46 protein-coding genes and 2 tRNA genes (1 of these 48 running past the window's edge) are annotated in these 57,671 nt (G+C 71.7%); 31 read left to right on the forward strand and 17 right to left on the reverse strand.

What is annotated here, in order from left to right:
- Positions 1–99 precede the first annotated feature (99 nt).
- From ACFU9P_RS08370 to moeZ, 4 genes are all read left to right on the forward strand, one after another.
- Positions 100–2,031, forward strand: coding sequence for a glycosyltransferase (locus ACFU9P_RS08370; RefSeq protein ID WP_384078384.1), 1,932 nt, complete (start codon positions 100–102; stop codon positions 2,029–2,031).
- On the forward strand, positions 2,024–3,142 hold the full coding sequence (locus ACFU9P_RS08375) for a hypothetical protein (RefSeq protein ID WP_384078290.1): 1,119 nt from the start codon (positions 2,024–2,026) through the stop codon (positions 3,140–3,142). Before ACFU9P_RS08370 ends, ACFU9P_RS08375 begins: the two co-directional genes overlap by 8 nt.
- A 157-nt stretch (positions 3,143–3,299) precedes the next feature.
- Positions 3,300–4,274 carry an NAD-dependent epimerase/dehydratase family protein gene (locus ACFU9P_RS08380; RefSeq protein ID WP_376375471.1) on the forward strand — a complete coding sequence of 325 codons (975 nt, stop codon included), beginning with the start codon at positions 3,300–3,302 and terminating at the stop codon, positions 4,272–4,274.
- A 165-nt stretch (positions 4,275–4,439) separates the two neighbouring features.
- Positions 4,440–5,618: an adenylyltransferase/sulfurtransferase MoeZ gene (moeZ, locus tag ACFU9P_RS08385; RefSeq protein WP_376375473.1), complete on the forward strand. Its 1,179-nt coding sequence runs from the start codon at positions 4,440–4,442 to the stop codon at positions 5,616–5,618.
- A gap of 105 nt (positions 5,619–5,723) precedes the next feature.
- On the opposite strand, the gene ACFU9P_RS08390 is transcribed toward moeZ, so the two are convergent.
- From ACFU9P_RS08390 to ACFU9P_RS08400, 3 genes are all read right to left on the reverse strand, one after another.
- Positions 5,724–7,328, reverse strand: a complete 1,605-nt coding sequence (locus ACFU9P_RS08390) for an alpha/beta hydrolase (protein WP_384078291.1) — start codon at positions 7,326–7,328, stop codon at positions 5,724–5,726.
- Positions 7,329–7,453: 125 nt separating this feature from the next.
- The gene (locus ACFU9P_RS08395) at positions 7,454–9,049 is read right to left on the reverse strand and encodes an alpha/beta hydrolase (RefSeq protein ID WP_384078292.1); all 1,596 of its coding nucleotides are present in this window, start codon (positions 9,047–9,049) and stop codon (positions 7,454–7,456) included.
- Between the two features lie 139 nt (positions 9,050–9,188).
- Positions 9,189–11,999, reverse strand: a complete 2,811-nt coding sequence (locus ACFU9P_RS08400) for a YbhN family protein (RefSeq protein ID WP_384078293.1) — start codon at positions 11,997–11,999, stop codon at positions 9,189–9,191.
- Positions 12,000–12,229: 230 nt separating this feature from the next.
- Here ACFU9P_RS08400 and ACFU9P_RS08405 point away from each other — a divergent pair, with 230 nt between their 5' ends.
- From ACFU9P_RS08405 to nudC, 5 genes are all read left to right on the forward strand, one after another.
- Positions 12,230–12,688, forward strand: coding sequence for an MGMT family protein (locus ACFU9P_RS08405; RefSeq protein WP_384078294.1), 459 nt, complete (start codon positions 12,230–12,232; stop codon positions 12,686–12,688).
- Positions 12,689–12,951: 263 nt separating this feature from the next.
- Complete coding sequence (locus ACFU9P_RS08410; protein ID WP_384078295.1) at positions 12,952–16,584, forward strand: ATP-dependent helicase; 3,633 nt, start codon at positions 12,952–12,954, stop codon at positions 16,582–16,584.
- Positions 16,585–16,806: 222 nt separating this feature from the next.
- Positions 16,807–20,553 (forward strand): UvrD-helicase domain-containing protein, encoded by a 3,747-nt coding sequence (locus ACFU9P_RS08415; RefSeq protein WP_384078296.1) that lies wholly within the window; start codon positions 16,807–16,809, stop codon positions 20,551–20,553.
- Between the two features lie 19 nt (positions 20,554–20,572).
- Positions 20,573–21,967 (forward strand): dipeptidase, encoded by a 1,395-nt coding sequence (locus tag ACFU9P_RS08420; protein ID WP_384078297.1) that lies wholly within the window; start codon positions 20,573–20,575, stop codon positions 21,965–21,967.
- 230 nt (positions 21,968–22,197) lie between these two features.
- Complete coding sequence (gene nudC / locus ACFU9P_RS08425; protein WP_384078298.1) at positions 22,198–23,142, forward strand: NAD(+) diphosphatase; 945 nt, start codon at positions 22,198–22,200, stop codon at positions 23,140–23,142.
- Positions 23,143–23,210: 68 nt separating this feature from the next.
- On the opposite strand, the gene ACFU9P_RS08430 is transcribed toward nudC, so the two are convergent.
- Entirely contained in the window at positions 23,211–23,717 is a 507-nt protein-coding gene (locus tag ACFU9P_RS08430) for a hypothetical protein (RefSeq protein WP_384078299.1), read from the reverse strand.
- A gap of 128 nt (positions 23,718–23,845) precedes the next feature.
- Between ACFU9P_RS08430 and ACFU9P_RS08435 the strand changes: the two genes are divergently transcribed.
- A complete protein-coding gene (locus ACFU9P_RS08435; protein WP_384078300.1) occupies positions 23,846–24,211 on the forward strand; it encodes a MerR family transcriptional regulator in 366 nt (121 codons plus the stop codon).
- Positions 24,212–24,292: 81 nt separating this feature from the next.
- On the opposite strand, the gene ACFU9P_RS08440 is transcribed toward ACFU9P_RS08435, so the two are convergent.
- Positions 24,293–24,550 carry a mycoredoxin gene (locus ACFU9P_RS08440; protein WP_376375503.1) on the reverse strand — a complete coding sequence of 86 codons (258 nt, stop codon included), beginning with the start codon at positions 24,548–24,550 and terminating at the stop codon, positions 24,293–24,295.
- 224 nt (positions 24,551–24,774) lie between these two features.
- On the opposite strand from ACFU9P_RS08440, the gene ACFU9P_RS08445 reads away from it, so the two are divergent.
- From ACFU9P_RS08445 to ACFU9P_RS08460, 4 genes are all read left to right on the forward strand, one after another.
- Entirely contained in the window at positions 24,775–26,994 is a 2,220-nt protein-coding gene (locus ACFU9P_RS08445) for an ATP-dependent DNA helicase UvrD2 (RefSeq protein WP_384078301.1), read from the forward strand.
- Positions 26,995–27,177: 183 nt separating this feature from the next.
- Complete coding sequence (locus tag ACFU9P_RS08450; RefSeq protein WP_384078302.1) at positions 27,178–27,504, forward strand: hypothetical protein; 327 nt, start codon at positions 27,178–27,180, stop codon at positions 27,502–27,504.
- Positions 27,505–27,679: 175 nt separating this feature from the next.
- Entirely contained in the window at positions 27,680–28,048 is a 369-nt protein-coding gene (locus ACFU9P_RS08455) for a WhiB family transcriptional regulator (protein ID WP_376375511.1), read from the forward strand.
- Positions 28,045–28,368 carry a hypothetical protein gene (locus tag ACFU9P_RS08460; RefSeq protein WP_384078303.1) on the forward strand — a complete coding sequence of 108 codons (324 nt, stop codon included), beginning with the start codon at positions 28,045–28,047 and terminating at the stop codon, positions 28,366–28,368. The genes ACFU9P_RS08455 and ACFU9P_RS08460 overlap by 4 nt, the downstream gene beginning before the upstream one ends.
- Positions 28,369–28,462: 94 nt before the next feature.
- On the opposite strand, the gene ACFU9P_RS08465 is transcribed toward ACFU9P_RS08460, so the two are convergent.
- Positions 28,463–29,878, reverse strand: coding sequence for an ABC1 kinase family protein (locus ACFU9P_RS08465; protein ID WP_376381713.1), 1,416 nt, complete (start codon positions 29,876–29,878; stop codon positions 28,463–28,465).
- A gap of 42 nt (positions 29,879–29,920) precedes the next feature.
- Positions 29,921–31,069, reverse strand: coding sequence for a ThiF family adenylyltransferase (locus ACFU9P_RS08470; protein WP_384078304.1), 1,149 nt, complete (start codon positions 31,067–31,069; stop codon positions 29,921–29,923).
- Positions 31,070–31,317: 248 nt separating this feature from the next.
- Here ACFU9P_RS08470 and ACFU9P_RS08475 point away from each other — a divergent pair, with 248 nt between their 5' ends.
- The 4 genes from ACFU9P_RS08475 to ACFU9P_RS08490 all read left to right on the forward strand — a co-directional run bounded on the left by ACFU9P_RS08475 (position 31,318) and on the right by ACFU9P_RS08490 (position 35,337).
- Entirely contained in the window at positions 31,318–31,956 is a 639-nt protein-coding gene (locus ACFU9P_RS08475; protein WP_376381717.1) for a M48 family metallopeptidase, read from the forward strand.
- A 136-nt stretch (positions 31,957–32,092) separates the two neighbouring features.
- Positions 32,093–33,868 carry a TerD family protein gene (locus tag ACFU9P_RS08480; protein WP_384078305.1) on the forward strand — a complete coding sequence of 592 codons (1,776 nt, stop codon included), beginning with the start codon at positions 32,093–32,095 and terminating at the stop codon, positions 33,866–33,868.
- Between the two features lie 13 nt (positions 33,869–33,881).
- The gene (locus ACFU9P_RS08485; protein ID WP_376381721.1) at positions 33,882–34,562 is read left to right on the forward strand and encodes an AIM24 family protein; all 681 of its coding nucleotides are present in this window, start codon (positions 33,882–33,884) and stop codon (positions 34,560–34,562) included.
- 16 nt (positions 34,563–34,578) lie between these two features.
- Entirely contained in the window at positions 34,579–35,337 is a 759-nt protein-coding gene (locus ACFU9P_RS08490) for an AIM24 family protein (protein WP_376381723.1), read from the forward strand.
- Between the two features lie 161 nt (positions 35,338–35,498).
- On the opposite strand, the gene ACFU9P_RS08495 is transcribed toward ACFU9P_RS08490, so the two are convergent.
- Both ACFU9P_RS08495 and ACFU9P_RS08500 read right to left on the reverse strand, forming a co-directional pair.
- A complete protein-coding gene (locus ACFU9P_RS08495; RefSeq protein ID WP_384078306.1) occupies positions 35,499–36,038 on the reverse strand; it encodes an NUDIX hydrolase in 540 nt (179 codons plus the stop codon).
- Complete coding sequence (locus tag ACFU9P_RS08500; protein WP_376381727.1) at positions 36,035–37,480, reverse strand: zinc-dependent metalloprotease; 1,446 nt, start codon at positions 37,478–37,480, stop codon at positions 36,035–36,037. The genes ACFU9P_RS08495 and ACFU9P_RS08500 overlap by 4 nt, the downstream gene beginning before the upstream one ends.
- 225 nt (positions 37,481–37,705) lie before the next feature.
- Between ACFU9P_RS08500 and ACFU9P_RS08505 the strand changes: the two genes are divergently transcribed.
- The 4 genes from ACFU9P_RS08505 (at position 37,706) to ACFU9P_RS08520 (ending at position 40,943) form a co-directional block, all read left to right on the forward strand.
- Complete coding sequence (locus ACFU9P_RS08505) at positions 37,706–38,818, forward strand: SDR family oxidoreductase (RefSeq protein ID WP_376381729.1); 1,113 nt, start codon at positions 37,706–37,708, stop codon at positions 38,816–38,818.
- Between the two features lie 118 nt (positions 38,819–38,936).
- Positions 38,937–39,395, forward strand: a complete 459-nt coding sequence (locus ACFU9P_RS08510; RefSeq protein WP_376381730.1) for a molybdenum cofactor biosynthesis protein MoaE — start codon at positions 38,937–38,939, stop codon at positions 39,393–39,395.
- 177 nt (positions 39,396–39,572) lie between these two features.
- Positions 39,573–39,743: a hypothetical protein gene (locus ACFU9P_RS08515; RefSeq protein ID WP_376381732.1), complete on the forward strand. Its 171-nt coding sequence runs from the start codon at positions 39,573–39,575 to the stop codon at positions 39,741–39,743.
- A gap of 111 nt (positions 39,744–39,854) precedes the next feature.
- Entirely contained in the window at positions 39,855–40,943 is a 1,089-nt protein-coding gene (locus ACFU9P_RS08520) for a PDZ domain-containing protein (RefSeq protein ID WP_376381734.1), read from the forward strand.
- Between the two features lie 79 nt (positions 40,944–41,022).
- Here the strand turns inward: ACFU9P_RS08520 and ACFU9P_RS08525 are convergent, their stop codons facing one another.
- Positions 41,023–41,580 carry a PPA1309 family protein gene (locus tag ACFU9P_RS08525; protein ID WP_376381736.1) on the reverse strand — a complete coding sequence of 186 codons (558 nt, stop codon included), beginning with the start codon at positions 41,578–41,580 and terminating at the stop codon, positions 41,023–41,025.
- Positions 41,581–41,747: 167 nt separating this feature from the next.
- On the opposite strand from ACFU9P_RS08525, the gene ACFU9P_RS08530 reads away from it, so the two are divergent.
- The 4 genes from ACFU9P_RS08530 (at position 41,748) to ACFU9P_RS08545 (ending at position 47,151) form a co-directional block, all read left to right on the forward strand.
- Positions 41,748–44,660, forward strand: coding sequence for a UPF0182 family protein (locus ACFU9P_RS08530; protein WP_384078385.1), 2,913 nt, complete (start codon positions 41,748–41,750; stop codon positions 44,658–44,660).
- 42 nt (positions 44,661–44,702) lie between these two features.
- Positions 44,703–44,776 (forward strand) — tRNA-Met (locus tag ACFU9P_RS08535).
- A 204-nt stretch (positions 44,777–44,980) separates the two neighbouring features.
- Complete coding sequence (locus ACFU9P_RS08540) at positions 44,981–47,023, forward strand: tetratricopeptide repeat protein (protein ID WP_384078307.1); 2,043 nt, start codon at positions 44,981–44,983, stop codon at positions 47,021–47,023.
- Positions 47,024–47,077: 54 nt separating this feature from the next.
- Positions 47,078–47,151: transfer RNA gene (locus tag ACFU9P_RS08545), tRNA-Met, on the forward strand.
- A 93-nt stretch (positions 47,152–47,244) separates the two neighbouring features.
- On the opposite strand, the gene ACFU9P_RS08550 is transcribed toward ACFU9P_RS08545, so the two are convergent.
- Positions 47,245–47,661, reverse strand: coding sequence for a Fur family transcriptional regulator (locus tag ACFU9P_RS08550; protein ID WP_376381740.1), 417 nt, complete (start codon positions 47,659–47,661; stop codon positions 47,245–47,247).
- A gap of 144 nt (positions 47,662–47,805) precedes the next feature.
- Between ACFU9P_RS08550 and ACFU9P_RS08555 the strand changes: the two genes are divergently transcribed.
- Complete coding sequence (locus ACFU9P_RS08555) at positions 47,806–49,257, forward strand: catalase (protein WP_384078308.1); 1,452 nt, start codon at positions 47,806–47,808, stop codon at positions 49,255–49,257.
- 35 nt (positions 49,258–49,292) lie between these two features.
- On the opposite strand, the gene ACFU9P_RS08560 is transcribed toward ACFU9P_RS08555, so the two are convergent.
- Complete coding sequence (locus ACFU9P_RS08560; RefSeq protein WP_376381743.1) at positions 49,293–49,694, reverse strand: cyclic nucleotide-binding/CBS domain-containing protein; 402 nt, start codon at positions 49,692–49,694, stop codon at positions 49,293–49,295.
- Positions 49,695–49,919: 225 nt separating this feature from the next.
- Positions 49,920–50,720 carry a histidinol-phosphatase gene (hisN, locus tag ACFU9P_RS08565; protein WP_384078309.1) on the reverse strand — a complete coding sequence of 267 codons (801 nt, stop codon included), beginning with the start codon at positions 50,718–50,720 and terminating at the stop codon, positions 49,920–49,922.
- 198 nt (positions 50,721–50,918) lie between these two features.
- Between hisN and ACFU9P_RS08570 the strand changes: the two genes are divergently transcribed.
- Complete coding sequence (locus ACFU9P_RS08570; protein WP_384078310.1) at positions 50,919–51,602, forward strand: TetR/AcrR family transcriptional regulator; 684 nt, start codon at positions 50,919–50,921, stop codon at positions 51,600–51,602.
- Here ACFU9P_RS08570 and ACFU9P_RS08575 read toward each other — a convergent pair.
- From ACFU9P_RS08575 to ACFU9P_RS08590, 4 genes are all read right to left on the reverse strand, one after another.
- The gene (locus tag ACFU9P_RS08575; protein ID WP_376381749.1) at positions 51,568–51,891 is read right to left on the reverse strand and encodes a DMT family transporter; all 324 of its coding nucleotides are present in this window, start codon (positions 51,889–51,891) and stop codon (positions 51,568–51,570) included. The two genes, ACFU9P_RS08570 and ACFU9P_RS08575, sit on opposite strands and share 35 nt — an antisense overlap.
- 108 nt (positions 51,892–51,999) lie before the next feature.
- Positions 52,000–53,010, reverse strand: a complete 1,011-nt coding sequence (gene rsgA / locus ACFU9P_RS08580) for a ribosome small subunit-dependent GTPase A (protein ID WP_376381750.1) — start codon at positions 53,008–53,010, stop codon at positions 52,000–52,002.
- A gap of 4 nt (positions 53,011–53,014) precedes the next feature.
- Positions 53,015–54,376, reverse strand: coding sequence for a 3-phosphoshikimate 1-carboxyvinyltransferase (gene aroA / locus ACFU9P_RS08585; protein ID WP_376381752.1), 1,362 nt, complete (start codon positions 54,374–54,376; stop codon positions 53,015–53,017).
- A gap of 96 nt (positions 54,377–54,472) precedes the next feature.
- Entirely contained in the window at positions 54,473–55,186 is a 714-nt protein-coding gene (locus ACFU9P_RS08590; RefSeq protein WP_376381881.1) for a M50 family metallopeptidase, read from the reverse strand.
- 58 nt (positions 55,187–55,244) lie between these two features.
- Here ACFU9P_RS08590 and ACFU9P_RS08595 point away from each other — a divergent pair, with 58 nt between their 5' ends.
- From ACFU9P_RS08595 to ACFU9P_RS08605, 3 genes are all read left to right on the forward strand, one after another.
- Positions 55,245–56,078, forward strand: a complete 834-nt coding sequence (locus tag ACFU9P_RS08595) for an SOS response-associated peptidase (protein WP_384078311.1) — start codon at positions 55,245–55,247, stop codon at positions 56,076–56,078.
- A 61-nt stretch (positions 56,079–56,139) separates the two neighbouring features.
- Positions 56,140–56,784 (forward strand): alpha/beta family hydrolase, encoded by a 645-nt coding sequence (locus tag ACFU9P_RS08600; RefSeq protein WP_384078312.1) that lies wholly within the window; start codon positions 56,140–56,142, stop codon positions 56,782–56,784.
- 315 nt (positions 56,785–57,099) lie between these two features.
- On the forward strand, positions 57,100–57,671 hold the 5' portion of the coding sequence (locus ACFU9P_RS08605) for a sigma-70 family RNA polymerase sigma factor (RefSeq protein WP_046500410.1). Its footprint extends 91 nt past the window's final position; the window shows 572 of its 663 coding nt (coding positions 1–572); it begins with the start codon at positions 57,100–57,102; its stop codon lies off the right edge, out of view.

Raw genomic sequence — 57,671 nt, forward strand, 5'->3', positions numbered from 1 at the left:
CAACCGTCCGTCGCGCCACCGGCATATCCGCTTACGGTCGTCCCGCTGCGAGTCGCCGGCCAACGGCGGCTGCCCACAAGGGAGATCGGGGGTGTACTCGTGCGGATCGGACTGCTTACGGACGGTGGGTATCCGTATGCGACGGGTGAATCCAGGCTCTGGTGCGACCGGCTCGTACGCGGGCTCGTACAGCACGAGTTCGACATCTACGCGCTGAGCCGCAGCGCGCGGCAGGAGGCGCGCGGCTGGATAGAGCTGCCGCGCCGGATCCAGCGGGTGCGCACGGCGCCGCTCTGGGCACCGGCGGACAACGGGCGGGGGTACGGGCGGCGCGACCGGCGGCGCTTCGCGGACCACTTCGGCCGGCTGGTCACGGCTGTCTGCTCGGAGCCGGGCGAACCGGGTGCCGAAACGGTTGGGGACGCGGGCGCGGGGGCCGGCGCGGCGGGCGGACCGGGTGCGTCGAGCGGACCGGGTGGACCGGGTGGACCGGGCGGGTCGGCGTCCGCGGCCGGTGCCGGGGGGTTCGCGGCGGGGCTGTACGGGCTCGCCGACCTGGCCAGGGAGCGGGGCGGGCTCCCCGGCGCACTGCGCTCGGAAGCCGCCGCCCGGCTGCTGGAGTCCGCCTGCCGCGCACCGGGCGCACGCCGGAGCGTGCAGTCCGCGACCGTGCCCGACTTCCTGGCCTTCACCGAGCGGCTGGAGCGCGCCCTGCGCCCCCTCTCGCTGGACTGGTACGACGACGAGGCGCTGGGCGCGGCCGATCTCTGCCATGCCACATCCGGCGGCTCCGCGGCCCTCCCCGGACTGTTGGCCAAACGCTTCTTCGGGGTGCCGCTGCTGGTCACGGAGTACGGCGTACAGCTCAGGGCGCACTATCTCGCGAGCGCGGGCCTGGGCAGCGCCCCGGCGGACACGGCCCTGCTGAGTGCGCCGGTGCGCGCGCTGCTCGCGGCCTTCCAGGGGCTGCTGGCCGCCGAGGTCTACCGGCAGGCGGGTGTCATCACCCCCGGCAACACCCATGCGAGGCGGTGGCAGGAGCGCTGCGGCGCCGACCGGGCCACGCTGCGCACGGTCTACCCCGGTATGGAGGCGGAGCGTTTCTCCGCGGTGGGCGACGGGGTGGGGGACGGCGTCGGGGGTGGCGACGCGGCCGGTGGCGGCTCGGCGGGCCGTGGCGGGACGGGTGCCGGATCGGTGAGCGGTGCCAGGGGTTCGGTGAGCGGCGTCGGCTCGGTGGCCGGTGGCGGGCCGGGCAGCGGGGGTACCGGCGGCGATCCCGGGACCCTGGTCTGGGTCGGCAGGATCGAGCCCGCCAAGGATCTGGTCTCGCTGCTCCACGCCTTCGCCGCGGTCCGCGCGGCCGAGCCGGGCGCGCGGCTGAGGATCGTGGGCGCCCCCGCGCAGGGGCCGGGCGCCGCCGCGTATCTGGCGCACTGCCGGGCCCTGGCCGCGCAGCTCTTCCCCGATGAGGCCGCCGACGCCCACTCGGTCGGCGACAACCCCGTCTCCTTCGAGGAGATCGGCGGACCCGAGGCGCCCGAACTGCCTGACGCCTACGCGGCGGGCGAGGTGGTCGTCCTCTCCAGCGTGGTCGAGGGCTTCCCGATCAGCCTGGTCGAGGCGATGTTCTGCGGGCGCGCGACGGTCTCCACCGATGTCGGCGCGGTTGTCGAAGTCATCGGCGGTACGGGGCTGGTGGTGCCCCCGCGCAATCCGCGGGCGCTCGCGGACGCCTGTGTCGCGCTGCTGCGCGACCCCGAGCGCCGGGCCAGGCTGGGCGCGGCGGCGCGCGCCCGCGCACTGGAACTCTTCACCGTCGAGCAGAACCTCGCGGCGTTCCACGAGATCTATCTGGAGCTGATCTCGCACGACCCCGTACGGCGCGCGGCGGACGGGGTGCCCTTCGCGCACCCGGCCGAGATGTACGCCCCGGTCCGCTGGACCGCCGGCCGCCCGGTCCTCCCGAGGCGCGCGCGGACCGGCGCGCGCGCCGGTGCGGGAGTGAAGGCGGGGCAGGGCGATGCGTGACGAGGCGAAGCCCGCCGTCCGGCGCGGGACAGGCGCCACCGCCGATCCCGTCAAGGGGCTGCTGCACCGGCACCGGACGCTGTGCGAGCGGGCCGTCGACCCGCTGGAGATCGCCGCCGGTCTTGAGGCCCACGGGATCACCGACCGTACGGCCGCCCGCTTCCGGCACCGCGATGTCTTCTCGCTCGCCGAGGAGCTGTACGCCCGCGTCCCGCACGGCGGGGAAGCGGCGGATGAAGCGGCAGCGGGCGAGGCGTGCGCTCGGACCTCCGTACGCCCGGCGCGAAAAACCCGAACGCGCCGCCTCACCGGCTGGATGATCCTCACCCTGCTGCCCGGGGCCGTGGCCTCCCTCACCCTCGCCGGACTTGAGCACAGCACCGGCCAGCGCCACCTCGCCCTGGGCCTCGCGGGATCCCTCGCCCTCACCGGCACCCTCGCCGCCTGCCTCCGCCGCGGGCCGCTGCGCGCCGAAGGCCGTACCGCCCCCGCCGCGGGCCTCTGGGTCCACTGGCTGCTCGCCTATCTCGTGTGCGGCGACGGACTGCTGGACGCCCTGGTCACCGGCGGCCCCGACGGACCCTGGCCCGCGACCACCACCCCGCTGACCGCACTGGCGTGGGCCGTCGCGCCCGCGGCCTGGTGCGCCCACCTCTTCTCCGTACGGTGCCGGCGCCGGCTCACCGAGAGCCACGGGCTCGCCGACTTCACGGCCGGGGCGCGGCCCCTGCTGCTCGCCCTCGTGGCGCTGTACGCCGCCGCCGTCACCGCGCTCGCGACGGCCGCCGATCTGGTCTTCGACGAGGACGGCGCGCCCGCCGCCACCGCCGCCCTCGGCACGCTCTTCCTGCTGGCCCGGCTGCTCACGGTCCATGGCTTCCCACGCGCCGCGGCCACCGGACTCGCCGCCGCCTCCGCCGTGGAGGCGCTCGCCTGCGCGTCCGTGCTCGCGGGCCGCCTCCCCGGCTGCGACCTCCTCGCCGTCCCTGTCACGCACGCGGTCCAGGCCTGGGGTCCGGCGTCCGTACCCGCCCTGGCCTGCGGAGCCGCCGCGCTCGGCCTGCTCGTACACGCCGCCGTCGCCCTCTCCCGGGCCTCGGCGCACACCTGACCTCAGCACCTGAAGACCCCCCGCACCTCAAAGCCCCCGCACCCCGAGACCCACCCGGCATCACCCCCGGCACCACCATGAAGGAGACACCACACATGACCCCCCAATCCCCAGTACTGGCCCCCGCCATGGCCCGTCTCCACGGAAGGGCGGCGCGATGAGGGTCCTGCTGCTCGGTGCCAACGGTTTCCTCGGCCGCTTCGTGGCCGACCGGCTGCTCGCCGACCCCGCCGTGCACCTCACCGCGCTCGGCCGCGGCGACGACGCCGACGTACGGTTCGATCTCGCGGGCGGCAGCCCGGGAGCCCTCACCCGTTTCCTGGACGCCGTCCACCCCGGGGTCGTGATCAACTGTGCCGGAGCCACCCGCGGCGGCGCCCGCGAACTGACCCGGCACAACACCGTCGCCGTCGCCACCGTCTGCGAGGCCCTGCGCCGCAGCGGCTGCGGCGCCAGACTCGTCCAGCTCGGCTGCGCCTCCGAGTACGGCCCCTCCCCGCACGGCTCGTCCACCGCCGAGGACGCCGTACCACGCCCCGGCGGCCCGTACGGCGTGAGCAAGCTCGCCGCGTCCGAGCTGGTCCTCGGCGCCGGGCTCGACGCCATCGTGCTCCGGGTCTTCTCGCCCGTCGGCCCCGGCACCCCAGCCGGCTCCCCGCTCGGCCGCCTCGCCGAGGCCATGCGCCGCGCCATGCAGGCCGGCGACGGCGAGCTGAAGCTCGGCGGGCTGGGCGTGCAGCGCGACTTCGTCGACGTACGGGACGTGGCGCGCGCCGTGCACGCCGCCTCGCTCTCCGCCGCCCAGGGCATCGTCAACATCGGCACCGGACGGGCGGTCAAGCTCCGGGATGCCGCCGCCGTCCTGGCGAGAGTCGCGGGCTACGCGGGAGCCCTGCACGAACTCGACCTGCCCCCGGGCCCGGTGCGCCCCGGCCACGCCACCATCGGCGCGCCCCGCGGCGAGTCGGCTACGGAACACATCGGCGCGGGCCCCTTCCCGTACCCCGACGGCTGCGGCGCCTGGCAGCAGGCGGACGTACGCACCGCCCGCGACCGGCTCGGCTGGCGCCCCCGGATCAATCTGGAGGAGTCCCTGGCCGACATCTGGATGGAGGCGGCATGCCGTATCTGACCGGCCGGTCGACGGCCGGCGGGCCGGCTGACCGGGCTGACCGGTTACTGGGACGAAACCGTCTCGCGGGCCGGACCGGGTGTCTCGGAATGAGAAGGGCCGTGGCAGTGTTGCAGGAAGAGCAACTCCATTCGATCCATCGGCCAACCCCCTGTTGAGGTCCCTGTGTCGCTGCCACCCCTGGTCGAGCCCGCCGCCGAGCTGACCGTCGACGAGGTCCGCAGGTACTCCCGCCATCTCATCATCCCGGACGTCGGGATGGACGGACAGAAGCGGCTGAAGAACGCGAAGGTGCTGTGTGTGGGTGCCGGAGGTCTCGGCTCCCCGGCTCTGATGTACCTGGCCGCGGCCGGTGTCGGCACGCTCGGCATCGTGGAGTTCGACGAGGTCGACGAGTCGAACCTGCAGCGCCAGATCATCCACAGCCAGGCCGACATCGGCCGGTCGAAGGCCGCGTCCGCGCGGGATTCCGTTCTCGGCATCAACCCCTATGTGAATGTGATCCTTCACGAGGAGCGGCTCGAAGCCGAGAACGTGATGGAGATCTTCTCGCAGTACGACCTGATCGTGGACGGCACGGACAACTTCGCCACCCGCTATCTGGTCAACGACGCCTGCGTGCTGCTGAACAAGCCGTACGTCTGGGGTTCGATCTACCGCTTCGACGGGCAGGCCAGCGTCTTCTGGTCCGAGCACGGCCCGTGCTACCGCTGCCTCTACCCGGAGCCCCCGCCGCCGGGCATGGTCCCCTCCTGCGCCGAGGGCGGCGTGCTGGGCGTGCTCTGCGCGTCCATCGGCTCGATCCAGGTGACCGAGGCGATCAAGGTGCTCACGGGCGTCGGCGAGCCGCTGGTCGGCCGGCTGATGATCTATGACGCCCTGGAGATGCAGTACCGCCAGGTCAAGGTCCGCAAGGACCCCGAGTGCGCGGTCTGCGGCGAGAACCCCACCGTCACCGAACTCATCGACTACGAAGCCTTCTGCGGTGTCGTGTCCGAGGAGGCGCAGGAGGCGGCGGCCGGTTCGACGATCACTCCCAAGCAGCTCAAGGAGTGGATCGACGACGGCGAGAACATCGAGATCATCGATGTCCGGGAGCCGAACGAGTACGAGATCGTCTCGATCCCCGGCGCCAAGCTGATCCCGAAGAACGAGTTCCTGATGGGCACCGCCCTGGAGACCCTGCCGCAGGACAAGAAGATCGTCCTGCACTGCAAGACGGGTGTGCGCAGCGCGGAGGTGCTCGCGGTGCTGAAGTCCGCGGGGTTCGCGGACGCGGTGCATGTCGGGGGCGGAGTGATCGGCTGGGTCAACCAGATCGAGCCGGAGAAGCCGATCTACTAGACCTCGCAGATCTTGCAGGTCCCGCAGGTCTTGCGAAGGGGCCGGTCCACACCGCGTGGACCGGCCCCTTCGTACATGTGAGGTACGTACGGTACGAACCGCCGCTCAGGAACAGCTCTTCCCGGACTCCGGCACCGTCCCCCGCAGGAAGTAGGCGTCCACGATCCGGGTCACACAGCGGTTCCCGGTGGTGTAGGCGCCATGGCCCTCGCCCTCGAAGGTGAGCAGGACGCCGACCCCTTCGCCCAGCTCCCCGACCATGCGCTCGGCGCCCTCGTACGGTGTCGCCGGGTCGCCCGTGCCGCCGATCACCAGGATCGGGGCCGCGCCCGGCGCCGCCACCTCCGGTGTCTCGTACTCGCCCGCGACCGGCCAGTCGGCGCACCAGCCCGCCAGGTCCCAGGCCAGATAGGGACCGAAGACCGGCGACACCTTCCGGAAGTCCGCCAGCAGCCGGGACCGTACCTCGTCGGCGCCGACCCGGCCCTTGGCGTCGGCACAGGATATGGCCCGCTGGGCGTGGTGCGCGGTGCTGTAACGCCCCTGTCCGTCACGGTCGTTGTACGAGTCGGCCAGCCGCAGCAGCGCGGTGCCGTCCCCGTTCTCGGCGGCCTCCAGGGCGTCCGTCAGCGCCCACCAGGTCTCCTCGCCGTACAGCGGGGCGATGATGCCCGTGAGCGCGAGGCCCTGGGTGAGGGTGCGGCCCGTGGAGGTCGGCAGCGGTTCGCTGTCCAGTTGGTCGAGCAGCTTCACCACCCGCGCGGTGCCGCTGCGTGCGCCGATGCCTCGGCTCTTGAAGTAGTTGTCGAGGGCGCGCTGGAAGCCGAGCGCCTGGTTGCGGGAGTGGGCCGTGTAGCCGGCCGTCGGATCGACCACCGCGTCCAGGACGAGCCGCCCCACCTTGGACGGGAACAAGTGGGCGTACACACCGCCCAGTTCGGTGCCGTACGAGAAGCCGAAGTAGTGCAGCTCGCGGTCGCCGAGGACCTGGCGCATCAGATCCAGGTCCCGCGCGGCGCTGGTGGTCCCGACATACGGCAGCACCCGGCCCGAGCGCTTGGCGCAGCCGTCGCCGAAGGCCCGGGAGTCGTCGAGGAAGATCTTCTCCTCGGCCGGGGTGTCCGGGGTGGAGTCGATACGGAGGGACTGTTCGATCTGCTTGTTGTCCCGGCACACCACACCGGCGCTCTCGGCGACCCCGCGCGGGTCGAAGCCGACCAGGTCGTACCGCTCGTGGAGCGCTTCGAACAGGTCGGCGGCGCCGGGCAGGGTGGCGACGCCGGAGCCGCCGGGGCCGCCGAAGTTGAAGAGCAGCGAGCCGATCCGGCCGGCCCGGTCCTTGGCCTGCGAGCGGATCAGGGCGATCCCGATGGTCTCGCCGGCCGGCGCGGTGTAGTCGAGGGGGGCCTGCATGGTGGCGCACTGCCATTTGGAGCCGGGGGGCTTCGCGTCGCTGCCACGGGCCTTCTCGGGGGCCGCGCACCGGTGCCAGTCGAGCTTCTGCCCGGTGAGCGAGGCGGGGAGCGGGGGCAGCGCCGGTTCCTGGCCCGCTTTCTGACTGGCTGTCGCGGGAGCGGTCTTGGCGGCGACGGGGGTGGCCGCTCCGGGGTCCGGCGGGGGGTCGTCCGTACCGCCGCCGCATGCGGCGAGGGCGCCGGTGAGAAGCCGGGACGCCATGGTCAGGGCGGCTATCCGGGTACGTCTGGGCATCCGGCAATTCAAGCCCGTCCGCGGGGCGAGAACAACCGAGGTGAGGGACAGGTGCCCACCGGGTCCGTCCGGCTGACGGCCCGTCTTGAGCGGCCGTCTCCCATCGCCGGACGGGCTGCATTTCCCTAACGGCAGACCGTGCCTGCCGCGGGCACCTTGCCGTTCAGCAGATAGCCGTTCACCGCCCCTTGCACACAGGCGTTTCCGCTGTCGTACGAGCCGTGGCCCTGGCCGTGGTACGTGATCTCGACCCCCACGCCCTTGCCCAGCGCGTCCGCCATCGCCCTGGCACCCGCGTACGGCGTGGCCGGGTCACCGGTGTTGCCGATGACCAGGATCGGCGCCGCGCCGGGCGCGCTGACATCCGGGTGCGTCCACTGCCCCGGCACCGGCCACTTGGAGCAGCTCATCAGCCCCCAGCCCAGGAAGTCCCCGAAGACCGGCGAGGCCTTGCGGAACTCGGGGAGCTTCGCCCTGGTCTCCGCCAGCGTGTAACGCTCCTTGGAGTCCACGCAGTTGATGGCCGCGTTGGCCGCCTGGAGATTGCTGTAGTTGCCGTTCTCGTCGCGCCCGTTCATCGCGTCGGACAGCGCGAGCAGCAGCGCGCCGTTGCCGCCGTCCGCCTCGTCGAGCCCCTGTTCCAGATACGGCCAGAACTGCTTCGAATAGAGCGACTGGGCAATGCCGTTGGTCGCCTGGGTCTGCGTCAGCTTCCGGGTGCCGAGACCCGCGATCGGCTTCTTGTCGAGCCGGCCGAGCAGTCCGGTGATGAACCCCTCGATCTGCTTCGGGGTGGTGCCCGGCAGTTTGCAGGCGGGGCCGCGGGCGATGCAGTCCTTCTCGAAGTTGGTGAGGGCGAGCTGGAAGCCCTTGGTCTGGCCGAGGGAGCCCTGTTCCGCGTTCTGGTTGGGGTCGACGACCGCGTCCAGCACCGCGCGGCCCACGGACTTCGGAAACAAGTGGGCGTAGACGCCGCCCAGTTCCGTACCGTACGAGATCCCGAAGTAGTGCAGCTTCTTGTCGCCGAGGACCTGCCGCATCAGGTCCATGTCGCGGGCGGCGTCGACCGTACCGACGTACGGCAGTGAAGGGCCGGAGCGCTTCTCGCAGGCCGCCGCGTAGGAGGCGAGGCTCTGGGTGAAGGTCTTCTCCTCGGCGGCGGTGTCGGGCGTCGCGTCCTGGGCGTAGTACGCGTCGAGCTGCCGGTCGGTCTTGCACTTCACCGGGTCGCTGCGGCCCACTCCGCGCGGGTCGAAGCTGACCAGGTCGTACCGGGCGCGCAGCTTCTCGTAGTCCGGGGCGAAGGACGGCAGCGCGGTGACGCCGGAGCCGCCGGGGCCGCCGAAGTTGAAGAGGAGCGAGCCGATCCGGTGGGCCCGGTCGCGGGCCCTGCCGCGGATGAGGGCCAGTTCGATCTTGTCGCCGCCCGGCTTGCCGTAGTCGAGCGGGACCTTCATCGAGGCGCACTCCCACGGGACGCCGCCGGGCAGCGGGGACGGTGCCGTACCGCCGCCCTCGGTGGCCGAGGGGGCCGGGCACGCCTTCCAGGACAGCCGCTGGGCCGCCAGGTCAGTGGGCGTGGCCAGGGCGTTCGCCCTGCGGCCGTTCGAACTCGCGCCGGCGGGGTCGCCGCTGTCGGAGCATCCCGAGGCGGCCAGCAGGGCGACGGCGGTCAGGGCGGCGAGCAGCGCCGTGCCGCGCCGGGTGCAATGGGTCGGCATGATCCCATCGTGCGCCGCGGGGGCGTGGGCCGCGCGGGGCGACAGCCATGCGAGTGGCTTCGCACGGCGGCCCGTCCGGCGGCTGAGGGCGCAGCGCGGTCGTCGCGGCCGGTCCCGTCCCCGTACCGGCCGAGAGGTCCTACAGCGCCCCCCTGCGCGTCAGGTGGTTGAAGCACACCCAGCCGGGCAGCACCGGCAGCCACAGCGTCAGCAGCCGGTACAGCAGCACCGCGGGCGCCGCGATCTCCTTCGGCAGCCCCACCGCGATCAGCCCCAGTGTCAGCGCGCCCTCGATCGCGCCCATCCCGCCCGGGGTCGGCGCCGCCGAACCGATCGCGCTGCCCGCCAGGAAGACCACCGCGATGCTCGCGTAACTGAGCTGCTGGTTGCCGTTGTCGAACGCCCGGATCGACGCGTCCAGGCACATCACGAACACACAGGTCAGCAGCAGCATCCCGCCGATGCCCGTGACCAGCTTCATCGGCCGCTGGAGCACATCCAGCATGCGCGGCACCACCCCGGCGAACAGCGACCGCAGCCGGGTCACCACGAACTTCCGCAGGAACGGGATCGCGGTCACCACCAGAACCAGCACCGCGACCGTCAACAGCCCCGCGATCACGGTCCTCGAAGGGGTGAGGGAAGCCGACTTCTCCGTACCGGTCAGATAGCCGAAGGACAGCAGCAGCAGGATGTGCGAGCCGAGACCGAAGAGCTGTGACGCGCCGACGCTCGCCACCGCGAGCCCCGGCCGTACGCCCGAGCGCTGGAGGAACCGGGTGTTCAGCGCGACCCCGCCGACCGCCGCCGGAGCGACGATCTTGACGAAGGAGCCCGCGACCTGCGCGGCGACCGTCTTGCGGAACGGCACCCGCTCCGGCACAAAGCCCAGCAGGCTCATCGACGCGGCGAAGTAGCTGAGCGACGAGAACGCCGCCGCGGCGGCCACCCAGCCCCAGTGCGCCTGGCTGACGACCGTGTTGAAGTCGAGCTGCGTCAACTGAGTGAGCAGGAAGTACCCGGCGATCGCCCCGGCGATGAAACTGATCAGCGTCCGGGGCTTGATCCGTTCGAGCCTGACCGGCTCGACGGGCGCCTGCGGCCTGATGAGCAGCACCTGCTGCCGCATCTGGGAGAGCAGGTCCTCCTCGCGCGCCTCGTCGAGCGCGTCGTCTATCGCCCGCTTCTCGGCCTGCTTCTCGGCGCGCAGTGACTTCCGTACGGCCTTGCGGTCACCGTCCTCGGCGGCGCTCTCCGCCGCCCTGGCGCGCTTGTTCATCTCGGACGCCGCGAGGACCGCCTCGCGCTCGCGCTGCGACCGCTCGCGGGCGAGGCGGCGCAGGGTCGCGCGGGTGGAGCGGCTCAGCGCGATCGGCTGGAGCAGCGGCAGACAGTCGGCGACGGCGTCCGGGCCGATCACCTCCACCGCGGCGGCGACGGAGCGCTCCGCGCCGACCCGCAGCCCCATGGTGGTCAGGAGCTGGGCGGTGTCCATCCGCAGCACCAGGTCGCCCGCCGCGATCTCACCGCCGCGCAGCTCGGTGAGGATCACCTTCCCCGAGCGGTCCACAACCAGGGCGTCGCCGGTCAGCCTGCGGTGCGCGATACGGCGTGACTGGAGCGCCTTCACCTGTCGCCAGGCGTTCCGTACCAGCTCGTCGGTGACCTCCGAGTCCGGCAGCGAGTCCAGGGACCGGGCGCCGAGGTGCTCGTACACCAGCATGACGGCGTCGGGCCCCAGCTCGGAGGTGGCGATCAGCTTCGGGGCGTTGGCCCCGGCGGCGATCGCCGCGTACGCGAGGAGCGCCTCCTGTTCGAGCGCCTGGCGCAGGGAGGGGATGGAGCTGCCGGTGGTGAAGGAGCGCAGGGCCATGCGCCGCCAGACCCGGTAGAAGAAGCCCTGCGCCTGCTGTTCCCGGTCGACGACGGTCACATCGAGCGGCGGACCGTCCTCCAGGGAGACCAGATAGCGGCGGCCCCGGTCGCCCTGGTCGGCGGAGTCGGTGACGTCCTCGGCGCGCATGGCGTTGACCGGGCGGAAACCGACATGGCGCAGACCCGCCATCAGGGTCTGTCCGGTGGGCCGTACGTTCGGGGAGCCGACGGTGTAGAGCGTGCCGTACGCGACGGTCCAGCCGATCAGTACGGTCAGGATGATCGAGAACGGTGTGGTGTACCCGGCGACCAGCATCGCGAAGGCGTCGAGCAGCAGCACCACCCAGAGCACGACCCGCCACCGGGGCCTGCGGGCCATTCCCACGGCCGTCATATAGGCGATGACGGGCGCGAGATAGCCGTGTACGGGATCGGTGAGCCCGGCGCCGAGCTGGGGGCGGGTCAGCGCGTCCTGGATCGAGTCGGGGGCGGATCTGGCGACCCAGAGGTCGGTGGCGAGGGTCACGCCATGGGCCAGCACGGCGGCGAGGACGCCGTCCGCGATCCGCAGCCCGTCGCGCTTGATCAGCCGCTCGATCGCGAAGGCGACGGGGACGAGCAGCACGGCGATGCTGGAGACCAGGCCGGCGACCTTGGCCAGCAGGTCGGGGGCCTGGCCCGTGCCCTTGGAGATGTCCTGCTCCAGGCCCGTGGTGGTGCCGTGGGCGAAGGCGGAGAGGCCGAGGAGGAGGGCGATGGCGAGGATGCCGACGAGCAGCCGCAGGAGGTCGGAGGGGCGGTGGACACGGGCGGCGAGCAGCGGCTCGTCGCCGGAGAGCCGGTCGGCCGGGGTGGCGCGGGTGGCGCTTCCCTCTTCGGCGTCGTCGCAGGTGTCGTGGGCGTCCTGGGCTGCTCGGGCCTCTTGGGCTGCTCGGGCCTCTTGGGTGTCTGCGGGGTCTGCGGGGGGCTCGACCGTACCGGCCCGGGCTCTCTTCGCCGTCTCCCGGACTGCCTCCCGGACCGATTCCGGGCGCGGCTCAGCGCCGGAGGTGTCCGCCGTCGCAGATGGCTGCACGGCACGCTCCTCCGCCGAATCCGTCTCTTCTTGATCTCGTATCACCAGTCACCGCCGGGACGATGGTGGCACGAGCCGACGACAGACGGGGGCATCAGGGTGCATTGCGGGGGCTCGGGGCGGGTGAGATGCGCCCCTTTGCGACTGTACGTACACAGGGTGACCGGCTGGATGCACTCCGATGTGGACAACCGGAGGGGCTGTCGGTGGGGTGCGGCAGGATGGGCCGGATGAGGAACGAGAAGCGTGAGCCGAGGGCCGAACCGACCCGTGAGCCGCCGGAGGAGCGGTTCCGGGAGCCGCCGGGGGAGCCGCTGGGCGAAGGGCCCGGAGAGCCGTCCGGGCTGCCCGACTACGCGGAGCGGGTGCTCGATGTCGCCGAGCTGATCCCGGCCGGCCGTGTGATGACGTACGGCGATGTCGCGGAGTGGCTCGGCGAGGGCGGCCCCCGCCAGGTCGGCCGGGCCATGGCCCTGTACGGCGGTGCCGTGCCCTGGTGGCGGGTCGTCCGCTCGGACGGGGTGCTGCTCCCGGGACACGAGCTGTCGGCCCTGGCCCACTACCGCGAGGAGGGCACCCCGCTGCGCGAGGCGGCGCGGAGCGCGGAGGGGCATCTGCCGCGGCTGGACATGAAACGGGCGCGCTGGGACGGCGCGGGCCCGGGCGCGGACGGTACGGCTCACATATGACAGCTTCAGCCATACGACGGCGGACCGGGGAGCCCGGCCCGGGCGCGGAGACCCGTACGTACCGGATGAAGGCGCACGCCGGGGCGCGTGGACGGGCGCGCGGCGGAACTTGTGCGTGCTCCGCGCCGTGCCCCTCGCGGGTCCGGCGGATGCGGAACTCCCCGCGTCCCGGCCGCCCGACGGCGTAGCGTCGTCGGCGCGCGTCACGCGAACCCCAGGCACCCCCGTCACCACCAGCACCCCCTCCAGGACCGGCGATCCACGTGAGTTCCTCCTCCTCCACCGGGCGTACCCCGCACCGTCGGGTACGGCAGCGGACCCCGGGCGCGTACCGGCTGGTGCGCACGCCGCCGGTCCCGGTGGATCCCCCTGAGCTGGACGCAGCCCAGCGCGGGGTGGTTGACCATGAGGCGGGACCGCTGCTGGTGCTCGCGGGGCCCGGTACGGGCAAGACCACCACGCTCGTCGAATCGGTCGCGGCGCGGGTCGGGCGGGGCGCGGACCCGGAGCGGATCCTGGTGCTCACCTTCAGCCGCAAGGCGGCGGTGGAACTGCGCGACCGGATGGCGGTCCGGCTCGGCGGCAGACGCGGCCCGCAGGCCACGACGTTCCACTCGTTCTGCTACGCCCTGATCCGCGCGCACCAGGACGCGGACCTGTTCACCGAACCGCTGCGGCTGCTCTCCGGCCCCGAGCAGGATGTCGCGGTACGGGATCTGCTCGCGGGCCAGATCGACCTGGAGCGCGAGGGGCGGGGGCGGGCCGGGTGGCCGGACGAGCTGCGCGCGTGCCTGACGACGCGCGGGTTCGCCGACGAGGTACGGGCGGTGCTGGCCCGCAGCCGTGAGCTGGGCCTGGGCCCGGACGCGCTCGCGGCGTTCGCGCGGCGCACCGGGCGCCCCGACTGGTCGGCCGCGGCGTCGTTCCTGGCGGAGTATCTGGATGTCCTGGACATGCAAGGCGTGCTCGACTACGCGGAGCTGGTCCACCGGGCGGTGCTGCTGGCCCGGCGGCCCGAGGTCGCGGAACGGCTGATCGCCCAGTACGACGCGGTGTTCGTGGACGAGTACCAGGACACCGACCCGGCGCAGGTACGGCTGCTGCGCGCGCTGGCGGGCGGGGGGCGCACGCTGGTCGCGTTCGGCGACCCGGACCAGTCGATCTACGCGTTCCGGGGCGCGGATGTGAACGGCATCCTGGACTTCCCGTCCGCCTTCCCGCGCGCGGACGGCCGCCCGGCACCGGTGGCGGTCCTCACCACGTCCCGCCGCTCGGGCGCGGCACTGCTGGCGGCGACCCGGCTGCTGACCCGCCGTATGCCGCTCACCAGACTGCCGGCGGAGAAGGTACGGGTGCACCGGGAGCCGTCGCCGGTACGGGAGGGCGGCCGGGTCGAGACGTACACCTTCCCGACCCCGTCCACGGAACTGGACAACATCGCCGACATCCTCCGCCGCGCCCACCTGGAGGACGGCGTCCCCTGGACCGACATGGCCGTCCTGGTCCGCGCCGGCGGCCGCACCATCCCCGCCATCCGCCGAGCCCTCACCTCAGCGGGCGTCCCGTTGGACGTAACGGGCGACGACGTCCCCCTACGCCACGAACCAGCGGTGTCCCCACTGCTGACGGCGCTCAGGGCGGTGGCGCTGGCGGCGGTACGCCGGGCGGGGGGGCCGGACGGCTCGGTGCCGGTGGCCGACACGGCGGGGGCCCTTCGGGACAGCCCGGCGCTCGCCGCCGCGGTGGCCGGCCTGGCGGCCGGGGTTCCGGACGCCCCGGCGCTGGAGGCCGGCACCGACGACGGCCGAGCTGACGCTGCGGCGGACGACCGCGCCCCAGCGGCCGCCGCCCCCGGCGGCTCGGCGGTCAGGCCGACGGACGCTTCCGCGCCGGAGGTTGACGCCCCCGGTGCTTCGGCGAGCGCGCTGCCAGGCGGTGCGGAGGGTGCTGGCGCCCGCGCCTCGGCAGGCACAGGGACCGGTTCCGGGCCGGGCGCGGCCCCAGACCCCGGCGGCACCCCAGACGCATGGCTCGATACCGAGACCGCTCTCGCCTTGCTCTCCTCGCCCCTCGGCGGCATGGACGCCGCCGATCTGCGGCGGCTCGGGCGGGCGTTGCGAGATGAGGAGCGGTCCGGGGGGAATCGTGCGCCCGCGCCGTCCGACGTACTGCTCGCGCGGGCGCTCGCCGAGCCCGAGCGGCTGGTGGCGCACGATCCGGCGTACGCCCGCGGCGCGCAGCGGCTCGGCGCGCTTCTGCGCAAGGCGCGCGAGCTGCTCGAAGGCGGCGGCACCGCCGAAGAGGCCCTCTGGGAGCTGTGGGACGGCACCACCTGGCCCGGCCGGCTCGAACGGTCCGCGCTGCGCGGCGGCGCGGCCGGCCGCAACGCCGATCGCGACCTCGACGCCATATGCGCCCTCTTCGACGCCGCCGCCCGCGCCGAGGAACGCACCGGCGGCCGCGGCGCCCTCAACTTCCTGGAGGAGCTGGACGCCCAGGACATCGCCGCCGACACCCTCAGCCGCCGCGCCGTACGCCCCGACGCCGTACGCCTGATGACGGCCCACCGTTCCAAGGGCCTCGAATGGCGGCTCGTCGTCGTCGCAGGCGTCCAGGAGGGCCTCTGGCCCGACCTGCGCCGCCGCGGCTCGCTCCTGGAGGCCGACAGGATCGGCCGCGACGGTCTCGCGGAACCCCTGACTCCGGGCGCCCTCCTTACAGAAGAGCGCAGGCTCTTCTACGTAGCCGCGACCCGCGCCCGCGACCGCCTCGTCGTCACCGCCGTCAAGGCACCCGCCGATGACGGCGACCAGCCCTCCCGCTTCCTCACCGAACTCGGCGTCGAGCCCAGGGACATCACCGGCCGCCCCCGCCGCCCCCTCGCCGTCGCCCCGCTCGTCGCCGAACTGCGCGCCACCACGGTCGACCCGGAGGCCGCCCCCGCCCTGCGCGCCGCCGCCGCCCGCCGCCTCGCCCGGCTCGCCGCGCTCACCGACGAGGAGGGCCAGCCGCTCGTACCGTCCGCGCACCCGGACCGCTGGTGGGGCCTGTACGAACCGACGCGCAGCGAGGTCCCGCTGCGCGACCGGGACCGGCCCGTCGCGCTCTCCGGCAGCGCACTGGACCAGCTCGCGAACACCTGCGCGCTGCAATGGTTCCTGGGCCGCGAGGTGAAGGCGGACGAACCGGCCACCGCCGCCCAGGGGTTCGGCAATGTCGTCCACGTCCTCGCCGACGAGGTCGCCTCCGGCCGCAGCCCCGCCGACCTCGCCGTCCTCATGGAACGGCTCGACTCCGTATGGGACGCGCTCGCCTTCGACGCGCCCTGGAAGTCCCAGCAGGAGAAGCAGCACGCCCGCGTCGCACTCGAACGCTTTCTGCGCTGGCACATCATGGACCGTGGCCGTACCCCCGCCGCCACGGAGCACGGCTTCGACGTCACCCTCGAAGCCGGCGCGTACGAAGTGCGTATCCGCGGCTCCATGGACCGTGTCGAACAGGACGGCGAAGGCCGCGCCTATGTCGTCGACTTCAAGACCGGCAAGCAGGCGCCCACCAAGGACGAGGTGGCCCGCCACCCCCAGCTCGCCGTCTACCAGCTCGCCGTCCGCGAAGGCGCGCTGGACGAGGTCTTCGACGGCCGCCGCCCGGAGCCCGGCGGCGCCGAACTCGTACAACTGCGCCAGCCCGCCCCGCGGAAGGAGGGCGGCGAGCAACTCCCCAAGGTCCAGGCGCAGGAGCCGCTTTCGGGTGAGTGGGTCGGCGAACTGCTCACCACCGCGGCGGGCCGCGTCCTGGACGAACGTTTCACCCCCACCACCGGCGGCCACTGCGCCAACTGCGCCTTCCGGGCGTCGTGCAGCGCACGCCCGGAGGGCCGCCAGATCGTGGAGTGACACGGAACGGCGAGTGATACGGCGAGTGATACGGCGCGGGGTACGGGCCTGGGGCGGCCGGTACGGGAGCCCGGCGCGGGGCCGGCGCGGGAAGCTGGCGCGGGGCCGGCGGGCGGGCGGCGGGCCGCGGCACGGCCGGTCAGGAGCCGGCGCGGAGGCCCCGCAGAGGGCCGTCAACAGCGCCGCCCGGCATTGTCAGTGGTGCCGGATAGCCTCTCTGACATGTCCGTACATCTCACCGATCCCGAGCAGCTCAAGGAGCTTCTCGGCATCCCCTTCACCCCGGAGCAGACGGCCTGCATCACCGCGCCGCCCGCCCCGCAGGTCATCGTGGCCGGAGCCGGCTCCGGCAAGACGACGGTGATGGCCGCCCGGGTGGTGTGGCTGGTGGGCAGCGGACAGGTCGCCCCCGAGCAGGTCCTCGGGCTGACCTTCACCAACAAGGCCGCGGGCGAACTGGCCGAGCGCGTCCGCAAGGCGCTCGTACGGGCCGGGGTCACCGACCCCGATGTCATCGACCCGGACCACCCCCCGGGCGAGCCCCGCATCTCCACGTACCACGCCTTCGCGGGCCGGCTGCTCACCGACCACGGCCTGCGGATAGGGCTGGAGCCGACCGCCCGGCTGCTCGCCGACGCCACCCGCTTCCAACTGGCCGCGCGAGTGCTGAGGGAGGCGCCGGGACCGTACCCCGCCCTGACCAAGACGCTCCCCTCCCTGGTCAGCGATCTCCTCGCGCTCGACGCCGAGCTGGCCGAGCATCTTGTGCGTACGGACCGGCTCGGCGCGTACGACAGCGAGCTGCTGACCGCCCTGGACGGCGCCCGGCTCAGCAACGCCGAGCTGCGCAAGGTGCCGGAGACGGTGGCGGCCCGGCGCGAACTGCTCGATCTGGTACGGCGTTACCGCGAGGCCAAGCGCGCCCGCGATCTCCTCGACTTCGGCGACCAGATAGCGCTCTCCGCCGAACTCGCCGCCACCAGACCGGAGGTCGGCGCCCTGCTCAGGGACGAGTTCCGGGTCGTCCTGCTCGACGAGTACCAGGACACGTCCGTGGCCCAACGGCTGCTGCTCGCCGGGCTGTTCGGCGCGGGCACCGGGCACGCGGTGACGGCGGTCGGCGACCCCTGCCAGGCGATCTACGGCTGGCGCGGCGCCTCCGTCGCCAATCTGGACGACTTCCCCGAGCATTTCCCGTACGCGGACGGCTCCCCGGCGGCCCGCTTCTCGCTCAGCGAGAACCGCCGCAGCGGCGGCCGGCTGCTCGACCTCGCCAACGGTCTGGCCGGGCCGCTGCGCGCGATGCACGAAGGCGTCGAGGCGCTGCGCCCCGCGCCCGGCGCGGAGCGCGACGGCGGGGTGCGCTGCGCGCTGCTGCCCACGCACGCCGAGGAGATCGAGTGGCTCGCCGACTCGATCGCGCACCTTGTGCGTACGGGAAAGGAGCCGGGCGAGATCGCCGTACTGTGCCGGACGGCCGGGGACTTCCCGGAGATCCAGGGCGCGTTGGTGGCGCGCGAGGTGCCCGTCGAGGTCGTCGGCCTGTCCGGGCTGCTGCACCTTCCCGAGGTCGCCGATCTGGTCGCGATGTGCGAGGTCCTCCAGGACCCGGGCGCCAACGCCTCGCTCGTACGGCTGCTCACCGGCCCCCGCTGGCGCATCGGGCCGCGCGATCTGGCGCTGCTGGGCCGCAGGGCCAGGCTGCTGGTCCACCGGGGCGGCGGCGAGGACGGGGCGGACGACCTCGACGCACGGCTGGCCGCGGCGGTCGAGGGCACCGACCCGGCCGAGGTGATCTCACTCGCCGACGCTCTCGACACCTTCCTGGAACCGGCCCGCGCCCCGGAGGACGGCCTGCCCTTCTCCGCCGCCGCCCGAGTCCGCTTCGCACGCCTCGCCACCGAACTGCGCGAGCTGCGCCGCTCCTTGGCCGACCCCCTGATGGACGTCCTGCACCGCGTCCTCGCGACCACCGGCCTGGAGGTCGAACTCTCCGCGTCCCCGCACGCCCTGGCCGCCCGCCGCCGCGAGACGCTCAGCAACTTCCTCGATGTGGCGGCCTCCTTCGCCGCCCTCGACGGGGAGGCGGGGCTGCTGGCCTTCCTGGGGTTCCTGCGGACGGCCGCGCAGTACGAGAAGGGCCTGGACAACGCACTGCCGGGCGGCGAGAACACGGTGAAGGTCCTCACCGCGCACAAGTCCAAGGGCCTGGAGTGGGATGTGGTCGCCGTGCCGGGCCTGGTCACGGGCCAGTTCCCCAACGGCCGGGCGCGCGAGGCCTGGACGTCCCAGCCGAAGGTCCTCCCGCACGCGCTGCGGGGCGACGCGGCGACGCTGCCGGACATGGAGTCCTGGGACGCGAAGGGGCTCAAGTCCTTCAAGGAGGCGATGAAGGAGCACCAGAAGACGGAGGAACTGCGCCTGGGCTATGTGACCTTCACCCGCCCCCGCTCCCTGCTGCTCGGCTCCGGCCACTGGTGGGGCCCGACCCAGAAACGCCCCCGGGGCCCGTCGGACTTCCTGCACGCGCTGTACGCCCACTGCGTGGCGGGCCACGGCGAAATCGAGGCCTGGGCGGACGCCCCGGAGGACACGGACGAGAACCCCGCGCTCCATACGGACTCCACCCCGCACCCCTGGCCGCTCCCGCTGGACCCCGAGTCGATGGCGCGCCGCCAGGAGGCGGCGGAAACGGTACGGAGGTACTTGGCGGAGTTCCAAGCGGAGTTCCACCACGGGGACGGCGACGCCGCACCCCCGGCCGACCCGTCCGTACCGAACGATGCGGAGCGGCCCGAACTGAACGATGCGGAGTCGGCCGACCTGTTCGACCCCGACGACCCGGCGGACATGGTCGAGCCGGCCGAGCTGTTCGACCCGGGCGACCCGTTTGCCCCGGACGATTTCTTCGTACCGGACGACGATCCCGAGCCGGACGGCCCCGACTCCGGCCCCGGCCCCGCCGATCCGGGGCCGGCCGACGACGACCCGGCCGACTGGGACTCCTGGGCGCCCGGCGCCCCGGGCGGTGCCGTCCCCGGGCCCCGCACCGCGGGCGGTGGCGGTGGCGCGTGGGGGGCCGGGGGCTCGCCCCCGGATCCGGGAAGGGGCGGGGCCGGGGAGAGAACCCCCGCCCTCACTCCGGAGGAGACCCGCACCCTCGCCTCCTGGGACCGCGATCTCGACGCCCTCACCGGCGAACTCCGCCGCGCCCGCGCCACCGTCCGCGATGTCCCCGTACCCCCTTCCCTCTCCGCCTCCCAGCTCCTCCGCCTCGCCGCCGACCCCGACGCCTTCGCCCAGGACCTGGCCCGTCCCATGCCGCGCCCGCCGCAGCCCGCCGCGCGCCGGGGCACCCGGTTCCACGCCTGGGTGGAGTCGCGGTTCGAGGAGCTGCCCCTGCCCATGCTCGGCCCCGACGAACTGCCCGGCGGCGCGGACGACGAGCCGGAGATCGCGGACGAACGCGACCTGGCCGCGCTCAAGGCCGCCTTCGAGCGCACCCCGTACGCCCGCCGCACCCCGTACCGCGTGGAGGCGCCCTTCCACCTCACCCTCGCGGGCCGAGTGATCCGCGGCCGTATCGACGCCGTCTACCGCCAGGCCCGTGCCGACCCGGCGACCGGCACCGAGTCGTACACGTACGAGATCGTCGACTGGAAGACCGGCCGCGCCCGCACCGCCGACCCCCTCCAGCTCGCCGTCTACCGCCTGGCCTGGGCCGAGCAGCACGGCCTCCCGCTGACCGCGGTGACGGCCGCGTTCCTGTACGTACGCAGCGGAGAGGTCGTACGCCCCGACCACCTGCCCGGCCGCCCGGAGCTGGAGCGCGTCCTGACCGGCGGGACAGCCGCCACCGGCAGAGTGCCCGAACCGGCACATCCGGACGAGGTGGGACGTTCATACGATGCCCCCGGCGCGCCCACGGACGGGGGATCCCTGGAACCGGCAGACGAGACCGCTCCCTGAGCCCGTTAGGCTCGACATCATGAGCGACACCCCGGACAGCGTCGTCCGTACGTACATCCAGACCCACCGCGCGGCCTTCCTCGACGATCTCGCCGACTGGCTGCGCATCCCGTCCGTCTCGGCCCAGCCCGGCCATGACGCGGATGTGCGGCGCAGTGCGGACTGGCTGGCCGAGAAGCTCAAGGAGACCGGCTTCCCGATCGCCGAGATCTGGGACACCCCCGGCGCCCCGGCCGTCTTCGCGGAGTGGCCCTCCGCGGACCCGGACGCCCCGACCGTGCTGGTCTACGGCCATCACGACGTCCAGCCGGCCGCCCGCGAGGACGGCTGGCACACCGACCCCTTCGAGCCGGTCGTGCGGGACGGCAGGATGTACGGACGTGGCGCCGCCGACGACAAGGGCCAGGTGTTCTTCCACACCCTCGGCGTACGGGCGCACCTCGCCGCGACCGGCCGTACCACCCCCGCCGTCCATCTCAAGCTCCTCGTCGAGGGCGAGGAGGAGTCCGGCTCGCCGCATCTGCGCGCCCTGGCCGAGCAGCACGCGGAGCGGCTGGCGGCCGACGCCGTGATCGTCTCGGACACCGGTATGTGGTCCGAGTCCACCCCGACCGTCTGCACCGGTATGCGCGGCCTCGCCGACTGCGAGATCGAGCTGTACGGCCCCGACCAGGACATCCACTCCGGTTCCTTCGGCGGCGCCGTCCCGAACCCGGCCACCGTCGCAGCCCGGCTGGTCGCGGCCCTGCACGACGAGCACGAACGCGTCACGGTCCCCGGTTTCTACGACGATGTCGCCGAACTCGGCGCCACCGAGCGCGCGCTCCTCGCCGAGCTGCCTTTCGACGAGGAGGAGTGGCTCCGTACGGCCCAGTCCCACGGCACTCTCGGGGAGGCCGGATACTCCACCCTGGAGCGGATCTGGGCCCGCCCGACCGCCGAGGTCAACGGCATCGCGGGCGGTTACCAGGGCCCCGGCGGCAAGACGATCGTCCCGTCCTCGGCCCTGCTGAAGCTCTCGTTCCGACTGGTCGACGGCCAGGATCCGGACCGTATCGAGCGGGCCGTACGGGACTGGACCGAGGCCAGGATCCCGGCCGGAATCCGGTACAAGATCAGCTTCGGCGCGGCCACCCGCCCCTGTCTGACCCCGCTCGACCACCCCGCGCTCCAGTCGGTCGTACGGGCCATGGGCCGCGCGTTCGGCGGTCCTGTCCGCTTCACCCGCGAGGGCGGCTCGGGACCGGCCGCCGACCTCAGGGACGTGCTGGGCGCCCCGGTGCTCTTCCTGGGCATCTCCGTACCGTCCGACGGCTGGCACGCTCCGAACGAGAAGGTCGAACTGGACCTGCTCCTCAAGGGCGCGGAAACGACGGCCTACCTCTGGGGCGACCTTGCCACCGCCCTGCGCTGAGGGACCGCCCCGCGCCGAGAGCGCCTCCCGCGCCGAGAGCGCCTCCCGCGCCGAGAGCGCCTCCCGCGCGGGGGGCGACCCCCGCGCCGTCGCCCCGCTCGCCGAGAGCGTCTCCCGCGCCGAGGGCCTCGCCGGGCCCGGCCTCGCCGCCGGTTCCGGCGCCGGCCTCGCCCGCACCGCACACTCCGCTGATCAGAAACCCAATCAATCCGGGGGAGTTGGAAGTACCTGTGAGCACCATCAGCAGTGACGCCACCGCACACCGACCCATCGGCCTCACCGCCCCCAGCGGTATCGACCGCGCGGCCCACCACCGTCTCGACGAGGCCTGGCTGGCGGCGGCGTGGAGCCATCCGACGACCCGGGTCTTCGTGGTGTCGGGCGGCCAGGTGCTGATCGACGACACCCCTGACGGCCGTACCGAACTCGTGATGATCCCGTCCTTCGAGGCGCCCGTCACCGAGGCCCACCGCTACTTCCTCGGCATGGACGAGGCCGGTGTCCGCTATTTCGCGCTCCAGAAGGACACACTCCCCGGCCGTATCGACCAGTCGGCGCGGGCGGCCGGGCTGCGCGAGGCGGGCATGCTGCTCTCGGCCCGCGACGCCGGGCTGATGGTGCATGCCGTGGCGCTGGAGAACTGGCAGCGGCTGCACCGTTTCTGCTCGCGCTGCGGCGAACGCACCGTGATCGCCGCGGCCGGCCATATCCGCCGCTGCCAGGCCTGCGGCGCCGAGCACTACCCGCGTACCGACCCCGCGGTGATCATGCTGGTCACCGACGAGGAGGACCGCGCGCTCCTGGGCCGCCAGGTGCACTGGCCCGAGGGCCGTTTCTCCACGCTCGCGGGCTTTGTGGAGCCGGGGGAGTCGATCGAACAGTCGGTGGCGCGCGAGGTCTTCGAGGAGGCGGGCGTCACGGTCGGCGAGGTCGAGTACATCGCCAGCCAGCCATGGCCGTTCCCGTCGAGCCTGATGCTGGGCTTCATGGCGCGCGCCACCTCGTCGCAGATCACGGTGGACGGCGAGGAGATCGAGGAGGCGCGCTGGTTCTCCCGGGAGGACCTGCGGACCGCGATCGAGTCGGGCGAGATCCTGCCCCCGGCCGGAATCTCCATCGCCGCGCGTCTGGTGGAGCTGTGGTACGGCAAGCCCCTGCCGAAGCCGGCGAACTGAGCGGTTACAGCGGTTACAACTGAGCGGTTGGGACGGAGCGGTTGGGACTGAGCGGTTAGGACCAGCGGTTACGAGGAGGCCCCGAGCCGGGGGCGCCCACGGGGCCCGGCGGCGTCGTCGGCCGGGCCGGTGAGCCGGCTTCGCCACCACGGCACGAGCTGGACGACGCCGAACGCGGCCTCGACGACGAAGAACAGCCACAGCACCCGAAACGCACCGTGGGCCAGCGCGTACGCCTGCCACATCGCGAACAGCACGCGCGCGACACCGTCGAGCAGCCCGTGCACCGGCAGCGGTCCGACGATGCGCAGCAGAGCCCAGACGACCACGACCGAACCCATCAGATTCGCGTACAGGGTCTGGATCGGGTCGAGCGGGGGCAGGGCGCCCAGCCCGAGCGCGTTGCCGAGAGCCGACAGCCCGCGGTGCACGAGCGCGTACGTCCACGGGGTCGCGAACCCCGCCGTGACGACGAGGTCGTACCACGCGCTCGCGCGCACGACGCGCAGATAGCCGGGGCGGGTAGGGCCGGAGCGGAACGGGCCGGGGCGGAAAGGTGCGGATAGACGGATCACGACGAGGCTCCTGCTGGTCCGACGACAGCGACGCCTCACGCTAAACAGTGGACTACGCTCCAAGGTCAAGCCCGGAATCCGACGGACGGTCGTACGGCCGGAACCGACGGACGGTCATACGGAGGGTCATGCTGATCGGGGAGCTGGCCGCGCAAGCGGGGATGACCAAGGACACCATCCGGTTCTACGAGAAGGTCGGTCTCGTCGAGGGCCGGCGTCTGGCCAACGGCTACCGCGACTTCCCGCCCGAGGCGGTGCCCTGGCTGCACTATGTCCGTACCGCGCAGACGCTCGGATTCTCACTGGCCGAGATCGCACGGCACGGCGAGGAACTGCGCGGGGCGCCGGACACCGCGGACGCGCTGTCCGCGCTGTTCGAGGGGAAGATCCAGGTCATCGACGCGCGCATGGCGGAGCTGGCGGCCCTGCGGGCCGACCTCGAAACGCGCGTCGGTACGGGATGCCCGCTGCGGGCGGCCTCGCCGGCCGGATGAACGGCGACTGAACGCCGACTCAGCAGAACGCCCCCTCCAGTGAGGTCCATCTACCGGAGGGGGCGCGGCGCCGGAGGAGCGTCAGACCGCGAGAGCCTGCTTCACCTGGGCGAGGCTCGGGTTCGTCATGACGACGTTCTCACCGCCGTTGGGCGGGACCACGAGAACCGTCGGGACCGTCTGGTTGCCGCCGTTCGCCTTCTCGACGAAGGCCGCCGACTCCGGGTCCTGCTCGATGTTGATCTCGGTGTACGCGATGCCCTCGCGATCCATCTGGCCCTTGAGCCGACGGCAGTATCCGCACCACGTGGTGCTGTACATCGTCACAGTGCCCGGCATGTCCCTCGCGCTCCTCTGTCTCGCCGAATGCGTTGTCCGCATGGTGTCGAACGTCCGCACCCCTGCCACCATTCCCGCACCGCCACCGGACCCGGCGGACGCCCGGCGGGCGGACCCGGCGTACCGGCGCAGCCTCGGCACCCGCCAGTGTGTTCGTACGACCAATCCGCCTCCCCTGTGGACAACCACCGCACCCGTCCCGGGCGACCTGGCAGCATGGCGGCGTGACAGCAGCAACGCATTCCCCACTCTTCCCGCCGGAATTCCCGCAGGAGTCCGGGCACGGCCAGATCGTGGCCCCGCCGCGCGACGCCGACGCGGTGCTGGACGGACTCGACCCCGAGCAGCGCGAGGTCGCGACGTCCCTGCACGGTCCGGTGTGTGTGCTGGCCGGGGCCGGCACGGGCAAGACGCGCGCGATCACGCACCGGATCGCGTACGGAGTGCGCGCGGGCATACTCCAGCCCGGCAGCGTGCTGGCCGTCACCTTCACCAACCGGGCCGCGGGCGAGATGCGCGGGCGGCTGCGCCAGCTCGGCGCGGGCGGTGTCCAGGCGCGTACGTTCCACTCGGCGGCGCTGCGCCAGCTCCAGTTCTTCTGGCCGAAGGCGGTCGGCGGTGAGCTGCCGAGGCTGCTCGACCGCAAGGTCCAGCTCGTCGCCGAGGCCGCGGCCCGCTGCCGGATCCGGCTCGACCGCAATGAACTGCGCGATGTCACCGGCGAGATCGAATGGGCGAAGGTCACCCAGACCGTCCCGGCCGACTATCCGGCCGCCGTGGCCAAGTCCCTGCGCGAGGCCCCGCGCGACCCGGCCGAGACCGGCCAGATCTACGGCATGTACGAACAGCTCAAGCGCGACCGCTCGGTGATCGACTTCGAGGACGTCCTGCTGCTCACGGTCGGCATCCTCCAGGACCGCCATGACATCGCCGACCAGATCCGCCGTCAGTACCAGCACTTCGTGGTCGACGAGTATCAGGACGTGAGCCCGCTCCAGCAGCGGCTGCTCGATCTCTGGCTGGGCGATCGCGAAAGTCTCTGTGTGGTGGGCGACGCCAGCCAGACGATCTACTCCTTCACCGGCGCCACCCCCGATCATCTGCTGAACTTCCGCACCCGCCATCCGGGCGCCACCGTGGTGAAGCTGGTCCGCGACTACCGCTCCACGCCCCAGGTCGTCCATCTCGCCAATGGCCTGCTGAACCAGGCGCGGGGCAGGGCCGCCGAGCACCGGCTCGAACTGGTCTCGCAGCGCGGCCCCGGCCCCGAGCCGGTCTGCACGGAGTACGCGGACGAACCGACCGAGGCCGAGGGCACCGCCCGCCGGATCCGCGATCTGATCGCGGCCGGGGTCCCGGCCGGGGAGATCGCCGTGCTGTACCGGATCAATGCCCAGTCGGAGGTCTATGAACAGGCCCTGGCCGATGCCGGGGTGCCCTATCAACTGCGCGGCGCGGAGCGGTTCTTCGAGCGACAGGAGGTACGGGAAGCGGGCGCGGCGCTGCGGGGCGCGGCCCGCTTCGGGGGCAATGACTCCCTGCTCGACGATGTCGTCGAACTGCCCGCGCAGGTGCGGGCGGTGCTCTCCACCAAGGGCTGGACGACCGAACCTCCCGCCGGCTCGGGCGCGGTCCGTGACCGCTGGGAGTCCCTGGCGGCCCTGGTCCGTCTCGCCGAGGACTTCGTACGGGCCCGGCCGGAGGCGACACTCGCCGATCTGGTGGCCGAGCTGGACGAGCGCGCGGCCGCCCAGCACGCGCCCACGGTCCAGGGCGTCACCCTGGCCTCGCTGCACGCGGCGAAGGGCCTGGAGTGGGACGCGGTGTTCCTGGTCGGGCTCGCCGAGGGCATGATGCCGATCACCTACGCCAAGACCGATGAGCAGATCGAGGAGGAGCGCCGGCTCCTCTATGTCGGGGTCACCCGGGCGCGGTCACATCTCTGTCTGTCCTGGGCGCTCTCCCGCGCGCCGGGCGGCCGGGCCTCCCGCCGCCCCACCCGCTTCCTCAACGGACTGCGCCCCGGCTCCACGGCCGCCGGGGCGCGGGGTACGGAGTCGGGGCCGGGCGGTGCCGTGGAGCGCGGCGGTGCGGCCCGGCGCAAGCGGCGCGGCCCGGCGCTCTGCCGGGTCTGCGGCAAGACCCTCACCGACGCGGGCGAGATGAAGCTGATGCGCTGCGAGGACTGCCCGTCGGACATGGACGAGGCGCTCTACGAACGGCTGCGGGACTGGCGCGCCGGGCAGGCCAGGTCCCTGGGCCAGCCCGCCTATTGCGTGTTCACCGACAAGACCCTGATGGCGATCGCCGAAGCCGTGCCGGCCGCGCCGGGCGAGCTGGCCTCGATCGCCGGCGTCGGCGCCCGCAAGCTGGACCGTTTCGGAGCCGATGTGCTTGCCATCTGCGCTGGTGAGGAGGGTGCGGAGGGCGGCGGGGAAGACTGATACGAACTCGTCGAAAAAATAGTTTGCGCCCGCCCGGGCAATCCCCATAGGTTCTTAACCACGGGAACAGCGGGCTTCTCCCAAGCCCTGTCCCCGTGCTCTACTTGTCCAAAGCAGTATCTGTCCCGAATACGCGCGACTGGCTCCGGTCAGTCCTTGAGACGCCGAGAGGAGGCGATTCCAGTGATCAGCATCAAGAACATCAGCTTTGTCAGCACCGCCAAAATGACCGATCGCTCGGTCGTCTCCGCCTGCCCGCTCGGCTTCTCCGGTTCCGAACTCATCGCCAGTGGTCTGTCCGGCTTCACCGCCGTCCGGCCCGCCGCCCTGTCGGGTCTTCCCGTTGGGGTGCGCAATGAGCGACCGACCAAGGCACTGGAAGCAGGAGTAGCAGCGGCAGCGGCCAAGGCCTATGCCTTTGCGGCGACCGGTGCCGACACGAAGCGGCAGACGCAGCACCACACGATGTGGGCCTTCCGTGGGCTCGAACCCTGGAGTGATCCAGCCTGACAGACGATCAGGCCGGCGCCTTCAGGGCCGCGGAACCCCACCCGGGATCCGCGGCCCTTCTGTTTGTCCCGAACGGGAGAGACGGAACGAAGGGGCCTCGGGACACCAGCAACGCTCGGTACCAAGCCGACACCCGGCCAACCAGGCCGGACCGACCAGACGAGGAACGACACCCGTGCAACTCGAAGCGCACGCCCCGTCCGTACCGCCTTCCGAAACGATCTCCCCGCCCGTCCCCACGGAGGACTCCACCTTGACCCCGCTCACCGCGCTCACCGCGCTCGACGACGCCATCGAGAACCTCGGCGTCGCCGTCCCCTGCCGTGCCTACGACCCCGAGGTCTTCTTCGCGGAGTCCCCGGCCGATGTCGAGTACGCCAAGGCGCTCTGCCGCACCTGCCCGCTGATCGAGGCCTGCCTCGCCGGCGCCAAGGAGCGGCGCGAGCCGTGGGGCGTGTGGGGTGGCGAACTCTTCGTCCAGGGCGTGGTCGTGGCCCGCAAGCGGCCGCGTGGCCGTCCGCGCAAGAACCCGGTCACGGCATGACCGCCACCGGAACCATCGACCGTCCCTTTACGCACGATCCCCAGAAGCAGGCTCCGATGACCTCTTCCCTGCGACAGCCCTCCGGCTCCGCCACCCCAGTCGTCAGCACCATGGACGCGAACGACTCGCGTCAGAACAGGACCCGTGAGATGCAACTCATCCCAGAAGCCCTGGCGCGCGCGCATATGAGCGAGCGCCTGCGGGAAGCCGAGGCGGAACGCCGGGCCGTGCGCCTGGTCGCCGCCCGGCGGATGCAGCGCCGCGCCGAGCGCGTATCCATGCGCGCCCGCCGCGCGCTGGCCATGGCCGTCATGCAGTAAGCAGTCGGCCGGCCAGTCACGATCGGCCAGTCAGTGCCCATCACCGTCAGCGAGCGGGGGCCGGTCCCGAGGGGACCGGCCCCCGCTTCCGCGTTCAGGCGCTGTCGTCCTCCGGCTCCGCCGCGGACGCCTGTTCCGGTATGAACGGCTCCGGCACGAACCCGGGCAGCCAGGCCTCCAGTTCGTCCCTGAGCCGGACCGTCGCGCTGAGCTGGCAGAGCACCCCGATGGTGCTCAGCGTGACGCGGTGTATCAGCAGATACGACGGAGGCAGGTTGAGCTGCTTGCCCAACTGGTGCGCGGGGGAGCGCGGATCCGCTATCCGCGCGGCCTGGTCGCGCATCCAGCCCCGGGTGAAGGCGAACTCCTCCACCGCCGCCGGCTCGATGATCGGCCGGAGATAGTCCAGCACCGCGTCCGGGTCGAGATCGATGGTCTCCTTGACGAACCCTTCCTCGCACAGCAGGCCGTACACCGCCTCGGCGTCGTCCTCCAGGGTCATCCGCAGCGCCTCGCCGATGGTGGCGGGAAGCCCGCCCGGCAGGCGGTCCACCGTGCCGAAGTCCAGCACCCCCAGCCGGAGTTCCCCGCCGTCGCACTCCTCGCCGTCCCCGCCCTCACCGTCGGCATGCGCCGGCGGCAGCAGCCGGAAGTTCCCCGGGTGCGGATCGGCGTGCAGCAGACCCGTACGCGCCGGACCCGAGAAGAGGAACCTCGCGAGGAGCTGCCCGGCCCGGTCGCGCTGCTCGGGCGTCCCGTCGGAGATCACCTCCGACAGCGGTGTCCCGTCGATCCACTCCGTCACCAGCACCTGCTCGCCCTGGTGCACCACCTCCGGCACCACCACATCCGGATCGCCCGCGAACTCCGCCGCATGCTCCCGCTGCGCCTCGGCCTCCAGCGCGTAGTCCAGCTCCTCGGAGACCCGGTCGCGCAGCTCCGTGATCAGCGGCTTGATGTCCATCCCCGGGATCAGCGGCCCCAGCAGCCTGGCGAACCGGCTGAGCTGCGCAAGATCGGACAGCAGCGCCTCGCCCGCCCCCGGATACTGCACCTTGACGGCGACCTCGCGCCCGTCGTGCCACACCGCCCGGTGGACCTGCCCGATCGAGGCGGCCGCCGAGGGCTTGTCCTCGAACTCCAGGAACAGCTCCCGCCACTCCTCGCCCAGCCGCTCCGCCAGCACCGCGTGGACCGTACGGACCGGCATGGGCGGCGCCGCCTCCTGGAGCCTGGTGAGTGCCGCCCGGTAGGGCCCGGCGATCTCCTCGGGCAGCGCGGACTCGAACACGGACAGCGCCTGCCCGAACTTCATCGCACCGCCCTTCAGCTCACCGAGGACCTTGAAGAGCTGGTCCGCCGTGCGCTGCTGGAGCTCCCGGGCGACGATCTCCGCGGACTTCCCGCCGATCCGCTTGCCCAGGCCCCAGGTGGCCCGGCCGGCGAAGCCCAGTGGCAGCGTGGCCAGCTTCGCGGTCCGGGTGACCGCCTTCCGGGGAAGATCAGACATGAAGCCCCTCCAAGTCCCAGACAGCCGAGCCGCGTGCGGCGGTTACCCAGCCATTGTGTCGTGCGACGCCTCCAAAGCCGCCATGCCCACCCCCTCCCGTCCGCCGGCCGCCCCGCAGGAGCAGTCCGGATGGGGGGTCACTCGCTCCGCCCGCCAGTCCAGCAGCGGCAGCGACGCCTCCCACCGCGCCCCCGTACTGGCCGGCAGATCCCCGTCCAGGAACGACAGCGCATGGGCTGCCGCTAGCCCCGCCACCGCCGTGGCCAGCCCCAGGTCACAGGCCGGCACGGCGGGCGTCCGGTGCCCGGAGCGCCACTGCGCCAGCATCCGCGGCCACCCCGGATCGCGCTCGGCCCTGGCCCGCGCCACACACTCCGCACAGGCCGTGCCACCGGGCAGCACCAGCGGCCCGACCAGGCCCGTCGCCTCGATCACCCCCGTATAGAGATGCGGCGTGCCGGTGGCGATCCAGGGCTCGGCCGTCGCCGGATCCGGGGCGTACGCCGCGAGCCCGTCCCGGGGAGCGGCGATCACCAGGGAGAGGCCCGGCTCGCCCTCGCCGCAGGACTCCCCGTACTCCGCCGCGCTCGGCGGACGCCCCGGCGCGGACCGCCGGACCAACTGCCGCGCCGCGACATCCCGCCGCTCACCCACGCTGTGGGCGGGCAGCCCGCCGGGCGCCACATCCCCCTCCTCCGCACACCCGCCGTCCAGCACATCCACCCGCCCCACCCCGGAAGCCGCGAGCACCGCGGCGACGGCTGCCCCCACCCGCCCCGCACCCCGGACCTGGACCCGCATCGCCCGCCGCGCGGCCAGCCGCCGTATCCCCGCCCCCGGCTCCCGGTGGACAACGGACAAGGACGCCAGATCGGGCCGCAGCCGGTCGAAGGCCCCCGTCCGCTTCCGTAAGCCCTCGGCCGCCGGGCCGCCCTCGTCCGGATCGTCGAGCACCCCCGCCGCGCTCAGCCGTCTCACCAGCGAATCGGCCAGCCCGTCGGGCAGCCCCATCGCACGCGCCCGCTCCCTCAGCAGAGGCAGTCCACGGGTCCCGTCGAGCAGCTCCAGAAAACTGCCCGTGGCCGTATCGACGGGACCGACCAGCACAGCATGCGCCGGTGTGACCCCGAACTGCACGGTCTGCCGCTCCCGCCACGCACGCCGCAGCGCGGGCTTCACCATCGGATGCATATCGGCCTCCCTCTCGCTCCCTCTCGATTTCCGCCGCCGGAATCGCCCCGGCCCCGAACGGACTCTCCCCGGACTCCCCGATCCGGCTGATCCGTGTTCCCAGAATGCAAGGCGGCGCGCGGCGGTGCGGAAAGTTATCCACAGGGGCGCGCATTAATCGTTCAAATATCGAGGACCCCGAAAATGGATCAAGATTGAACCACCCCGGAGGCGGGACTTCCCCCACATGCAGCGGGTAACGTCGGGGCGTGTCCGCCGATCCTTCCCCTCGCCTCGCGGGGGAGCCTCCCTCGCACAGCGCCGCAAGTGAAGAGCGCAGCGTGACAAGCCGCCTGTCGCGCGGCCCGGGGACGAGCGCTGTCGAGGTCCGCAGAAGCGCCCGCCGCAGCAGAACCGTCTCGGCGTACCGCGAGGGCGACCGGACCATCGTCCTCATCCCCGCCCGGATGTCGGAGGCGGAGGAGCGGCGCTGGGTCACCGTGATGCTGGACAAACTCGCCGCGCAGGAGAGCAAGCGCGTCCTCGGCGACAGCGAGCTGACCGAGCGGGCCGAGCGGCTCTCCGCCCAGTACTTCAACGGCAGCGCCCGGCCCACCTCCGTCCGCTGGGTCACCAACCAGAACACCCGCTGGGGTTCGTGCACCCCCGCCGAGGGCAGCATCCGGCTGTCGCACCGGCTCCAGGGCATGCCGGAGTACGTCGTCGACTATGTGCTCGTGCACGAGCTGGCGCATTTGCTCGTACCGGGCCACGGGCCGCGGTTCTGGCGGCTCCTGGAGGCCTATCCGCGCACCGAACGGGCGCGCGGCTATCTCGAAGGTGTCGTCGCCGCCGACCGGCTGCCGCATCTGCCCGTCGCACGCGGGGAATCACCAAGCGGGGAATGACGGACCGTCACGGTGCACGGATACGGACCGACATGGTGCGTGTGTACCGACTCTGTACCGGCTTGGCTCAATGTCGTACGCAGCCGTTAGCCTGGCGCGACGCAAACACATTCGGGATGGGGGACGGTCGTTACGCATGGCCAGGGAATTCCAGCGCGGCCACAAGGCCAAGATCAGTGATCTCACCGCGGGGACGGATCTGTACGTAGGTGTGCAGATCGCCGCTCCCGGGCTGAGCTTCGACATCAGCTGTTTCGGCCTCGACGCCGATGAACAGCTCTCGGACGACCGTTACTTCATCTTCTTCAACCAGCCGAAGTCCCCCGAGGAATCCATCCAGTTGCTGGGCGCCCAGGCCGGCGACACCGAGTCGTTCCGGGTGACGCTGGACCGGATTCCGGCGGCCATTCAGAAGCTCTCGTTCACCGCCACCATCGACGGCGCGGGCCAGATGTCCCAGGTCGGCCCCGGGTACATCCGCATTGTCGCGGGCGGCGAGGAAGTCGTCCGATATGCCTTCACCGGCTCGGAGTTCACCACCGAGCGAGCGGTCATGCTCGGTGACTTCTACCTCAAGGACGTCTGGCGGTTCGCCGCGGTAGGCCAGGGCTTCGACGGCGGTCTCGACGCGCTCCTGAAGAACTTCGGCGGTGAGGTCGCCGAGGAGGAGCCCGCCGCACCGCAGCCGCCGGCCGGCGGCCAGGTGCCGGGTTTCGCCCCGCCCGCGCAGAGCGCCCCCGCCCCGGCTCCCCCGCCCGCGTTCGGCGCCCCGGCGGCACCTCAGGTGCCGCACGCACCCCAGGCACCTCACATCCCGCAGGCGCCCCAAGGCCCGCAGCCCGCGCCGGTGTTCGGGGCTCCGCCCGGGCCTCCGGCCCCCGCCCCGGTACCCCCGCCGATGCACGGCGCGCCGACCATCGCCGCACCCATGACCCCGCCCGGCGGCACCGTACCGCCGCCGCCCGCGCCGGCTCCGTACGGACAGCCGCCCCAGCAGCCGCAGTTCGACCAGATCCCGGGCCAGACAGGGCAGGTCCCGGGCCAGATCCCGGGCCAGGTCCCGGGCCAGGTCCCGGGCCAGGTCCCGGGCCAGGTCCCGGGCCAGATCCCGGGCCAGGTCCCGCCCGCGCCCCAAGTGCCGTCCCCGTACGGCCCGCCCGCGCCCGCACCGTACGGACAGCCGCCAGGACCGCCGCTGGGTGCTCAGCCGGGCATCCCGCAGGGGGTTCCCCAGGGCGTGCCGCCGGGCGGCGCCGGTCTTCAGGCCGCCCTCCAGCCGTACAAGGAACTGCCCACGGGACAGCGCTGGACACCGCAGAACGGCCAGTTGATGCGCGTCGACCTCGGCATGGGCGGCACCCCGGTCCTCGCCCGCCAGGGCAGCATGGTGATGTACCAGGGGAAGGTCGACTTCAGCTACAAGGGCGCCGGTTTCGCCGGCCGTATCGTCGGCAACGCCACCGGCCAGGAGATGCAGCTCATGCGCTGCACCGGCCGCGGTCAGGTCTTCCTCGCCGAAGAGGGCGCGCATCTGCACCCGGTGGAGCTTCAGGGCGACGGGATCTGTGTCTCGGCGGAGAGCGTCCTCGCCTTCGACGAGTCCCTCCAGTACGAGGTCCGCAGGATCGAGGGCCACGGGATACCGGGCGGAGCCCTGTTCACCATGCTCTTCCAGGGCACCGGCACCGTCGTCGTCAAGACCCATGGCACCCCGGTGGTCCTGCCCGTCACGCCCACGACCTTCGCCGACTGCAATGCCGTCGTCGCCTGGTCGTCCGCGTCCCAGGTGATCATCTCCAGCCAGGTCAGGCTGCGCCGCAACGCGTATCCGGGCCACAGCGGGGAGACCGTGAACCTCCAGTTCCGGGGCGCCCCCGGCAACTTCATCGTCGTCCAGCCGTACGAGGTCTGAGGGAGCCCGGACCATGAACCAGCAGCTCGCGGGCTATGCCCCCACCCCCGTCGCGGCCCGGATGGAGAACCACGGCCGCGCCATGCTCAAGGTCGCGATGGCCTCAGGACAGGACCTCTTCGCACGCACCGGCTCGATGGTCGCCTACGAGGGCTTCATCCAGTACGAGCCGAATCCGCCCGCCATCCGCCAGATCGCCTCCCAGTGGGTGACCGGCGAGGGCACGCCCCTGATGAAGTGCTCCGGCGACGGCCTGCTCTATCTCGCCGACTACGGCGCGGATGTCGTGGTCATCAACCTCAACAATGACGCGCTCTCCGTCAACGGCACCAATGTGCTGGCCTTCGACGCCCATCTCCAGTGGGGCGTCGAGCGGGTGAAGGGCCTGGCCAAGTTCGCCGGACAGGGCCTGTGGAACGTGCAGATAGCCGGGACCGGCTGGGTCGCCCTGACCTCGCGCGGCACCCCGATCGTCGTCGACTGCGGCCGGGGCGAGGACGAGACCTATGTCGACCCGGACGCCCTCGTCGCCTGGTCCCCGGCCCTCAAGGTGAAGGGCAAGCGCAGCCTGAAGGCGTCCGCGCTGATCGGGCGGGGCAGCGGAGAGGCCTACCAGATGGCCTTCTCCGGCCAGGGCATCGTCGTCGTACAGCCCAGCGAGGACAGCACCGACCGTCTGCGGATCCAGCGCTGAGGGGAGCGAGAACACCATGCAGAGTCCGCTTTTCGCCTATACGGAACAGCAGTCACAGGAGCGGTACGCGGTGCAGAACCCGCAGCTCCTGCGGGTCGCGCTCAGCGGCCAGGACGATGTCCTCGCCCGCAAGGGCGCGATGGTCGCGTACCAGGGGCTGATCGACTTCGACGGTGAGTACCAGTCGCAGGGCCAGCGCCGGGCCCGCGCCCGCACCGGTGAGGGACTGGACCTGATGCGCTGCTCGGGGCAGGGCACGGTCTATCTGGCCAACCTCGCCCAGTACATCCATGTCGTCGATGTCGACCACGAGGGGATGACGGTGGACAGCGCCTATGTGCTGGCGCTGGACTCCTCGCTGCACAGCGAAGTCATCGCGGTGGACAGCCAGTACGGCATCTCGGGCTCCGGCAAGTACCAGCTCAATATCTCCGGCCGGGGCAAGGTCGCACTGATGACCTCGGGCCAGCCGCTGATGATGCAGGTCACGCCGGACAAGTACGTCAACGCCGACGCCGACGCGGTCGTCGCCTGGTCCTCCGCGCTACGGGTGCAGATGCAGGCGCAGACACACTCCTCGGGCATACGGAGGCGGCGCGGCAACACCGGCGAGGGCTGGGAGCTGAGCTTTCTGGGGCAGGGCTTCGCGCTGGTGCAGCCCAGTGAGGTCATGCCGCCGCAGCACGCGGAGATCGGGCAGGGGCTGGCCGCGCAGTTCGGCGTCGGCCAGCAAGGAGCGCACGGCCAGAACCAGGGGAACGCCTGGAGCAGATGACCGCGCCGAGCCCGGCCGCCCGCGTCACGTCCCGCCCGGACGTCCACGGAAGGCGCGCCGGGCGCCGGCGGACGGGGTGGCCTCAGGCTCCGTGCCCACGTGCCTCCGAAACGAGACCCGGACTAGGCCCGGACGAGGCCCGGCCACCCCTCCGCCCGCCCCTACGCGTCCAGCACGGCCCGGGTGCGCTCCACCAGCCGTACGACCGAGCCGTCGGCCACCGTCGCCGCCTCCTCGTAGGAGAACCAGCGCAGGTCGAGCGACTCCTCGCTGATCCGCTCGACCGCGTCGGCCGGCGCCAGCGCCGCGTACTGCACATCAAGGTGCCAGTGGCACGGGGCCGGAATGGCATGCCGGTCGAGCTGTACGGGACCGCCCGCCAGCGGGGTCAGACCGGGGATCCCGGACTCCTCCTCGGCTTCCCGCAGCGCCGCGCCCTCCAGGCTCCGGTCACCGGGCTCGCAGTGGCCGCCCATCTGGAGCCACATGCCGAGCTTCTTGTGCAGGGTGAGCAGCACCCGGCCCCGGGCCGGATCGACCACCAGCGCGCTGGCGGTGAGATGCCCCGCCGTACAGGCCTTCCACATCGCGTCCGGGTGGGCGGCGAGATGGTCCAGATAGAGCCCGCGCAACTCCTCCTGGCCCTCGTACCGGCTCTCATAGCCCTTCAGTACGAGGGCGGCGTCGTCATGCAGGCTCACTGGTCGGTGTCGTCCTTGCTGTCCTTGCCGCCCTTGCTGCCGCCCTTGCCGTCCGGTTCGTCCGCGGCCTCGCCGAGCATCTTGTCCAGCTCGGAGAAGTCCAACTGCTCGTGATGGACGAAGCCGTCCGGATCGTCGAGATCGGAGGCCGTCGGCAGCATGTCCGGGTGCTCCCACAGCCGGTCACGCCCGTCGACCCCGCGCGCGTCCGTGAGCGATGCCCACAGGCGCGCGGCGTCCCGCAGCCGGCGCGGACGGAGATGCAGACCGATGAGGGTGGCGAAGGTCTGCTCGGCGGGGCCGCCGGAAGCACGGCGTCTGCGCAGCGTCTCGCGGAGTGCGTCGGCGCCCGTGAGCCTGCTCTTGGCCGCTTCGTGCACCACCGCGTCCACCCAGCCCTCGACCAGCGCGAGCGCCGTTTCGAGACGGGCCAGCGCGGCCTTCTGCTCAGGTGTGTCCTCCGGCTGGAACATGCCCTGCTGGAGCGCTTCCTGCAGCTCCTCGGGGTGCGTGGGGTCGAACTGGCCGACCACGTCCTCCAGCTTGGTGGTGTCGACCTTGATCCCACGGGCATAGCCCTCGACCGCGCCGAACATATGCGACCGCAGCCACGGCACATGGGCGAAGAGGCGCTGGTGGGCGGCCTCGCGCAGTGCCAGATACAGCCGGATCTCGTCCCTGGGAACACCGAGGTCCTTGCTGAACGCCTCGATGTTCAGCGGGAGGAGCGCGGCCTTGCCCGCCGGGCCGAGCGGCAGCCCGATGTCCGTCGAGCCCACCACCTCACCCGCCAGCACGCCCACGGCCTGCCCGATCTGCTGGCCGAACATCGCGCCGCCCATGGAGCGCATCATGCCGATCAGCGGGCCCGCCACGGACTGCATCTCCTCGGGGAGCACCTCGCCCATGGCCGTGCCCACCCGCTCCGCCACCGGGTCGACGAGCTGCTGCCACGCGGGCAGCGTCGCCTCGACCCACTCGGCGCGGCTCCACGCCACTGCGGTGTTCGCGCCCGAGGGCAGGGAGGTGACGCCGTCCAGCCACAGATCGGCCAGCCGCACCGCCTCCTCGACCGAGGCACGCTCCGAGGGCCCCACGCTCGCGTCCTTCGTGCCGTCCGGGGTGCCCTGCGCGACCGTCTGGCGGGCGATCTGCTTGGCCATGTCCCAGTTGACAGGGCCGCCCTCATAACTGAGCATCTGGCCGAGCTGCTGGAAGGCCGCGCCCAGATCACTGGGGTTCAGCGAACCGAACATCGCGGCGAACGGATTGTCCGCACCGCCCGCGCCGCCCGGCAGACCGAACCCGAAATTGCCGAAGGGATTGCCGGGACCGCCCTGACCACCGGCACCCTGACCACCTCCGGCAGGGTCCTTCTTCTTGCCGTCGCCGTCCTCCGGCTCCTCCGGCGGAAGGCCGAATCCGAATGGTGTGTCACTCACGGGGTTCCTCGGCTCGTAGGGCCACCGGCGTCTGCCGGCGGCGGCTGCCCGACTACACCACCCAGCCTAAGCGGGACCGGGCGGACGAGGGTGGTACCGCCTCCGACACCCGGCCGGCTTCCGGGCTCAGTGCTCCGTCGGCCTGTGGCCTGCGGCAGGATGGACGTCACCTGGTACGTACGCGTCATTCACGTACGTATTGAAGACAACCGCTGGAGACGCCCGGTGAGTTCCCCAGATCCGCAGGTTCGCGCAGCGCGAAACCGCTCGACCACGCACTCGTCCCGCGGCCCCGTCGTCGCGGTCACCGGCGCCGCCTCGGGCGTCGGCGACCTGCTCACCCGGCGCCTCGCCGCCTCCGAGGAGATCAAGCAGGTCATCGCCATCGACGAGCGCCGGGGCGAGGTCTCCGAGGCGCAGTGGCACATCCTCGACGTCCGCGACCCGGCCATCGCGGAGAAACTGCGCGGCGCGGACGTGGTGGTGCATCTGGCGCTCGACCTCGATCTGGAGACCGACCCCGCCGCCCGTACGGCGTACAACGTGCGCGGCACCCAGACCGTGCTCACGGCCGCCGCCGCGGCGGGTGTCCACCGGGTGGTGCTGTGCACCTCGGCCATGGTCTACGGCGCGCTTCCCGACAACGACATCCCGCTCTCCGAGGATGCCGAACTGCGTGCCACGGCCGAGGCCACGGGCGTCGGCGATCTGCTGGAGATCGAGCGGCTGGGCCGCCGCGCGCCCCGCGCGCACCCCGGCCTGAATGTGACGGTCGTACGGCCCGCCGTCCTGGTCGGCGGTACGGACACGGCCCTCACCCGCTACTTCGAGTCGCCCAGGCTGCTGGTCGTCGCCGGATCCCGGCCCACCTGGCAGTTCTGCCATGTCGAGGACCTGGTCAGCGCCCTGGAGTACGCCGCGCTCGAAAAGGCCGACGGGGAGTTCGCGGTCGGCTGCGACGGCTGGCTCGAACAGGAGGAGGTCGAGGAGCTGAGCGGCATCCGCCGGATGGAACTGCCCTCCGCGGTCGCCCTGGGAGCCGCCGCGAGGCTGCACAGGATCGGTCTCACGCCCTCTCCGGCCGGCGATCTCGCGTACACCATGCATCCCTGGGTGGTCAGTGTCAGCAGGCTCCACGACGCGGGCTGGCGGCCCAGGTGGACCAATGAGGCGGTGCTCGCCGCGCTGCTGGAGGAGGTCGAGGGCCGCCATACGGTCGTGGGCCGCAGGCTCGGCCGCAAGGACGCCACCGCGGCGGGCGCGGCGGGCGCGACGGTGGCGCTGCTCGGCACGGCGGCGCTGGTACGACGGGCCCGCAAGGCGCGCCGCGGACGGTGAGGCGCGCGGCGTCACGGGCCGTACGAGGATCCGCGGCGTGGGGCGCGGCGCCCGTACGCGGGGCCCCGGGCCCGAGGCGCCGTTCCGGGATGTCAGTGGCGTACGGCACGATGGGGCCATGGCGAGCACCCATTCCCACCCGGGCGAGCAGGCGGCGCAGGATCCCATCCGGCTGCTGGCGATCCGCGACACCCCCCTGACCGTCGACGAGGTCTTCCGCGCGGTCGGGGACGACGCCGCGGGCGGTACGGCGCTCTTCGTCGGTACGGTGCGCAACCACGACGGGGGCGCCGATGTGGACACCCTCGGCTATTCGTGCCACCCCTCGGCCGAGGCGGAGCTGCGCCGCGTCGCGGAGAAGGTCGCCGCCGACCATCCGGTGCGCGCGCTGGCCGCCGTCCACCGAGTGGGCGATCTGGAGGTCGGAGATCTGGCGGTCGTCGTCGCGGTCTCCTGCCCGCACCGGGCCGAGGCGTTCGAGGCCTGCCGCAAGCTGATCGACGACCTCAAGCACGAGGTGCCGATCTGGAAACACCAGAAGTTCTCGGACGGCACCGAAGAGTGGGTGGGGGCGTAACACCTGCCCCACAGGCGCGAAGAGAGCCTCCTCAAGACGCGCAATCGTTCTGAAACCTGGTCAGTCGTGGACGGCCCGATTTGCGTAACCGCACCCCTGCCAGCAGCGTTGTCTCAGCAGATGGTTAATCTGCTGATCGGTCAGTTTGCAGACGCTCATGTAGGTCGGGAGGTCGGTATGGCCGCACTAACCTGGTTGCTGATTCCGCTTTTCGCCGCCATAGGCGCGGCGATATGGGGGCGCTGGGCCTCAAGGGATCGCACCATCGGGGACATAGCCGAGCTGAACGGGTACGCCCGGTTCCGCGACGCGATGGAGAAGGCGCACTCCGGTTCGGGCCGGTTCTGACACCGGCCGCCGCGCAAGCCGCCCGTACGCATTCGCTACGCGAACCCGTGCGAAGCCCCGTACGGACGGCCCCAGCGGTGCACAGAGGGACCCTTCCCGTACTGTCGTTCCATGCCACGCCGCACCGCGACGATGCTCGCCTCCACCCTCGTCCTTATCGCGCTGCTCTGCGCGGGTGTGCTCATCACAGTGCCGTATTCGGAAATGAGCCCCGGACCGACGGTGAACACCCTCGGTGACGCCGGTGGAGAACCGGTACTCCAGATCTCCGGTCACCAGACCTATCCGACCTCGGGCCATCTCAATATGACGACGGTCAGGGTCACCGGCGCGGACTACAAGATGAACATCGTCGAGGCGGTCTACGGCTGGCTGGCACACGACAGTGTCGTGGTGCCGCACGACACCCTGTATCCGGACGGCAAGACCGAGGAGCAGTCCACCCAGGAGAACGCCGAGGAGTTCAGCCAGTCCCAGGAGAGCGCCAAGGTTGCCGCCCTGAAGGAGCTGGACATCCCGGTCTCCTCGCGGACCGTCGTCTCCTCCGTCATCAAGGACGGAGCCGCCGAGGGCACGCTCCACGCGGGCGATGTGATCAAGCAGGTGGACGGTTCGCCGGTGCGCCAGCCCGCCGATGTGGCCCGGCTCGTCACCAAGCACAAGCCCGGCGAGGACGTCATCTTCAGCATCGTCCCTGCCGCGGAGGCCAAGAGGGCGGAGAAGGCGGGCAAGGAGCCCGGGGGCACCGAGCGGGTCACGGTGACCACGCAGAAGTCCGAGGACGGCGGCCGGGCGGTCGTCGGAATCCAGGCCGGGACCGACCACACCTTCCCGTTCAACGTCGACATCAAGCTCGCGGATGTGGGCGGGCCCAGCGCCGGGCTGATGTTCGCACTCGGCATTGTCGACAAACTCACGCCCGGCCCGCTCACGGGCGGCAAGTTCGTCGCCGGTACGGGCACGATCGACGACGAGGGACAGGTCGGGCCCATCGGGGGCATCGAGATGAAACTGGTCGGCGCGCGCGGCGCCGGCGCCGAATACTTCCTCACCCCGGAGCAGAACTGCGCGGCGGCCGCCTCCGACGTCCCCGACGGCCTCACCCTCGTCAAGGTGAAGACCATCGACGACGCCAGGAAGTCGCTGAACAGGATTCGCGACGGGGACACGGGCGGCCTGCCGACCTGCTCGGCAGGCTGACCGGCCCCCGCCCCCTGCGCCTCGAACGAACCCCCGCGCCTCGAACGGGCCGGCCCCCGGGGTCGGGCCGGTCCCCGGATTACGCCTCGAAGGTCGCCGCCAGCGCCTCCGCCAGCCCCGGCACCAGACCCGACCCGGTGAGCACCTCGCTCGGCGAGTCCTTCTCGCGCAGCCGCAGCGCCGACTCGCGGGCGCCGTCGCGCAGCACGGCGACCGTCATCCGTACCTCCTGACGCTCCGGATGGGCGGAGACCCACGAGGCGAGCCCGGCGTCGTCGAGCCCGTCCGGTACGGACGCCTCCGCCGAGGGCGGCAGCATCAGCCGTTCCACCGTCATCGCGCAGCCCGTCACCGCCCCGGGCCACGCGATGGTGGCGAGGAACTCGTCCAGCGGGGTGCCGGACGGGATCTCGTCCTGTTCGATCGGGGTGAGCGGCGCGACGGACCCGCCGTCGTCGAGCCCGAGCTGGGCCGCCAGCTCCGGTTCGTCGGTGCGCAGCCGCGCGGTGTCGACGAGCGCGAAGAGCCGGGCGGGCTGGTCCCAGCCGAGCCCCGACGCGTACTCGTCGATCTCGAGCACCGCGCGGGTCAGCGGGCCGGCGGCCATGGGAGTGCCTGAAGGAGTGACATTGGACATGGCCAATATCCTGCCTCCTCCGGACCCCGATGCGGGAACTAGGTAAAGCCTCAGTAAGTTGCATGAGTGGGCCCTTACGATCGCGGGGCCCAGCTTTACCCGCTGAGACACACGACCCGCTGAAATACACGACCGCGAACTTCGAGGTGCGCACGTTGGCTTTCCAGATGCCGGACCGCGGCGGAGGCCCGACCGGGCCACGGATCAGAGTGGGCCGGCCGTCCCGTCGCGCCCGGACCCTGCTCATGACGCTGGGGGTGCTGGCCGTGCTGGCCATGCTCTTCGTCATGTTCGCGGGGTTCTGGACCGACTGGCTCTGGTACCGCTCGGTGAGATATTCATCGGTTTTCACCACCACGCTCTGGACCAAGGCCGGCCTGTTCGCCGTCTTCGGGCTGGTGATGGCCCTCGCCGTCGGCCTGAACATCTGGCTGGCGCACCGGCTGCGCCCGCCGCTGAGCGCGATGTCCATGGAGCAGCAGAACCTCGACCGGTACCGGATGGGGATCGCCCCGTACAAGAAGTGGGTGCTCCTGGCGATCACCGCGCTGGTCGGGCTGATCGCCGGCGCCTCCGCCTCCGGCCAGTGGCGCACCTGGCTGATGTGGGTCAACGGAGTGCCGTTCGGGCAGAAGGACCCCGAGTTCAAGATGGACGTGTCGTTCTACGCGTTCGATCTTCCGTGGTACCGCTTTCTGCTCGCCTTCGGCTTCGCCGCCGCCGTGCTGTCACTGATCGCCGCCGCGCTGACCCACTATCTGTACGGAGGGCTGCGGATCACCAGCCCGGGCGCGCGCGCGACGGGCGCCGCCACCGGCCATCTGTCGGTGCTGATCGGCGTCTTCGTCTCGCTGAAGGCCGTGGCGTACTGGCTCGACCGGTACGGCCTGGCCGTGAAGTCCAGCGACTTCAAGGCGGCGGGGAACTGGACCGGGCTGCGGTATGTCGACGCCAACGCCTATCTCCCGGCGAAGACGATCCTCTTCTTCATCGCGGTCATCTGCGCCCTGCTGTTCTTCGCGACGCTCTGGCGGCGCACGTGGCAGCTTCCGGTGATCGGCTTCGGTCTGATGGTGCTGTCGGCGATCCTCATCGGCGGCCTCTACCCGGCGATCGTGCAGAAGTTCCAGGTCCAGCCGAACGAGCAGGCCAAGGAAGCGCCGTACATCAAGAAGAACATCGACGCGACGCGCGCTGCGTACGGCATCGACGACGCCGATGTGCAGGACTACGGCGGCAAGGGCGACCCGGAGAAGAAGTCCGACCAGCGCAAGGCGGCGGACTCCGCCGCCAGTTACCGGCTGGTCGACCCCAATGTGGTCTCGCCCGCGTTCCAGCAGCTTCAGCAGGAGCGTAAGTACTACCAGTTCCCGGCCACGCTGGACGTCGACCGGTACACCGGCACCGACGGCAAGCCGCAGGACACGGTGGTCGGTCTGCGCGAGCTGAACATCACGGGTATCCCGAAGCGCAACTGGATCAACGACCACTTCACGTACACACACGGGTACGGAGTGATCGCGTCCAAGGGCACCAACACGGTGACGGACGAGAACCAGGGCACGGTCGGCGCCCCCGACTTCACCGAGTCGGGACTGCCGACGACCGGCCAGCTCGACGAGGGGTACGAGCAGCGGATCTACTACGGCGAGAAGACCGAGCAGTACTCGATCGTGGGCGGTCCGCAGAAGGAGCTGGACTACGAGAAGAACGGCGAGAAGACCACCAGCTACGCGGGCCGGAGCGGAGTCGATCTCTCCAACCCGCTGAACCGCGCGGCGTACGCGGTGGCCTTCAGCGAGCCGCAGATGGTCTACTCCGGCGCCATCGGCGACGGTTCGCGGATCCTCTACAACCGCACGCCCAAGGAGCGCGTCGAGGCGGTCGCACCCTGGCTGACCATCGACGGCGACGCCTATCCCGCGGTGGTCGACGGCCGTATCAAGTGGATCATCGACGCGTACACGACGACGAACGGCTATCCGTACGCGTCCCGTACGACGCTCGGCGACACCACCGAGGACTCGCTGACCGACAACCAGCGCGCGGTCGTCGCCCAGCAGAACCAGGTCAACTACATCCGGAATTCGGTGAAGGCCACCGTCGACGCCTATGACGGCACGGTCAATCTGTACCAGTGGGACACCGAGGACCCGGTCCTCAAGACCTGGATGAAGGCCTTCCCCGGCACGGTGAAGGCGCGGGACCAGATCGATCCCGATCTGCTGGCCCATCTCCGCTACCCGCAGGACATCTTCAAGGTGCAGCGCGAGCTGCTCACCCGCTACCACGTCACCAACCCCGCGCAGTTCTACAGCGGCAGTGACGCGTGGCAGGTGCCGAGCGACCCGACCAACAAGGACAGCAGTGCGGTCCCGCCGTACTATCTGAGCCTCAAGATGCCCGGTCAGGACGATCAGAAGTTCTCGCTGACGACCACCTTCACGCCCAACGGGCGCCCGAATCTGGGCGCGTTCATGGCGGTGGACGCCGACGCCACCAGCACGGACTACGGCACGATCAGAGTCCTGAGAGTGACATCGACCGTCCAGGGCCCGCAGCAGGTGCAGAGCGAGCTGAACGGTGTGCCGGAAGTCGCCGAGTTCGTCAGGAACCTGAGAGGCACCGACTCGGACATCGAGTACGGCAATCTCCTCACCGTTCCGCTCGAAGGCGGCTTCCTCTACATCGAGCCGGTGTACGCGCGCGGCGGCACCGCCAACTATCCGCTGCTGAAGAAGGTGGCCGTCTCCTACGGAGGCAAGCCCGTCTTCAAGGACAGCCTGGCCGAGGCGCTCAACGCCGTGTTCGGCGAGGAGAGTTCCGAGCCGCCGACCTCGACGACACCGCCACCGACGGGCGAGACCAACCCGCCGCCGGCGACCGGTGACTCGCCGCTCCAGCAGGCCATCGCGGACGCGCAGAAGGCGTACAACGACGGCGAGGCGGCGCTCAAGGAGCAGGACTGGGCGGCGTACGGCAAGGCACAGGAGGCCCTCCAGGACGCCCTCCAGCGGGCCGCGGCCGCGGGCGGCGGCGGGACCGAAGGGACCGAAGGCGGAGGCGGCAACAGCGGCTGAGCAGGCATCACTCCACCCCGTGGTACGGTTGGGACACAACGACGCGGGGTGGAGCAGCTCGGTAGCTCGCTGGGCTCATAACCCAGAGGTCGCAGGTTCAAATCCTGTCCCCGCTACGCGAAGTCAAGGGCCCGGATCCAACAGGATCCGGGCCCTTGACGTATGCCCGCCGACCGCATCCGACCGAACTGCGTTTCAAGGCGTGGGAGTTGCGCCCGGGCGTGTTTGACTTGTCTCTCTGTGGGCATGTCGACAAAACGCTGAAGTGACCTTGCGGGTCGCGATATACCTGCTGTACGCGGGTGGCAGGTGGTGCGACGATGGAAATTATGGGGGATAGGACAACTCTGTTGGAGACAGGGCGGTTTGTGCAGCGCCATGCGGCGGACGCGGCCGATACCGCGAACGCCGCGGACTCTCTTGCTGCCACCAGCGCCCCGAGGACGGCCGGCCCGGAGGAGACCGCCGATGCCGAGACCGAGGCGCGCCACCGCCGCGCGGCCGACGCCGGGGACATCGCGTCGATGAGCGTGCTCGGCGCCCTGCTGCTGCGCCGCGGCGATCTCGACGGGGCCGAGGCGTATCTGCGGGCCGCGACCGCCGAGGGCGACCGCGCCGCCGCCAACAATCTGGGCGTGCTGCTGCATCAGCGCGGCTACCCGGAGGAGGCGGCCGGCTGGTGGCGTATCGCCGCCGTCGCCGGATCCGCCGCGGCGGCCCACGCACTCGGCCGCCACCACCGCGAGCTGGGCGACGAGCCGGCCGCGGAGTACTGGCTGCGCCAGTCCGCCGAGCAGGGCCATGCCCTCGGCGCCTATGCCCTCGCCGATCTGCTGGAGCACCGTGGCGACGCCGGGGCCGAGCAGTGGCTGCGGGCCGCCGCCGAGCAGGGGCACCGCGAAGCGGCGTACCGGCTCGCCCGGGCCCTGGAGCGTCGCGCCCGCGAGGCGGCACGCGCCGGAGCGGTCCACCGTGGTGCCGCCGGAGCGGTCCACCGTGGCGTCACGGGCGGCCACCGGACCGCAACGGGCAGGAGCGGCCCCCGTATCAGCGTCGACACGGGTACGCGTACGGGCGCACGCCTGCGTACAGGCACCGGCACCGGCATGGGTCCGGGCGCGGACTCCGACGCGCCCGGCGCCTCCCCGTCCTCGCTGCTCGGCGAGGCCGCCCAGTGGTACCGGCAGGCCGCCGCCCGCGGCCACCGCAGGGCCGCCCTGAACCTCGGCGCGATCCTGGAGAAGCGCGGCGAGCTGAAGGAGGCCGGCCGCTGGTATCTGACCTCCGCCAAGGACGGCGAGGCACGGGCCGCCTGCGCCCTCGGCTTCCTGCTGCGCGACGCCGGTGACGAGGAGAGCGCCGCCATCTGGTGGCTGCGCGCCGCACAGGAGGGCGACGGCAACGCGGCCAACGCCCTCGGCGCGCTCCACGCCGCCCGCGGCGAGCCGCAGACCGCCGAGCGCTGGTACCGCGCCGCGATGGACGCGGGCGATGTCAACGGCGCGTACAACCTCGGGCTGCTCTGCGCCGCCCAGGACCGTACCGTCCAGGCCGAGCAGTGGTACCGCCGCGCCGCCTACGCGGGCCACCGCGAGGCCGCCAACGCGCTCGCCGTCCTGCTGCTCCAGGCCGAGGACGCGACAGGGGCCGAGCCGTGGTTCTCCAAGGCCGCCGAGGCGGGCAGCGTGGACGCCGCGTTCAACCTGGGCATCCTGCACGCGGGCCGCGCGGACGACCGTACGGCGCTGCGCTGGTACGAGCGGGCCGCCGCCGCGGGCCACACCGAGGCGGCGCTCCAGGTCGGTATCGCCTGCCTGCGGGACGGCGACGAGCGGTCGGCCGAGCGCCATCTGCGCTGTGCCGCGGGCGGCGGCAGCGCCGAGGCCGCGTTCCGGCTGGCCACCCTGCTCGACTCGCGCAGGCCGCCGCCGGGACCGCCCGCGCTCGGCGAGCCGCACACGGTGAAGAGCGAGTGCGAGCAGTGGTACGAGCGGGCCGCCGAGCAGGGGCACCGCAGGGCCCAGGTGCGCGTCGGCATGCTCGCCGCCGCCCGCGGCGACATCGAGGACGCCGCGCGCTGGTACCGCGAGGCCGCCGAGGCGGGCAGCCGCAACGGCGCGTTCAACCTGGGACTGCTCCTCGCGCGCGAGGGCGGTGAGCGGGAGGCCGCCCAGTGGTGGGGCCGGGCCGCGCGGGACGGGCACGGCCGGGCCGCGCTGCGGCTGGCGCTGCTCGCCGCGCGCCGTGGCGAGCTGACCGAGGGCCAGCGCTGGTGCGCGCGCGCCGTCGAGCTGGGGCCGGCCGAGGTGGCGGAGCGCGCGGCACGGCTGCGCGAGGCGCTCCACCAGGAGCTGACGGCCTGACCGGTAAGGGATTTGCACCGCTCGGCGGGCGTGACGTAATGTTGCGTTCACCGACGCGGGGTGGAGCAGCTCGGTAGCTCGCTGGGCTCATAACCCAGAGGTCGCAGGTTCAAATCCTGTCCCCGCTACTGAAACCTGAGGCCCGGATCTCGAAAGAGTTCCGGGCCTCAGGCATTTTCGGATGTGCTCCGGCGGGCGTTTTCAGGAACCGGCAGGCGTTTTCAGGAAGAGGCGCAGTTCGGGCAGGTCCCTCTGTACGTCACCTCGACGTCCGAAACCGTGAAGCCGAAGCGCTCCGCGTCCGGCAGATCGGCCAGCGGATCGCCCGTGGGCCGGACATCACGGATCGTGCCGCACTGTGCGCAGACCAGGTGGTGGTGCGGCCGGTGCGCGTTCGGGTCGTACCGCTTGGCGCGGCGGTCCGTGGACACCTCCAGCACCTCACCGAGCATGACCATCTCGCCCAGGGTGTTGTAGACGGTCGCCCGCGAGATCTCCGGCAGCCGCGCGACGGCGCGCGCGTGCACCTCGTCGGCCGTGAGGTGGACATGGTCCCCGTCGAGGACCTCCGCGACAACACGTCGCTGCGCCGTCATGCGCCAGCCACGTCCGCGAAGCCGTTCCAACAGGTCACTCATGACGACAAGCCTAACAGTGAGGGGGCTCAGACACGAGCGTGTATGACTTTGGATGGATGCTTGACTTAGACAATGTCCATCGTAGGATCGATGACGGTACACGCCAAGGGACAGGACTGGCGGCAAATGACGCAGGAGGCACACGTGACGCAGGGACCGCTCACGACGGAGGCCGGGGCACCGGTAGCCGACAACCAGAACAGCGAGAGCGCGGGCGCCGGCGGTCCCGTGCTGGTCCAGGACCAGGCGCTGCTGGAGAAGCTCGCGCACTTCAACCGTGAGCGCATCCCGGAGCGCATCGTGCACGCGCGGGGCGCCGGGGCGTACGGCACGTTCACGGTGACCCGCGATGTCGCGCAGTGGACGCGCGCGGCGTTCCTCTCCGAGGTCGGCAAGCAGACCGAGACGTTTCTGCGCTTCTCCACCGTCGCGGGCAGCCTCGGCTCGGCCGACGCCGTGCGCGACCCGCGCGGTTTCGCGCTGAAGTTCTACACCGAAGAGGGCAATTACGACCTCGTCGGCAACAACACCCCGGTGTTCTTCATCAAGGACGCCATCAAGTTCCCCGACTTCATCCACACCCAGAAGCGCGACCCGTACACCGGCTCGCAGGAGGCGGACAACGTCTGGGACTTCTGGGGTCTTTCGCCCGAGTCCACCCACCAGGTCACCTGGCTCTTCGGCGACCGCGGCATCCCGGCGACGCTCCGCCACATGAACGGGTACGGCTCGCACACGTACCAGTGGAACAACGAGGCCGGTGAGGTCTTCTGGGTCAAGTACCACTTCAAGACCGACCAGGGCATCAAGAACCTGACCTCGGCCGAGGCCGCGGTGCTCGCGGGCGAGGACCCGGACTCGCACCAGCGCGATCTGCGCGAGTCCATCGAGCGCGGTGACTTCCCGTCCTGGACCGTGCAGGTGCAGATCATGCCGGCGGCCGAGGCGTCGGCGTACCGCTTCAACCCGTTCGACCTGACCAAGGTCTGGCCGCACGAGGACTATCCGCCGGTCGAGATCGGCAGGCTGGAGCTGAACCGCAACCCGGAGAACATCTTCGCCGAGGTCGAGCAGTCCATCTTCTCGCCGGCGCACTTCGTGCCGGGCATCGGTCCTTCCCCGGACAAGATGCTCCAGGGCCGGCTCTTCGCGTACGGCGACGCCCACCGCTACCGCGTCGGTATCAACGCCGACCATCTGCCGGTGAACCGCCCGCACGCGACCGAGGCGCGCAACCACAGCCGGGACGGCTTCCTGTACGACGGCCGTCACAAGGGCGCCAAGAACTACGAGCCGAACAGCTTCGGCGGCCCGTTCCAGACGGACAGGCCGCTCTGGCAGCCGGTCCCGGTCGGCGGCGCCACCGGCAACCACGAGGCGCCGGGCCACGCCGAGGACAATGACTTCGTCCAGGCCGGCAATCTCTACCGTCTGATGTCCGAGGACGAGAAGGGGCGGCTGATCGAGAACCTGGCCGGCTTCATCTCGAAGGTGTCACGCGACGACATCGCCGAGCGCGCGGTGAACAACTTCCGCCAGGCGGACGGTGACTTCGGCAAGCGGCTGGAGGCCGCGGTCCAGGCCCTGCGCGGCTGACGGTCCTCGCCGCGTCAGCCTCGGCCCTCGCCGCGTCAGCCTGCCAGGACCGCCGCCTCGCGCCGGTCCGGCGCCCAGCAGCGGATGATGTCGCGTACGGACACGATGCCGACCGGTTCATGGTCGTTGAGCACGATCAGATGGCGGAAGCCGCCGCTCGACATCGCCGCGGCGGCTTCCTCCAGCGTCCAGGACGGCGCGGCGAAGACGACATCGTTGGTGGTGTGGGTGCAGGCGGTCTCGGCGTCGGGGCTCTGGCCCGCACCGACCGAATTCAGGATGTCGCGTTCGGTGAGGATGCCGATACCGCAGTGGTCGGGGTCGAGGACGACGGCGGCACCGACGCGGCGGGCCGACATCAGCCGGGCCGCCTGGCGCAGCGTATGCGTGGGACCGATGGTCAGTACCACCGAACTCATGGCGTCACGGACGAGCATGGGGCGGGGACACCTCCTTGGGGAACCGTTTCGCAGGTCCCTCCGGCCGGTGAAGGACCTTGTGAGAAACAATTCACAAGTTCACAAGTGGGGGGACTTTCAGAGTGACACTCTTGCCCCGAGTCAACAAGGGGGCGGGGGAGGCGAGCGCGGGGGCGCGCGGAAAACCGACAAACGCCCCTCGGGTGGCCATGAGCGCCGGCAGCGGGACCTCGGCAGCGTTGATCAGTAACGCTGGTTGAGGTAGCCGAGCAGTTCCTCGTGCAGGATCCCGTTCGAGGCCGCCGCGTTGCCGCTGTGCGGGCCCGTCCGTCCGTCCAGACCCGTGAAGCTGCCGCCCGCCTCCTGGACGACGATCGTCGTCGCCGCCATGTCCCACAGGGACAGCTCCGGCTCCGCGCACATGTCCACCGAGCCCTCGGCGACCATCATGTACGGCCAGAAGTCGCCGTAGCCGCGGGTGCGCCAGCAGGCCCGGGTCAGATCGAGGAAGCCGTCGAGCCGCCCCTGCTCCTCCCAGCCGCTCAGCGAGGAGTACGCGAACGACGCGTCCCGGACCCGCGAGACCTTGGAGACCCGCAGCCGGGTCGCCGAGGAGAGGCTCCGGCCCGTATAGGCGCCCCCGCCCTTCGCCGCCCACCACCGCCGGCCCAGCGCGGGCGCCGACACCACGCCGACGACCGGCTCGTACCCGCCCTCGGCGGCCACCATCAGCGAGATCAGCGTGGCCCAGACGGGCACCCCGCGGACATAGTTCTTCGTACCGTCGATGGGGTCGATGACCCAGCGTCGCGGGCCGGTGCCCTCGATGCCGTACTCCTCGCCCAGGATCGCGTCCCGCGGCCGCGCCCGCTGGAGATTGCCACGGATCAGCTCCTCGGCCGCCTTGTCGGCCTCGGACACCGGGGTCATGTCCGGTTTGGTCTCGACCTTGAGGTCCAGGGCCTTGAAGCGGTCCATGGTCGCGGCGTCGGCGGCGTCCGCGAGGACATGGGCGAGACGCAGATCATCGTGGTAATCGGGCATGGTCGTCACAGTATCCACCGGGGGCGGGACCCGGCCACGGGACCCGTACCGGACAGGGCCTGGTGCCGCGACGGGGCGCACGCCGCCGGGAGGGGTACGAGAAGTCGCCAATGGCGAGCTGGCCCGCGCCGGGGGCCTTGACAGCCGTCGACAGCCCGTCAACTCTGAGCGCAGAGCCGCACGGCCCCGGAGGCGACGATGCCTACTGCGCGTGAAGCCCTACTTAACGCCGGTCTCTCGGCGCTCCGTGAGCTGCCCTGGTCGGCCGTCAGAATGGTCGATGTGGCCTCGGCCGCCGGAGTCTCCCGGCAGACCCTCTACAACGAGTTCGGCAGCAAGGAGGGGCTCGCCCGCGCCCTCCTGCGCCGCGAGGTCGATCTCTATCTGCGCGGGGTGGAGCGCCGGCTGAACGAGCGGGCGGACACCGTGGACCGGCTGGTCGGCATCGCCGAATGGACCGTCGCCGAGGCGCGGGCCAGACCCCTGCTGCGCGCGCTGCTCACCGGCTGCTGGGGGGAGTGGCTGCCCGCCCCGACTCCGGTACGGATCACCGCCCAGCCCTCCGGCGTACCTGCGCAGCGCCGGGCCGACGCGGGACCGCCCGCGACCGGCGATCTGGTCGCGCTCGTACGGGACAGATCCGCGGCGGCGCTGGCGCACAGCCGGATGGAACAGAGCCGCGCGGACCATCTGCGGCCCGGTGCCGGGCGGGCCGAGCTGCTCTACCGCTGCGAACTGGCCGTACGGCTGGCTCTCGCCCATCTCGTCGCGCCCGGCGGCGAATCCGTGGGCCCGCTGGTCCGTACCGCCGTCACCGCTCCGCTGCCCGTACCCCCGCCCGTACCGCTCAGTGCGCCGAGCCCGAGAGCTGGAGCCCGATGACTCCGACGATCACCAGGGAGATCGAGACGAGCTTGAGCGTGGACACCACATCGCCGAGGAAGACCATGCCGTAGATCGCCGTGCCCGCCGCGCCGATGCCCGTCCAGACCGCGTAGGCAGGACCGACGTCGAGCTTTTTCAGAGAGAGCGTCAGCAGACCGAAGCTGCCGAGGGCGAACGCGGCGAAGGCGACGGTCGGCCAGAGCCTGGTGAAGCCGTGGGAGAGCTTGAGACAGACCGCGAACCCCGTCTCCAGGATTCCGGCGACGACCACCAGCAGCCACGCCATGTCAAAGGCCTCCCCGTGTCCGTGACTGCTTCACGACCGCTGGCCGCCCTGTCCGGCCGGACGTGATTATGCCCTTACCAGCACCGGGGGATCGCAAACGTGTGCGCGTCAGTCGCCTTCGCGCCGCTCACGCGTGGCCAGAAGCCGCCGCAGTGAGTAGAGCCGGGCCGGGTCGGCGTGCCCCTCGGCCACCCACGCGTCGAGCGCGCAGTCCGGTTCGTCATGGCCGCAGGCCCGGGGGCAGTCCTCCGTACCGGGCACCAGATCGGGGAAGGCGAGGATGACCCGGGACGGATCGACATGGTGCAGTCCGAAGGAGCGGATGCCCGGGGTGTCGATCACCCAGCCGTCGCCCTTCTCCAGCGGCAGCGCCAGCGCGGAGGTGGTGGTGTGCCGGCCGCGGCCGGTCACCGCGTTGACAAGGCCGGTGCTACGGCGGCGCTCCTCCGGTACGAGGGCGTTGACCAGGGTCGTTTTGCCGACGCCGGAGTGGCCGACGAAGGCGGTGACCCGCCCGTCGAGATACTCCCGTACGAGATCGGCCGCGTAGCCGCTCGCCAACTCGTCGCGGCGGGTGACCACATGACGGATATCGAGGGCGCGGTAGGTCTCCAGCAGTTCGTCAGGCGCGGCCAGATCGGACTTGGTCAGTACGAGCAGCGGCTCCAGCCCGCCGTCGAACGCCGCGACCAGACAGCGGTCGATCAGCCGGGGGCGCGGCTCGGGATCGGCGAGCGCGGTGACGACGGCCAACTGGTCGGCGTTGGCGACCACTACGCGCTCGTACGGATCGTCGTCGTCCGCCGTGCGCCGCAGCACCGAGCTGCGCTTCTCGATCCGTACGATCCGCGCCAGGGTGTCCTTCTTGCCCGACAGATCACCGACCAGACCGACCCGGTCGCCCACCACGGCCGCCTTGCGGCCCAGTTCGCGCGCCTTCATCGCCAGTACGGTCCGGTCCTCGACGAGACAGGTGAGCCGGCCGCGGTCCACGGTCAGGACCATGCCCTCCGAGGCGTCCTCGTGCTTGGGGCGGATATGCGTACGCGGCCTGTTGCCCTTGGGGTTGGGGCGGGTGCGGATGTCGTCCTCGTCGGGGTTCTTGCCGTAGCGCCGCATGCCGTCAGGCTCCCGCTCCCGCGAGCATGTCGGTCCACATCCGTGGGAAGTCGGGCAGCGTCTTGGCGGTCGTCGCGACGTTCTCGATCCGTACCCCTTCGACGGCCAGGCCGATGACCGAGCCCGCCGTGGCCATACGGTGGTCGTCGTACGTGTGGAACACCCCGCCGTGCAGCGGGCGCGGGCGGATGTGCAGACCGTCCGCGGTCTCGGTGACATCACCGCCCAGCTCGTTGATCTCCTTGGTGAGCGCGGCCAGCCGGTCCGTCTCGTGGAGCCGCAGATGGGCGACTCCCCGCAGGGTCGAGGGCGAGTCCGCGAGCGCGGCCACGGCCGCGATACCGGGGGTCAGCTCGCCGACCTCGCTCAGATCGACGTCGATGCCATGGATCGCGCCGGTGCCCCGGAAGGTGAGACAGGTGCCCTCAGCCGTCATGTGGAACTCGCAGGAACCCCCCATCTCGGTGAAGATCTGGCGCAGTGCGTCACCTGGCTGTGTGGTGCGCTCGGGCCAGTCCGGGACGGTGACCCGGCCGCCGGTGACCAGCGCGGCGGCCAGGAACGGCTGGGCGTTGGAGAGATCGGGCTCCACGGTCAGATCGCGGCCGAGCAGTGCGCTGGGGGAGACCCGCCAGACATTCGGCTCGCCGCCGGTCTCCGGCTCGTCGACCTGGGCGCCGACCGCGCGCAGCATGTCCACGGTCATCCGGATGTGCGGCATGGACGGCAGGACCTTGCCCACATGGCGGACCTCCACGCCCTGGTTGAAGCGCGCCCCCGAGAGCAGCAGCGCGGAGACGAACTGGGAGGACGCCGAGGCGTCGATCTCCACCGCGCCGCCGTCCAGCGCGCCGCCGCCGTGCACGGTCAGCGGGAGCGAGCCGCGGTTGTCGTCGTCGATCCGGGCGCCGAGGGCGCGCAGGGCGTGGATGACGCTGTGCAGCGGGCGCTCGTACGAGCGGGGGTCGCCGTCGAATCGTACGGTGCCGTCGGCGAGCGTCGCGACGGGCGGCAGGAAGCGCATCACCGTACCGGCGTTGCCGACATCGACGGTCGCGGGGCCGTGCAGACCGGACGGGATCACCCGCCACGCCTCGCCGCCCGGGGCGGGGACACCCGCGGCGGTGGAGCTGGAGGACAGGGTCTCCTCGATGCCGACGCCCATGGCGCGCAGGGCCTCGGCCATCAGCAGGGTGTCGCGGGAGCGCAGTGGGTGGCGCAGCCAGCCGGGCTCGGCGGCCAGCGCGGCGAGGACCAGACCGCGGTTGGTGACCGACTTGGATCCGGGCACGGTGACCGTCGCTTCGACGGCCCCGCGCGCGTAGGGGGCGGGCCAGAGGGCGGGCTGCACGGAGCTTTCGGTCATGGCCATCACTTTAGTGGTTCGTGACCGACCCGGATCCTGATCAAATGTGGCGAAACCAGGGCGTAACGAGAAGGTGATAGACGGTGCACAGGGCGGTTACCAGCCCAGTAGCCAGCGCCCGCCGCCGATGAGCGAGCAGAGCGAGACGGTGTGGAAGAGGAACAGCCACAGCACCGGCGGCACCCGCGTCAGCCGCCCGAGCTGGTCGGCGTCCGAATCCCCGGCACCCCCGTAGCGGCGCTTGGACTGAAGCTCGAACGCCGGGCGCACGCCCCCGAGCAGCAGAAACCAGACAGCGGTGTACGCGAACGCCGACTGGACGTCCGGCCCGGTCAGCCAGGAGATCAGCAGGAACGCCGCCCCCGTGACGATCACGGTGAGCGCCCCGTACGCGTTCCGGATCATCACCAGCATCGCGAGCAGCAGCGCCGTCGCCAGCCACAGCAGCAGCGTGATGTGGTGCGCGGAGAGCAGCCAGGCACCGCCGAGACCGAGCAGCGGGGGAGCGGTGTATCCGGCCGCCGCGGTGAGGATCATGCCCGGCCCGGTGGGTCTGCCGCGGCTGACGGTCAGGCCCGAGGTGTCCGAGTGCAGCCGTATCCCGTCCAGCCGCCGCCCGGTGACCAGGGCTATCAGCCCGTGGCCGCCCTCGTGCGCGATGGTGATCGCGTTACGGGACACCCGCCAGACCGGTCGCGGTACGACCGCGAGAAGCGCTGCGGCGGCGGCCACGCCCACCAGCCAGCTCTCCGGGGCGGGCTGGGTGCCGAAGACGCGGTCCCACAGATCGGCGAGAGAGGTCGAGTCGATGCTGGCCATTTCTCGGGCGGCTCCTCAACTGGGTTTGCGTCGTGGCAGTGTGGCATTTATGTGCGGACGGTATGCGGCGAGCCGGAGACCCGAAGATCTTCAGGGACTCTTCGGCATAGAGAAATGGGAGCCCGAGGAGACCCTCGCTCCCGACTGGAACGTGGCCCCGACCAAGGAGGTCTACGCGGTACTGGAGCGTCCGGTACGCCCGGCGTCCCCGGAGGAAGACGCGGCGGGGGCCGGTCCGGTTCGTCAGCTCCGCAGGCTGAAATGGGGGCTCGTGCCGTCCTGGGCCAAGACCCCCGAGGGCGCGGCCCGGATGATCAACGCGCGGGCCGAGACCGTGCACGAGAAGCCGTCGTTCCGCAGGCCCTTCCTCGCCCGGCGCTGCATCCTGCCGGCCGACGGCTACTACGAGTGGGTCACCGGCTCCGACGAGCGGAAGCTGGAGGAGAAGGGCAAGAAGAAGCGGCCCCGCAAGCAGCCCTACTTCGTGACGCCCGCCGACGGGTCGGTCATGGCCATGGCCGGGCTGTACGAGTTCTGGCGCGACCGGACCCTGCCGGACGAGCACCCGCTGGCCTGGTGGGCGACCTGCTCGGTGATCACCACCGAGGCGGAGAAGACACCGCTGGCGGTGGCCCCGGCCGAGGGGCCCGGGTCGCTGGCCGACATCCACCCCCGGATGCCGCTGATGCTGACCCCGGACCGCTGGGACGCCTGGCTGGACCCGGCCCGTACGGACCCCGACGAGCTGCGGGAGCTGCTGGCGCCGCCGCCGGCCGGGCTGATGCGGGCGTATCCGGTGACGACGGCGGTCAGCAATGTCCGCAACAACGGGCCTGAGCTGCTGGAGGAGCTGGCGGCGCCGGAGGAGAGCACGCTCTTCTGAGGGCCTGACGGGTTCTGGGGGCCCGACGGGCGCGCGCCGGGGTGCGCGGCAGGATGGGCCTGTGACGAGCGAGACGAGCGAACCGAAGCGAGAGACCGTCGGGACCCCGGCCGGGGACGCCCGGATCACCTGGTACGCGGCGGAGCGGCCCCGGCTCGTGCTCGCCGCCGGCCATGGCGCAGGCGGCGGGATCGAGGCACCCGACCTGCGCGCCCTCGCCGCCGCGCTGCCCCCGCTCGGGGTGACCGTCGCCCTGGTGGAGCAGCCCTGGCGGGTGGCCGGCAAGAAGCTGGCGCCCGCGCCCAGGACTCTGGACACCGGCTGGCGGGCGCTCTGGCCCGCGCTGGAGAAGCCGGGGCTGCCCGTCGTCGCGGGCGGCCGGAGCGCCGGGGCGCGGGTGGCCTGCCGTACGGCGCGCGAACTGGGCGCGCACTCCGTACTCGCCCTGAGCTTTCCACTGCATCCACCGGGCCGGCCGGAGAAGTCACGGGCCGCGGAGCTGCTGGAATCCGGGGTGCCCACGCTGGTCGTCCAGGGCGGCAACGACACCTTCGGGAAGCCCGCCGAGTTCCCGGAGGGCTCGTACACCCTGCTGGAGGTGCCGTACGGCGACCATGGCCTCGCCGTACCCAAGAGGGCGCCCCTCTCCCAGGAGGAGGCCCTGACGATCCTCACCGAAGGGGTCGCGGCCTGGCTCCCCGATTAGGCCCATGGACAGGCCCCATGGACAGACGGCCCCCGCTGTGGTTCCAGGGGAATGCCCGGGGCGGGATCGCTGTTGTGGGGAATAGCCGAACACTGGTGCACACCGGAGTATGGAGAGGGAGTCCGTCGTATGGGTTCGACCATCTGCCCGCGCCGCTCAGACGCCGCTGACCTGGAGTGGACGGTGCTGTCCGCGGCCAAGACCGCTCCCGCCCGGGCGGTGGGCGGACCGGACCGGCAGGCCTCGTCGCAGCAAGGTCGACTATTCTCCGATTCGAGTGGGTCCGCATTCGGTCCCACCACAGCGTTGGAGGAGGTGGGTCCGGTCACAGGGACCGACGCAGGGGCCGACGACGGCAACATCATCGAAGAGACCGCTGCCGAGCGCAACGCCCGCTTCGAGCGGGACGCGCTGGGCTTTCTCGACCAGATGTACTCGGCCGCGCTGCGCATGACGCGGAACCCGGCCGACGCCGAGGACCTCGTGCAGGAGACCTACGCCAAGGCGTATGCCTCCTTCCACCAGTTCCGTGAGGGGACCAACCTCAAGGCGTGGATGTACCGCATCCTCACCAACACCTTCATCAACTCGTACCGCAAGAAGCAGCGCGAGCCCCAGCGCAGTGCCGCGGAGGAGATCGAGGACTGGCAGCTCGCGCGCGCCGAGTCGCACATGTCGACCGGGCTGCGCTCCGCCGAGTCCCAGGCGCTGGACCACCTTCCCGACTCCGATGTGAAGGCCGCGCTCCAGGCGATCCCCGAGGAGTTCCGCATCGCCGTCTATCTCGCCGATGTCGAGGGCTTTGCCTACAAGGAGATCGCGGACATCATGGGGACACCCATCGGTACGGTGATGTCACGACTGCACCGTGGCCGCCGCCAGTTGCG

This window comes from Streptomyces sp. NPDC057617 (genome assembly GCF_042800555.1).
Classification (GTDB): Bacteria; Actinomycetota; Actinomycetes; order Streptomycetales; family Streptomycetaceae; genus Streptomyces.

What these genes read in the sequence shown, in the direction of transcription:
- ACFU9P_RS08510 (WP_376381730.1), top strand. Translation starts at nt 38,937, where the DNA reads ATGGCGAGCACCCATTCCCACCCGGGCGAGCAGGCGGCGCAGGATCCC.
- ACFU9P_RS08390 (WP_384078291.1), bottom strand. Translation starts at nt 7,328, where the DNA reads ATGCCCAGACGTACCCGGATAGCCGCCCTGACCATGGCGTCCCGGCTT.
- ACFU9P_RS08490 (WP_376381723.1), top strand. Translation starts at nt 34,579, where the DNA reads ATGCAGAGTCCGCTTTTCGCCTATACGGAACAGCAGTCACAGGAGCGG.
- ACFU9P_RS08540 (WP_384078307.1), top strand. Translation starts at nt 44,981, where the DNA reads ATGGAAATTATGGGGGATAGGACAACTCTGTTGGAGACAGGGCGGTTT.
- ACFU9P_RS08420 (WP_384078297.1), top strand. Translation starts at nt 20,573, where the DNA reads ATGAGCGACACCCCGGACAGCGTCGTCCGTACGTACATCCAGACCCAC.
- ACFU9P_RS08595 (WP_384078311.1), top strand. Translation starts at nt 55,245, where the DNA reads ATGTGCGGACGGTATGCGGCGAGCCGGAGACCCGAAGATCTTCAGGGA.
- ACFU9P_RS08380 (WP_376375471.1), top strand. Translation starts at nt 3,300, where the DNA reads ATGAGGGTCCTGCTGCTCGGTGCCAACGGTTTCCTCGGCCGCTTCGTG.
- ACFU9P_RS08415 (WP_384078296.1), top strand. Translation starts at nt 16,807, where the DNA reads ATGTCCGTACATCTCACCGATCCCGAGCAGCTCAAGGAGCTTCTCGGC.
- ACFU9P_RS08440 (WP_376375503.1), bottom strand. Translation starts at nt 24,550, where the DNA reads ATGCCGGGCACTGTGACGATGTACAGCACCACGTGGTGCGGATACTGC.
- ACFU9P_RS08560 (WP_376381743.1), bottom strand. Translation starts at nt 49,694, where the DNA reads ATGCTCGTCCGTGACGCCATGAGTTCGGTGGTACTGACCATCGGTCCC.
- ACFU9P_RS08460 (WP_384078303.1), top strand. Translation starts at nt 28,045, where the DNA reads ATGACCGCCACCGGAACCATCGACCGTCCCTTTACGCACGATCCCCAG.
- ACFU9P_RS08470 (WP_384078304.1), bottom strand. Translation starts at nt 31,069, where the DNA reads ATGCATCCGATGGTGAAGCCCGCGCTGCGGCGTGCGTGGCGGGAGCGG.
- ACFU9P_RS08520 (WP_376381734.1), top strand. Translation starts at nt 39,855, where the DNA reads ATGCCACGCCGCACCGCGACGATGCTCGCCTCCACCCTCGTCCTTATC.
- ACFU9P_RS08405 (WP_384078294.1), top strand. Translation starts at nt 12,230, where the DNA reads ATGAGGAACGAGAAGCGTGAGCCGAGGGCCGAACCGACCCGTGAGCCG.
- ACFU9P_RS08465 (WP_376381713.1), bottom strand. Translation starts at nt 29,878, where the DNA reads ATGTCTGATCTTCCCCGGAAGGCGGTCACCCGGACCGCGAAGCTGGCC.
- ACFU9P_RS08375 (WP_384078290.1), top strand. Translation starts at nt 2,024, where the DNA reads ATGCGTGACGAGGCGAAGCCCGCCGTCCGGCGCGGGACAGGCGCCACC.
- aroA (WP_376381752.1), bottom strand. Translation starts at nt 54,376, where the DNA reads ATGACCGAAAGCTCCGTGCAGCCCGCCCTCTGGCCCGCCCCCTACGCG.
- ACFU9P_RS08485 (WP_376381721.1), top strand. Translation starts at nt 33,882, where the DNA reads ATGAACCAGCAGCTCGCGGGCTATGCCCCCACCCCCGTCGCGGCCCGG.
- ACFU9P_RS08480 (WP_384078305.1), top strand. Translation starts at nt 32,093, where the DNA reads ATGGCCAGGGAATTCCAGCGCGGCCACAAGGCCAAGATCAGTGATCTC.
- ACFU9P_RS08515 (WP_376381732.1), top strand. Translation starts at nt 39,573, where the DNA reads ATGGCCGCACTAACCTGGTTGCTGATTCCGCTTTTCGCCGCCATAGGC.
- ACFU9P_RS08395 (WP_384078292.1), bottom strand. Translation starts at nt 9,049, where the DNA reads ATGCCGACCCATTGCACCCGGCGCGGCACGGCGCTGCTCGCCGCCCTG.
- ACFU9P_RS08575 (WP_376381749.1), bottom strand. Translation starts at nt 51,891, where the DNA reads ATGGCGTGGCTGCTGGTGGTCGTCGCCGGAATCCTGGAGACGGGGTTC.
- hisN (WP_384078309.1), bottom strand. Translation starts at nt 50,720, where the DNA reads ATGCCCGATTACCACGATGATCTGCGTCTCGCCCATGTCCTCGCGGAC.
- ACFU9P_RS08435 (WP_384078300.1), top strand. Translation starts at nt 23,846, where the DNA reads ATGCTGATCGGGGAGCTGGCCGCGCAAGCGGGGATGACCAAGGACACC.
- rsgA (WP_376381750.1), bottom strand. Translation starts at nt 53,010, where the DNA reads ATGCGGCGCTACGGCAAGAACCCCGACGAGGACGACATCCGCACCCGC.
- ACFU9P_RS08525 (WP_376381736.1), bottom strand. Translation starts at nt 41,580, where the DNA reads ATGTCCAATGTCACTCCTTCAGGCACTCCCATGGCCGCCGGCCCGCTG.
- ACFU9P_RS08550 (WP_376381740.1), bottom strand. Translation starts at nt 47,661, where the DNA reads ATGAGTGACCTGTTGGAACGGCTTCGCGGACGTGGCTGGCGCATGACG.
- ACFU9P_RS08570 (WP_384078310.1), top strand. Translation starts at nt 50,919, where the DNA reads ATGCCTACTGCGCGTGAAGCCCTACTTAACGCCGGTCTCTCGGCGCTC.
- ACFU9P_RS08530 (WP_384078385.1), top strand. Translation starts at nt 41,748, where the DNA reads ATGCCGGACCGCGGCGGAGGCCCGACCGGGCCACGGATCAGAGTGGGC.